The sequence below is a fragment of the Herminiimonas fonticola genome (assembly GCF_040395855.1).
In the GTDB taxonomy this organism is placed as follows: domain Bacteria; phylum Pseudomonadota; class Gammaproteobacteria; order Burkholderiales; family Burkholderiaceae_D; genus Oxalicibacterium; species Oxalicibacterium fonticola_A.
On sequence record NZ_JBEBPO010000011.1, the window covers coordinates 1 to 41,428 of the forward strand.

Annotated in this window: 34 protein-coding genes and 1 pseudogene; 11 read left to right on the forward strand and 24 right to left on the reverse strand. The window is 52.4% G+C overall.

Annotated features, from left to right (window positions below; translation table 11 throughout):
• From ABWP27_RS02925 to ABWP27_RS02940, 4 genes are all read left to right on the forward strand, one after another.
• Positions 1–456, forward strand: a 456-nt coding sequence (locus ABWP27_RS02925; RefSeq protein ID WP_353153219.1) for a DALR anticodon-binding domain-containing protein, incomplete at its 5' end; no start/stop codon positions are given.
• 54 nt (positions 457–510) lie between these two features.
• Positions 511–1,068 carry a D-glycero-beta-D-manno-heptose 1,7-bisphosphate 7-phosphatase gene (gene gmhB / locus ABWP27_RS02930; RefSeq protein WP_353153221.1) on the forward strand — a complete coding sequence of 186 codons (558 nt, stop codon included), beginning with the start codon at positions 511–513 and terminating at the stop codon, positions 1,066–1,068.
• Between the two features lie 32 nt (positions 1,069–1,100).
• Positions 1,101–1,856, forward strand: coding sequence for a lysophospholipid acyltransferase family protein (locus ABWP27_RS02935; RefSeq protein ID WP_353153223.1), 756 nt, complete (start codon positions 1,101–1,103; stop codon positions 1,854–1,856).
• Positions 1,857–1,874: 18 nt separating this feature from the next.
• A complete protein-coding gene (locus tag ABWP27_RS02940) occupies positions 1,875–2,777 on the forward strand; it encodes a M48 family metallopeptidase (RefSeq protein ID WP_353153225.1) in 903 nt (300 codons plus the stop codon).
• 60 nt (positions 2,778–2,837) lie between these two features.
• Here ABWP27_RS02940 and gloA read toward each other — a convergent pair whose 3' ends face one another.
• The 5 genes from gloA to ABWP27_RS02965 form a co-directional block, all read right to left on the reverse strand.
• A complete protein-coding gene (gene gloA / locus ABWP27_RS02945) occupies positions 2,838–3,257 on the reverse strand; it encodes a lactoylglutathione lyase (RefSeq protein WP_353153227.1) in 420 nt (139 codons plus the stop codon).
• 87 nt (positions 3,258–3,344) lie between these two features.
• Complete coding sequence (gene rsmA, locus ABWP27_RS02950; protein ID WP_353153229.1) at positions 3,345–4,112, reverse strand: 16S rRNA (adenine(1518)-N(6)/adenine(1519)-N(6))-dimethyltransferase RsmA; 768 nt, start codon at positions 4,110–4,112, stop codon at positions 3,345–3,347.
• Between the two features lie 50 nt (positions 4,113–4,162).
• A complete protein-coding gene (gene pdxA, locus ABWP27_RS02955; protein WP_353153231.1) occupies positions 4,163–5,194 on the reverse strand; it encodes a 4-hydroxythreonine-4-phosphate dehydrogenase PdxA in 1,032 nt (343 codons plus the stop codon).
• A 24-nt stretch (positions 5,195–5,218) separates the two neighbouring features.
• A complete protein-coding gene (locus tag ABWP27_RS02960; protein WP_353153233.1) occupies positions 5,219–6,631 on the reverse strand; it encodes a peptidylprolyl isomerase in 1,413 nt (470 codons plus the stop codon).
• 16 nt (positions 6,632–6,647) lie between these two features.
• A complete protein-coding gene (locus tag ABWP27_RS02965) occupies positions 6,648–8,900 on the reverse strand; it encodes an LPS-assembly protein LptD (protein ID WP_353153235.1) in 2,253 nt (750 codons plus the stop codon).
• A gap of 101 nt (positions 8,901–9,001) precedes the next feature.
• On the opposite strand from ABWP27_RS02965, the gene ABWP27_RS02970 reads away from it, so the two are divergent.
• The 4 genes from ABWP27_RS02970 to ABWP27_RS02985 all read left to right on the forward strand — a co-directional run bounded on the left by ABWP27_RS02970 (position 9,002) and on the right by ABWP27_RS02985 (position 13,332).
• On the forward strand, positions 9,002–10,039 hold the full coding sequence (locus ABWP27_RS02970; protein ID WP_353153237.1) for an aminoglycoside phosphotransferase family protein: 1,038 nt from the start codon (positions 9,002–9,004) through the stop codon (positions 10,037–10,039).
• 102 nt (positions 10,040–10,141) lie between these two features.
• Positions 10,142–10,852: an N-acetylmuramate alpha-1-phosphate uridylyltransferase MurU gene (murU, locus tag ABWP27_RS02975; RefSeq protein WP_353153239.1), complete on the forward strand. Its 711-nt coding sequence runs from the start codon at positions 10,142–10,144 to the stop codon at positions 10,850–10,852.
• A 1-nt stretch (position 10,853) separates the two neighbouring features.
• Positions 10,854–12,188: an aminopeptidase P N-terminal domain-containing protein gene (locus ABWP27_RS02980; protein WP_353153241.1), complete on the forward strand. Its 1,335-nt coding sequence runs from the start codon at positions 10,854–10,856 to the stop codon at positions 12,186–12,188.
• 4 nt (positions 12,189–12,192) lie between these two features.
• A complete protein-coding gene (locus ABWP27_RS02985; protein ID WP_353153243.1) occupies positions 12,193–13,332 on the forward strand; it encodes a UbiH/UbiF/VisC/COQ6 family ubiquinone biosynthesis hydroxylase in 1,140 nt (379 codons plus the stop codon).
• Between the two features lie 86 nt (positions 13,333–13,418).
• Here ABWP27_RS02985 and ABWP27_RS02990 read toward each other — a convergent pair whose 3' ends face one another.
• Complete coding sequence (locus tag ABWP27_RS02990; RefSeq protein WP_353153245.1) at positions 13,419–13,748, reverse strand: HAD family hydrolase; 330 nt, start codon at positions 13,746–13,748, stop codon at positions 13,419–13,421.
• Positions 13,749–14,099: 351 nt separating this feature from the next.
• On the opposite strand from ABWP27_RS02990, the gene ABWP27_RS02995 reads away from it, so the two are divergent.
• A complete protein-coding gene (locus ABWP27_RS02995) occupies positions 14,100–15,428 on the forward strand; it encodes a D-amino acid dehydrogenase (RefSeq protein WP_353153247.1) in 1,329 nt (442 codons plus the stop codon).
• A 19-nt stretch (positions 15,429–15,447) separates the two neighbouring features.
• On the opposite strand, the gene ABWP27_RS03000 is transcribed toward ABWP27_RS02995, so the two are convergent.
• The 7 genes from ABWP27_RS03000 to oxc form a co-directional block, all read right to left on the reverse strand.
• Positions 15,448–16,287, reverse strand: a complete 840-nt coding sequence (locus ABWP27_RS03000; RefSeq protein ID WP_353153249.1) for a formate dehydrogenase accessory sulfurtransferase FdhD — start codon at positions 16,285–16,287, stop codon at positions 15,448–15,450.
• A 210-nt stretch (positions 16,288–16,497) separates the two neighbouring features.
• Positions 16,498–19,338, reverse strand: coding sequence for a formate dehydrogenase subunit alpha (gene fdhF, locus ABWP27_RS03005; RefSeq protein ID WP_353153251.1), 2,841 nt, complete (start codon positions 19,336–19,338; stop codon positions 16,498–16,500).
• Between the two features lie 31 nt (positions 19,339–19,369).
• Complete coding sequence (locus tag ABWP27_RS03010) at positions 19,370–21,073, reverse strand: NADH-ubiquinone oxidoreductase-F iron-sulfur binding region domain-containing protein (RefSeq protein ID WP_353153253.1); 1,704 nt, start codon at positions 21,071–21,073, stop codon at positions 19,370–19,372.
• Between the two features lie 171 nt (positions 21,074–21,244).
• Complete coding sequence (locus ABWP27_RS03015; RefSeq protein ID WP_353153255.1) at positions 21,245–22,387, reverse strand: ABC transporter substrate-binding protein; 1,143 nt, start codon at positions 22,385–22,387, stop codon at positions 21,245–21,247.
• 450 nt (positions 22,388–22,837) lie between these two features.
• Positions 22,838–24,088, reverse strand: a complete 1,251-nt coding sequence (gene frc / locus ABWP27_RS03020) for a formyl-CoA transferase (RefSeq protein ID WP_353153257.1) — start codon at positions 24,086–24,088, stop codon at positions 22,838–22,840.
• A 723-nt stretch (positions 24,089–24,811) separates the two neighbouring features.
• Positions 24,812–26,071: a formyl-CoA transferase gene (gene frc / locus ABWP27_RS03025; protein ID WP_353153259.1), complete on the reverse strand. Its 1,260-nt coding sequence runs from the start codon at positions 26,069–26,071 to the stop codon at positions 24,812–24,814.
• 257 nt (positions 26,072–26,328) lie between these two features.
• A complete protein-coding gene (gene oxc / locus ABWP27_RS03030) occupies positions 26,329–28,041 on the reverse strand; it encodes an oxalyl-CoA decarboxylase (protein WP_353153261.1) in 1,713 nt (570 codons plus the stop codon).
• A 270-nt stretch (positions 28,042–28,311) separates the two neighbouring features.
• Here oxc and ABWP27_RS03035 point away from each other — a divergent pair, with 270 nt between their 5' ends.
• Positions 28,312–28,920, forward strand: a complete 609-nt coding sequence (locus tag ABWP27_RS03035) for a Crp/Fnr family transcriptional regulator (RefSeq protein WP_353153263.1) — start codon at positions 28,312–28,314, stop codon at positions 28,918–28,920.
• A gap of 42 nt (positions 28,921–28,962) precedes the next feature.
• Here ABWP27_RS03035 and ABWP27_RS03040 read toward each other — a convergent pair whose 3' ends face one another.
• From ABWP27_RS03040 to ABWP27_RS03080, 9 genes are all read right to left on the reverse strand, one after another.
• Positions 28,963–29,796 carry a cytidylate kinase-like family protein gene (locus ABWP27_RS03040; protein ID WP_353153265.1) on the reverse strand — a complete coding sequence of 278 codons (834 nt, stop codon included), beginning with the start codon at positions 29,794–29,796 and terminating at the stop codon, positions 28,963–28,965.
• Positions 29,797–30,009: 213 nt separating this feature from the next.
• Positions 30,010–31,539: a tripartite tricarboxylate transporter permease gene (locus ABWP27_RS03045; protein WP_353153266.1), complete on the reverse strand. Its 1,530-nt coding sequence runs from the start codon at positions 31,537–31,539 to the stop codon at positions 30,010–30,012.
• 76 nt (positions 31,540–31,615) lie between these two features.
• A complete protein-coding gene (locus ABWP27_RS03050; RefSeq protein ID WP_353153268.1) occupies positions 31,616–32,137 on the reverse strand; it encodes a tripartite tricarboxylate transporter TctB family protein in 522 nt (173 codons plus the stop codon).
• A gap of 110 nt (positions 32,138–32,247) precedes the next feature.
• Positions 32,248–33,276 carry a Bug family tripartite tricarboxylate transporter substrate binding protein gene (locus tag ABWP27_RS03055; protein WP_353153270.1) on the reverse strand — a complete coding sequence of 343 codons (1,029 nt, stop codon included), beginning with the start codon at positions 33,274–33,276 and terminating at the stop codon, positions 32,248–32,250.
• Positions 33,277–33,935: 659 nt separating this feature from the next.
• Complete coding sequence (locus ABWP27_RS03060; protein ID WP_353153272.1) at positions 33,936–34,946, reverse strand: 2-dehydropantoate 2-reductase; 1,011 nt, start codon at positions 34,944–34,946, stop codon at positions 33,936–33,938.
• A gap of 19 nt (positions 34,947–34,965) precedes the next feature.
• Complete coding sequence (locus ABWP27_RS03065; RefSeq protein ID WP_353153274.1) at positions 34,966–35,733, reverse strand: fumarylacetoacetate hydrolase family protein; 768 nt, start codon at positions 35,731–35,733, stop codon at positions 34,966–34,968.
• Between the two features lie 185 nt (positions 35,734–35,918).
• Positions 35,919–36,794, reverse strand: coding sequence for a succinate--CoA ligase subunit alpha (gene sucD / locus ABWP27_RS03070; protein ID WP_353153276.1), 876 nt, complete (start codon positions 36,792–36,794; stop codon positions 35,919–35,921).
• Between the two features lie 2 nt (positions 36,795–36,796).
• The gene (gene sucC / locus ABWP27_RS03075; RefSeq protein ID WP_353153278.1) at positions 36,797–37,963 is read right to left on the reverse strand and encodes an ADP-forming succinate--CoA ligase subunit beta; all 1,167 of its coding nucleotides are present in this window, start codon (positions 37,961–37,963) and stop codon (positions 36,797–36,799) included.
• A 421-nt stretch (positions 37,964–38,384) separates the two neighbouring features.
• The gene (locus ABWP27_RS03080; RefSeq protein WP_353153280.1) at positions 38,385–38,720 is read right to left on the reverse strand and encodes an HAD family hydrolase; all 336 of its coding nucleotides are present in this window, start codon (positions 38,718–38,720) and stop codon (positions 38,385–38,387) included.
• A gap of 146 nt (positions 38,721–38,866) precedes the next feature.
• On the opposite strand from ABWP27_RS03080, the gene ABWP27_RS03085 reads away from it, so the two are divergent.
• Positions 38,867–39,838 carry a LysR family transcriptional regulator gene (locus tag ABWP27_RS03085; RefSeq protein ID WP_353153282.1) on the forward strand — a complete coding sequence of 324 codons (972 nt, stop codon included), beginning with the start codon at positions 38,867–38,869 and terminating at the stop codon, positions 39,836–39,838.
• A gap of 97 nt (positions 39,839–39,935) precedes the next feature.
• On the opposite strand, the gene ABWP27_RS03090 is transcribed toward ABWP27_RS03085, so the two are convergent.
• The gene (locus ABWP27_RS03090; RefSeq protein ID WP_353153284.1) at positions 39,936–40,913 is read right to left on the reverse strand and encodes an NAD(P)H-quinone oxidoreductase; all 978 of its coding nucleotides are present in this window, start codon (positions 40,911–40,913) and stop codon (positions 39,936–39,938) included.
• A 128-nt stretch (positions 40,914–41,041) separates the two neighbouring features.
• Positions 41,042–41,428, reverse strand: a pseudogene (locus ABWP27_RS03095) (thiazole synthase); the annotation flags it as partial.

Genomic DNA, 41,428 nt, shown 5'->3' on the forward strand with positions numbered 1-41,428 from the left:
GGCTATAGCGCGCAAGAGATCGATGCCGTGCTTGCCTTGCAACCGCAAAAACTGGCTGATGTCGCCAGCCGCCTGGCCGCAGTACGCACCTTCGCCGCTCTGCCGGAAGCGCCAGCCCTGGCCGCCGCCAACAAGCGCGTCGGCAATATCCTGAAAAAGGTCGATGGCGAAGTAACCGCGAAAGTCGATTCCGCACTACTGAAGGAAGCGGCAGAAATCGCCTTGAATCAAACGCTGGTGGCGGTCAAGCCGCAAGCCGATGCAGCATTTGCGCGTGGCGACTATGCGGCATCCCTGCAGGCATTGGCGGCATTGAAAACACCGGTCGATGCATTCTTTGAAAGCGTGATGGTGAATGCCGATGATGCAGCATTGCGCAACAACCGGCTGGGCTTGCTGGCCACCTTGCACCATGCGATGAATCAGGTCGCCGATATTTCCAAGCTGGCTGCCTAAGCCGCACTCGAATCAAGGCACACTGGCATCATGCAATTTTCTGGAGCTGATCCGATGAAACTGATAATTCTTGATCGCGATGGCGTCATCAATCACGACTCGGATACCTTCATCAAGGCACCGCATGAATGGATTCCGATTCCGGGCTCGCTGGAAGCGATTGCGCGCCTGAATCAGGCCGACTATCGCGTGGTCGTCGCCACCAATCAATCCGGCATCGCACGCGGCATGTTCAATATCATGGCGCTCAATGCCATTCATCAGAAAATGCATGCGGCAGCGCTATCGGTAGGTGCGGAAATCGACGCCGTATTCTTTTGCCCGCATGCAGCCGACGATGGCTGCGACTGTCGCAAACCGCAGCCCGGCATGCTGCATGCCATTGCCAAGCGCTTTGAAATCAATCTCAAGGGCGTGCCTATGGTCGGCGATTCACTGCGCGACCTGCAAGCCGGTTTCGTGGCTGGTTGCACGCCTTACCTGGTACTCACCGGTAAAGGCGAAAAAACGCGGGAAAAAGGCGGTTTGCCGCCGGGAACGACGAGCCACGCCAATCTTGCAGCCGTCGTCGATCACTTACTGAAAACACCTGTACTCGGTCACGCCGTCTAGACCATCGCACCGCATATCTATCTGGAGTTTTAATGTCACAAGCCATTCTGTTTTTGCGTTCCCTGCTGTTTGCGCTGGTGATGCTGGTCGTTACCCTGATCTGGGCACCGGTCTGCTTTCTGGCAGCGCCACTGCCTTACAACAAACGCTACTTCATCACCTCGCGCTGGAACGTCTTCATCATCTGGCTGGCAAAAGTCCTGTGCGGCATCCGCTATCAAATCAAGGGCTATGAAAATCTGCCGGATCAACCCGTGATCCTGCTCTCCAAACATCAATCGGCATGGGAAACGATTTTCCTGCTGTGCAAAATGACACGCCCGCTGGTATTCGTATTCAAGAAAGAATTGCTCTACGTGCCTTTCTTCGGCTGGGCGCTCGGATTGCTGCGCATGATTCCCATCGATCGCAACAGCGGCAAGGACGCATTTGCGCAAGTCATCACGCAAGGTAGAAAACGTCTGGCAGATGGTCAGTGGATCATCATGTTCCCGGAAGGTACGCGCATTCCGGTCGGACAAACCGGCCGTTATAAAGGCGGTGGTGCGCGACTGGCGGTCGAAACCAATACCGTCGTCGTGCCTATCGCCTTGAATCCGGGCGAGTGCTGGCCGAAAAATTCATTCATCAAGAAACCGGGACTGGTGACCGTGTCCATCGGCAAACCGATATCGCCGGAAGGATTAACTGCAGTGGAACTGATGCAGCAGGTCGAAAATTGGATAGAATCTGAAATGCGGGTCATCTCACCAGATGCCTATCCTGCAACAGCATCGAAAAACCAATAATAAACGGCGCACCTATCCTTGAAGCTGCTTCGTCATACATCGCCCGATCCGCAACAGCTTGCGCTGCAGCTAGACTTCTTTTCGTCCGATTTTTCGTCGCAACCGCGGATCGATCATCCAGCTCCCAAGCACTCACCTGGCTCACTGCTGCCCAATACACCGGCGCCGAAAACCGAAACGCCCGCCCCCATACCAACCGGCAAACGCCGCGTGCAAGTCGCCGAACATGCGCTGGACTACACGCTGGTGCGCTCCAAGCGCCGCTCGATCGGATTCATGATCGACGACGACGGCTTGCGCATCACGGCGCCGAAATGGGTGACGCTGACGGAAATTGAAAATGCCATCATCGAAAAACAGCGCTGGATTTTTACCAAGCTCAATGAACGGCGCGAACGTTCTGCGCGTCGTCTGCAACCGCAAATGGAATGGCGCGACGGCGGCACGTTGCCCTATCTGGGCCATGACATCACGCTGCGCATTCTTGCCACGCAGGCCGCCGGCATTCTGTACGATCCGGCCACGAAAGAATTGACGGTCTGTCTGCCATCGGATGCTGCCGAGCAGCAGTTGAAGGATCGCGTACAAGGCTGGTTGCAACTGGAGGCCAAACGTATTTTTGCCGAACGTCTGCCGGTCTATGCGGAAAAACTCGGCGTCAGTTATCAGTCTTTCGCACTGTCGTCAGCCATGACGCAATGGGGTTCATGCACAGCGGATGGCAAGATACGCCTGAACTGGCGCCTGATTCATTTCGCCTTGCCGTTGATCGATTATGTGATTGCGCATGAGCTCTCGCATTTGCGCGAGATGAATCACAGCCCGCAGTTCTGGGCCACCGTACAATCTGTCTTTCCGGAATTTGCGGCAGCGAAAAAAGCCTTGCGCGATCACGCGCCGGAGACGCTGCCCATCTTTTGAACGATGCCGGCTGACGGCACCGCTTCAAACTTGCACTGTCAGTTGTAATTTCCAACCAAACTATACATGGCGACCAGACTCTTCCGGACGCTCATCATCTTTGCGTTCGATGAACTCGATCTTGTAACCGTCAGGATCGGTCACGAAGGCAATCACCGAGTTGCCACCCATGACCGGCCCTGCCTCGCGCGTCACATTGCCACCGGCCGCTTTCACATCCGCGCACGCCTTGTATGCGTCATCGACCGAAATGGCGATGTGCCCGTAAGCCGTACCCATATCGTAATGATCGGTGCCGTGGTTATATGTCAGCTCCAGTTCGGCATGATCGGGATTGCTGCCATATCCGAGAAAGGCCAGCGTGTATTTGTACTCGGTATTTTCCTTGGTACGCAGCACTTTCATGCCCAGTACCCTGGTGTAAAAATCGATGGACCGCTGCAAATCGCCGACGCGAAGCATGGTGTGAAGAATGCGCATGGAGATCTCCGCAATACGAATTGAATGAAGCGCCTATTTTATGCCGATCGCGTATTTCCTGCCGACGATACGCTGCAGCCAATTTGCTTACAGGCGATTGGCAAGCGCGACGTATTGCGCGAGTGGAATGGTTTCCGGGCGCATTTGCGGATCGATGCCGACTTCGATCAAATCACTTTCGACAAACATCCCTGCCAGGCAATTACGTATGACTTTGCGGCGTTGCGAAAATGCCTTCAACACGACTTGTTCCAGCTTCTCCTGATCGCAATGCAAGGGATTCGGTAAGGGGATCATGCGCACAATCGCGGACTCCACGCGCGGTGGCGGATCGAATGCGGTCGGCGGCACAACGAACATCAACTCCATGTGATAACGCCATTGCAGCATCACCGACAGGCGGCCGTAGGCTTTGCTGCCCGGCTCCGCCACCATGCGCTCCACGACTTCCTTTTGCAGCATAAAATGCTGGTCCTGCACGTGCGGCGCCATCTCTGCCAGATGAAACAGCAAAGGGCTGGAAATGTTGTACGGCAGATTGCCGACTACGCGCAATTTGCTGCCGGCAGGAACCGGAATTGTCGAAAAATCGAATTGCAATGCGTCTGCAGAATGGATGATCAGTTTTTTTGGATCAAAGGTTTTTTTCAAACGTTCAACCAGATCACGATCCAGTTCCACCACATGCATCTGGTTCACTCCCTCCAGCAACAGCCGTGTCATGGCAGCGAGACCAGGGCCGATTTCCACCATCGTATCCTGCGGTTGCGGATCGATCGCGCGAATGATGTTGTGCAGGACGCCATCGTCCGTCAGGAAATTCTGGCCGAAGCGTTTACGGGGGATATGTTTCATGGATATGCGGTTCTGGCCGAAATAAATCAGCGGGTTATTTATTCGACAGTCTAGGCAGCCACTTTGGCTGCAGCGGCCATTTGGGCGGCAACACGTATTGCTTCCAGCATGCTGCCATGATCGGCCTGGCCGAGACCGGCCGCAGCCAGATCGAGCGCCGTGCCGTGATCGACCGAAGTGCGGATGATGGGCAAGCCCAGTGTGATATTGACACCCAGACCGAAGCTGGCGTATTTCAATACCGGCAAACCCTGGTCGTGATACATCGCGAGTACGCAGTCGGCATCTGCCAGCAGCTTCTGCTGGAACAGCGTATCGGCCGGATACGGACCGTGCACATCGTAGCCTTTGGCTTGTGCCGCCTGCAATACAGGCGTAATCACATCGATTTCTTCACGTCCCAGATAACCGCCTTCGCCGGCATGCGGATTCAAGCCGGTAACCAGTATGCGCGGTTTGGCGATGCCGAATTTTTTCTGTAAATCTGCATGCAGAATATCGATGATGCCGGATAGGCTTTCAAACGTAATCGCTGCCGCAACATCTTTCAAGGCCAGATGCGTCGTTGCCAAAGCCACTCGCAAAGGCTGCGGCGTCGCATTCGTTGCCAGCATCATCACCACTTGTGAAGTGCCGGTTTTATCGGCCAGGTATTCGGTATGGCCGGTGAACGGAACACCGGCATCGTTGATCGTGCTTTTCTGCAGCGGCGCAGTCACGATCGCATCGAACCAGTTCTGCATCGCGCCATCGATTGCGATATCCAGCGTTTGCAATACGTAACGACCGTTTTGCGCATCCAGCCTGCCAGGCACGACATGTGCAGCCAGCGGGCAATCGATGACGGTAATCTGGTCGCGTGGAAATGCGGGCAGGCCGCTATTGCGCACCGCCTGCAAGGACAGTGCAGATAAATGAATATCCGGATTGATGGCGTTAGCGATCATAGCCAGAAAGGCGGCATCGCCTATCAATATGCTTTTTACATCGGCGCGCAACTCCCATGCGGCGCGAATGGAAATTTCCGGGCCGATGCCGGCCGGTTCGCCGCAGGTAATCGCAATGGTCGGGCGCTTACTCACGGCACCCGCGCAGTATGGAGGACATTATCTTTCTTCCAGCCGATATTCAACATAGGCGCGATCGCGCAGCTGACGCAACCAGTCCTGCGTCGCTTCTTCCACTTTTTGTGCGCGTAGTGTTTGTCGCACTACCAGACGCTGGCGCTCTTGCGATACATCGTCGCTCTTGCGTTCCTTCACAAGAATCAAATGATAGCCGAATGGCGATTCAATCGGCTCGCTCACTTCACCGACCGGTAAGGCATCCATTGCGCGCTCGAATTCCGGCACCGTATCACCAGGATAAATCCAGCCAAGATCGCCGCCTTTGGAGGCCGAGAAATCGTTGGAATACAGGCGTGCCAACTCTTCAAAAGTAGCGGCCTTGTTGTCGAGACGCTGTTTCAGTTCGGTCAATTTGCGACGTGCATCGGCAGCCGAGACAACCTGATTCACCTTGATCAGGATATGGCTGGCATGTGTTTGCTTGACGGTATTGGCCGCTGCCGGATTGGCGCCTGATGCTGCACGCAATACGCTCTGCGTGCGTTTTCCCAGCACCTTCAGGATATGGAAACCGTTGCCGCTTTTGACCAATGGCGCAATCTGTCCCTGTTGCAGATTGGCGGTCGCATCGACAAATAACTGCGGCAATCTATCCTGTGTACGCCAACCCAGATCTCCGCCTGTCAGGCCATCCGTTCCATCCGAATAGGCCGCAGCCAATTTGGCAAAATCACCGCCCGCGTTCAATTGTGCAAGCACTTCTTCCGCGCGTTTCCTGCTCTCGGCCAGTTGCTGCGGCGTGGCGTTTTCCGGCACACGAATCAGGATTTGTCCCAGGTTCAACTCTTGCGGAGCATTCGCATTGGAGCCGCTATGTTCGGCCATATAGGCATCCACTTCCGCATCCGATACCTGTATCTTGTTATCGACTTCACGCTCACGCAAACGCTGCAAGATCATCTCGTTGCGAATCTCATTGCGAAACTGGGAGTAGACCATGCCATCCTGTTCCAGACGTTTGCGGAACTCAGGCATCGTCAATTGATTCTGGTCTGCTATGCGGGCTATGGCACGATCCAGCATGGCGTCATCCACCTTGATGCCGGACTCCTTGGCTTGCTGCAATTGTGCCCGCTCAACGATCATGCGTTCCAGTAATTGACGCTGCAATTGTTCCATCGGCGGCATTTGCCCGCCCTGGCCTTTCAGACGATTTTCAATCACCTTGAGACGCTCGATGAATTCATAGCGCGTAATCACTTCATTATTTACCACTACCAGAATGGCATCCGCCAGACGCGGCTGTACGCTAGACGGCGCTGCGTTAGCCGGCGTCATGTTTTGCGCCGTGACGCTCGTCACCAAACCGCTCATCAGTCCCAGCAAAATCAAGGCATGCTTGCCAGCCCGCGTGAGCTTGCGAATAGTGGAGACAGGATAAAAATTAACCATGAGTTTACGTACCAGCTTAATAGTTGATATTGGAAGGTTTATTGATGGCTTGATAGCCAGGAATACTCGTGCGCAGTGCTTCCATCGGATCGGAGCCCAGCTTGGTCAGGCCGCTTAATTCCAGCTGGAAAAAGAGCGAAGTCGTGGATTTTCCTGTTGCTGTCGGAATGCGTTGCGCGACGACGCGGAAGATCCAGCAGTCAGCCTTGTATTCCAGACCGAGCAAGCCTTCGGACAAGCCCTGCTTGGGTGGTACATTTATTTGTTTATAACCTGGCCGGTTTGCGTAATCGTTTGATAATGAATAGTTCATCCGACCAACGCCGTACCAGCGATCACCTAGCGGCCATTGACCGGATACGTCGACCTGGCGCAAGGCATTCGGTACATCAACGCGGTAAGCCAGATTCAATACTTTCTTCGGTTCCGGTCGCCAGCTCACACTCGCATTACCGCGGCTGACGGTTTTCTGGGTAGAGCTGTATTGCAGATTGCCTTCCGTACTCAAGGCATTTGAAATTCTGAGTGTACCGGAAGCGAGGATATCGGATTTGTTATCGCCTTGCGGCACCACTCCCGGCAGCGTTACTCTTTGATCTTCAAAATAAAAACGTTGAGCAAGCGCCACGCGCAAGCGTTCCGCGCCGCTTGATTCTATATAGCGTGAAACCAGCGCAGTCGTCAGCTGGTTCGCATCGCTGATGCGATCGTTGCCGATAAAACGGTTTTCACTGAAAATTTGTGCAAAACTCAGATCTGCTTCTGCAGAGTCGAAAACCGGATTGGCCTGATTGCGATAAGGCGTCTTCACGTAAAACAGCCGTGGCTCCAGCGTTTGCGTCGCCGCTTCGCCGAAAATATTAGTCTCGCGCTCGAAGATCAGTCCGCTATCCAGCGAAAAGGTAGGCAAGGTGCGGTTATAGCTGGAATTAGCTCTCGTCAGCGGATCCTGCACGCTATAGCTGGCAGCGTTCAGGGAAACTTTCGGTGTCACAAAATAGCTGGGGCGTACGATAGGGTATGACAGACTGGGATTGACTACATAACGTTCACCGCGTACCAGGTCGGGGTGCCAGAAACGTGTTGCTTCGACAGTCGTTGCCCAGTCAAAACCGTTGACGTCCTGCCGCCCAGCCTGCAGCGTCAGTTGCGGCAGACGATCGTAAGGACGCGTAATCGGCGCCAGCACATCTTGCAAAACCTGGTAGTTGGATGCACGCGCCGTCGCACTCCAGAAATCCTCCGCATAGTTGAAGTACAAATCGCGCAATAACAGGCGTTCGGTACTGGTGGCCAGATTGCGTGAAAAATCGATCGCATAATCGTCGTCCGACGCAGCCTTGACGTTCCAGCCGAAGGAGGCTTGCGGGCTCAGCCTCTGAGCATGCGTAGAGGCAATCGAATAACGATTCGTTTTGGTCTGCGTATCATTGGGCAAAAACTCAATCTTGGTTTCACCTGCATAATCGCGATCCAGATAGCGCGCCTCTGCACCCAATTGGAAACCACGGCGCGCAATATATTTCGGAAACAAGGTCAAATCGCGGTTCGGCGCAATATTGAAATAATACGGCACCATCACTTCAAAACCACCGGTGCTGGTGGTGCCCATGGTCGGCACCAGCATGCCCGACTTGCGCGCGTCCGACAGCGGGAAAGACATATACGGCGTGCCGAGTATCGGTACGCCCTTGAAATAGATCATGGTCGTGCCTGCAGTACCGACATCCTTGCCGGTATCCAGGTGCATGGTGTTCGACTTCAAGTACCAGTCGGGGTCCGGGCCTTCACAGGTGCTATAGGTACCCTGGGTAATCAGCGCCCTGTCTTCCGCCTCGAAATCGATACGTTCGGCCTGGCCTTGCGCATTGTTCCCCTGCATATGGTAGGTTGGGTTGGTAACATAACCCTTTCCCTCATCCATCTTGAAACGCATCTTGTCGCCGGTATAGCGATCGCCAAAGCGATTCATCCGCACATTACCGCTCGCCTCAACTTCATCTTCTGCTATCCAGTACGTTGCATGATCCGCATTGAGCGTGGTTTCGCCGCGTATGATTTCAACGTCGCGCTCCAGAATGATTTCCCGATCCGGGCGTCCGGTCATCTGCTCCGAGCTGACGCGCGTTTCCGCTTCCGGATCTTTGACCTTCGCCGGTTTGACAGCGGTCTGGGCAGAAGCAAACGTCGATGCCGAAACCGCCGCCACCACGGCAGTCAGCGTAGTGGCGAAACGTTGAGAAGAACGGAATGAGAAAAGCCAGGTCATGAAAATAAAGTTTTGAGTACCATCTCTGGCGTTTTTTTGAATTTAATCCCTTATTATATGGGAACTCCCCGCCCATAAACCGGATTACCTAGGCTCGCTTCATGTCTTTACACACTGCATCTGACTCCTCTGACGACCTGCGTCTGAGTGAATTGAAAAAATGGCTTTCCTCCCTGCCCGCCCCCGCGCTGCGGACTGCAACACTCAGGCCGGCCTCATCCGATGCCAGCTTCCGGCGCTATTTCCGCATCGACGGCGCCGACAGCTCCAGTTACATCGTCATGGACGCCCCACCGCCGCATGAAGATGTCCGCCCTTTCATTCATGTCGCCGATGTATTCGGCGCCAGCGGCGTCTCCGTGCCTGGCATTCTGGCACAGGATATAACACAAGGCTTTTTATTATTGTCGGATCTGGGATCGACCACGTACCTGCAATTGTTAAATCCGGACAATGCACACACGCTGTACATGGATGCGATCAATGCGCTGGTGCAAATCCAGCTGCACAGCACGCCAGCCGCACTCCCCGAATACGACCGTGCGCTGCTGCTGCGCGAATTGATGCTCTTTCCCGAATGGTATATCGGCAAGCATCTCGGCCTGACCATGACCGAGAAGCAGACGGCAACACTAAATCAGGTATTCGATGCCCTGCTCGCCAATAATCTGGCGCAAGCGCAAGTCTATGTGCATCGCGATTACCATTCGCGCAATCTGATGGTGCTGCAGAAGGGCAATCCCGGCATACTCGACTTTCAGGATGCGGTGTACGGTCCGATCACCTACGATCTTGCCTCATTGCTACGCGACGCCTATATCCAGTGGGACGAGGAAATCGTGCTCGACTGGGCAATTCGCTACTGGGAACGCGCCAAGCGTGCCGGTCTGCCGGTCAATCCAGACATCGATTCCTTCTACCGCGATTTCGAGTACATGGGCTTGCAGCGCCATCTGAAAGTGCTCGGCATTTTTGCGCGCCTTTACCACCGCGATGGCAAGGATGCCTACCTGAAGGATATGCCGCTGGTGATGGAATATACGCGCAAGGCCGCACATCGCTACAAGGAATTGGCACCGCTGGTGAAGCTGCTCGACGAGCTGGAAGACAAGGCGCCGCAAGTCGGCTATACGTTTTAAGCGGCGCTGTACGCCAGCTGCAATACCGGCGGCGCACTTGCATCGGCTGAACCGCAACACAGCCCACGACATTTATTTATCCAAACAACGATTGCGACAATAATGAAAGCGATGATTTTCGCTGCCGGACGCGGTGAAAGAATGCGTCCGCTGACCGATACCTGCCCCAAGCCCTTGTTGAAGGTGCGCGGACGCCCGCTGATCGTCTGGCATATTCTGAACCTGGTGCGCGCCGGCATTAAGGATATCGTGATCAACCATGCACACCTCGGCAGCATGATAGAAGAAGCGCTCGGCAACGGCGAGCAATTCGGCGCCAGCATCGTTTATTCGGCTGAAGGTGAAGCGCTGGAAACCGCAGGTGGCATCGCAAAAGCACGCCATCTTTTGGGCGACGAGCCGTTTCTGGCCCTTGCAGCGGATATCTATTGTCCCCACTTTGACTTCAAGCAGACCACAGGCGTGCTGGAAGACAACGACGTATGGGGCAATCCGTATCCGCTCGATCAACGCGATGTTGCATGGCTGTATCTGGTGAAAAATCCGCTGCACCATCCGCAAGGCGATTTTGCACTGCACAGTTTTTCCATCGCCAACGAGGGTGAACCCAGGTTTACTTTTTCCGGCATCGGCGTATACCGGCCATCGATGTTCGATTCGATCATCGCCGGCGAATCCGCCAAGCTGGCGCCGCTGTTGCGCGAATATGCAGCACGCGGCCAGGTCGGCGGCGAACTGTATCGCGGTGACTGGACCGATGTCGGCACGGCAGAAAGATTGGCCGAACTGAACGCACCTTTGACAGGAAATTAAAATGAAAACGTATGCCGATCGACGCGCATCACTGATGGCGCAAATGCAGGCCAAAGGCGGTGGCATCGCCATCATCCCGACCGCACCGGAAGTCATGCGCAACCGCGATGCGGACTACCCGTATCGACACGACAGCTACTTTTACTATCTGTCCGGCTTCACCGAACCGGAAGCAGTCATCGTGCTGGTCGCCGGCGAAAAAAATCAGGCTATCCTGTTCTGCCGCGAAAAAAATATGGAGCGCGAAATCTGGGATGGCTTTCGCTACGGTCCCGAAATCGCGCGCAGCACTTTCGGTTTTGATGCCGCTTATCCGATAGAAGCGATCGACACCGAATTGCCCAGACTGATGGCCAATGCGCCGGCACTGTTTTATGCACTCGGCAGCGACAGCAAGCTCGATGCACAAGTCCAGCGCTGGCTGCAAAACGTGCGTACACAGGCACGCGCCGGTGTCACGCCGCCGACTGCCGCCTACGATGTACATGTATTGCTGGATGAAATGCGCCTGACCAAGGACGCTGGCGAAATCGACATCATGCAACGCTCGGCCGACATCGCTGCCGCCGCGCATAGGCGTGCGATGCGCATCGCGCGTCCAGGGTTGCGCGAATATCATCTGGAAGCGGAAATCCTGCACGAATTCCGCAATAACGGTTCGCAGTTTCCGGCTTACGGTTCCATCGTCGCCACCGGTGCAAATGCCTGCGTATTGCACTACCGTGCCAGCGACGTCGAATTGAAAGATGGCGATCTCGTTCTCATCGATGCCGGGTGTGAACTCGATAGCTATGCTTCGGATATCACGCGCGCATTTCCGGTCAATGGAAAATTCTCGGGTCCGCAAAAAGAACTGTATGAAATCGTGCTGGCATCGCAATATGCGGCGATCGCAGAAACGCGTCCGGGAAAACGCTTCATGGATGGCCACGATGCCGCTGTCAAAGTGCTCGCGCAAGGCATGCTCGATACCGGTCTGCTCGATAAGAACAAGGTCGGCTCACTAAGCGACGTCATTGAGCATCGCGCCTACAATCAGTTCTATATGCACCGCACCGGCCACTGGCTGGGCATGGATGTACACGATGTCGGCGAATATCGTGATGCTGCCGTAAACGGTGCAGAGAAACCATGGCGCACGCTGCAGGCCGGCATGGTACTGACCGTTGAACCGGGCATCTATGTACGGCCGGCAGAAGGCGTGCCCGAACAATACTGGAATATCGGCATCCGCATTGAAGACGATGCAGTGGTCACCGCTGACGGCTGCCATATCCTGAGCGCGGCCGCACCAAAAACCGTAGCCGATATCGAAGCCCTGATGAAGCACGACTAGCAATATGCAAACCGATTTCGATATCGCCATTTGCGGTGCAGGCCCGGTAGGGCTGACGCTTGCCGCCTTGCTGGTCAGGCACGGAATTGCGCCTGAGCGACTCGCATTGATCGATGCAAAAACCATAGAGCAAACCTCGCGCGATCCACGCTCGATCGCATTGTCTTATGGCAGCAGGCAGATATTTGAAACGATGCATGCATGGCCGATTGCAGCAACGCAAATCAATCAGATCCACGTTTCGCGACGCGGCCATTTCGGCCGCACGATGATAGAGCGCGAAGAATACGATTTGCCGGCGCTCGGTTACGTCACGCGCTACGGTGCCATCGTCACGGCCTTGAATGCGCAGGTATCCACGCTCGGCATTTCCCTGCTCCGTCCGGCAAGCGTCAGCGCTCTGACTGAAAACGATGATGCCGTCACACTCACATTTGCTGATCGCGAAGCTATCACCGCCAACATCGTTGTGCAAGCCGAAGGCGGCATCTTTACCGAGCAAACAAAAAAAGCCACACACCGCGATTACGGACAAACGGCCATCGTCGCGCATGTCAACGTCAGCGTAGCGATTCCGCATCGTGCCTTCGAGCGCTTTACGAATGAAGGTCCACTGGCGCTCCTGCCCCAGGACGATGGTTATGCATTAGTGTGGTGTGTAAGAGCGGATACTGCTCAACGCTTGCTTGCATTGAGCGACGCGCAATTTATGGAAGAACTGGGCACTGCATTCGGCACGCGTCTGGGACGCTTTACCGCGACCACACAACGCAATACTTTTCCGCTGGGTCTGAACGCACACGCCAACGCATCGGCAAGAATTGTTGCGATCGGCAACGCTGCACAGACGCTGCATCCGGTTGCCGGTCAGGGTCTCAATCTAGGCTTGCGGGATGCCACCGTGCTGGCAAAACTGCTGGCAAGGCAGGCGGGGCCGACAGCGTTGCAGGAATTTTCAGCCAGTCGCCTGGCTGATCGCAATGCAACCATACAGTTGACCGACATCATGGCAAGGATTTTCGCAGCGACATCTGCAGGTGGAATCTCGCAAGCCCTGCTGGGATTTTCATTGGGGCTGGTCGATGGTATCAAGCCTGCGAAAAAATTACTGGCAGAGCAGATGATGTTTGGTCGACGTTCCTGACAGATACTAAACACTAGCCGGAATAAAAAAAGCCGCTCCGAATCCCGGGCGGCTTTTTTATTCAGAAAATCATGAACCAATAATGGTCAAACGCCTACTTCTGCGCGTTGAAATTCAGCCCAGTTGACGGTCGCGGCCTTCTTGGCGCCATTGTCGGTCATCGTTTCAAAACAGCGCGCCTTGGTGCTTTGAATCGCGTCGATCAGGAAATCTGCGTCATACACTTTCAGCAAATGCGCTTGATGCGTTTCCATGTAGGTCTTGATGCGATCGCGTTCGCACGGCAGGCTTTGCAGCGCATGGAAAACATCGCTATCCCAGTGCCAGCTCAGGCCGAGTTCGTAAAACGCTGCGTTGTAAGCAGCCAGATGGCATTCAACTGCATTGCCTATCGGACATTGTTCAAATTCGAGCATTGCACTTCTCCTTCGGTATGTGCACGTCACTGCGGAAACCAGTCCGCACTTCAATTTGCAGACTACGGGCACATCGTAAAGGCTAAAAATGATTAGGTATAGTTAAAGTATTTAATGAGGATCATTACCTATAGATAATGATATTGGCCGCATCAACGACACATATTTCGCAATAAAAACCGGCATGAAAGAATGAATTTCAACGCTTTATCGCGATTCTTGACAGTCGTCATAGGCAATGTCCCGGCGAACACGGTATTGTTTTAGCTTACGGCTGCATACGGCAAGCCGGCTGCATCTGCGACGCTGGCCCGCAGGCACCTCACGAAATATCTCGGGATTGATCGCGTCATGAAAGTCATCGTTTTGGGTTCGGGCATTATCGGTACGGCATCGGCATGGTTCCTGAACAAGGCTGGGCACGAGGTCACCGTCATTGATCGTCAACCCGGCGCGGCGCAGGAAACCAGCTTCGCCAACGGTTGCCAGATATCGGTATCGCACGCCACACCGTGGGCAAATAAAACCGCCCCGATGACAATTCTCAAATCGCTGGGCAAGGAAGACGCGCCTTTGCTGTATCGCTTCCGTGCCGAATGGCTGCAATGGAAATGGGGCATGAATTTTTTGCGCGAATGCATCCCCGCACGCACCGTACGCAACATTCACCAGATTGTTGCCATCGCCGAATATAGCCGCCAAACCTTGCAGGCTGTGCGCAGCGAAGTCGACATAGACTACAACTGCCTCACACGCGGCATCCTGCACTTTTATACCAATCAAAAGGACTTTGACGAATCCCTGGCATCCGCCGCCGTGATGCGCGACCTGGGTTGCCCGCGCACGCCGATGACAGCCGACGAGGCCGTCAAACTGGAGCCGGCATTGGCGCACATCCGTCCACAGATCGTCGGTGCAGATTTCACTGAATCCGACGAATCCGGCGACATCTATAAATTCACCACCGGGCTGGCGCGCAAGGCACAGGAACGCGGCGTGCACTTCCAATTCAACACGACGGTAACTCGCCTGATCACTGAAGGCAGCGGCGCTGCAGCACGTGTGACAGGGGTAGAAGTCATTGATGCAGAAGGTCGTCATCAGACGCTGCATGCCGATGCATTCGTGATGGCGCTGGGCAGTTTTTCCGTAGCGCTATTGCAGCCGCTCGGCATCAAACTGATGATCTATCCGGGCAAAGGCTATTCGGCTACCTACCCGCTTTTGAATGCCGATCTGGCGCCTACCGTATCGCTGATTGATGACGGTTACAAACTGGTGTTATCGCGCCTGGGCGACAAGTTGCGCGTCGCAGGCACTTGCGAATTCAACGGTTATACAAGGGAATTGAATGCCACACGCTGCGCGGCAATTACGCGCCGCACCCGCGAATTGTTTCCGGACGCATGCGACTATGAACAACCGGCATATTGGGCTGGCTTGCGCCCATTGACGCCCTCCAACGTGCCTTACATCGGCAAGACAAAGTTCAGCAATCTATTCCTGAATACCGGACATGGTTCATTGGGCTGGACCATGGGTTGCGGTTCGGGACGCGCCATTGCAGACATCGTTTCCGGCCATCAGCCGGAAGTCGATTTTGCTTTCACCGGCATGGCGTCACACAAGATGTCCGGCCACGCGTCAATGCCGGCGTGCCCGGATCGGCACACTGCCTGACAACTACATTCGGCTGAATTTACGGTGTCGCTTCCAGCGCCGCCACCTCATCAAAGATGATGCGATCGACGCCGCTCAGCAACAGAAAATGCTTTCCACTGCAACGTGCGATCAGCGACATGTTTAAACGTTCTGCCACCATGTGTCCCATTTGTGTAGCGCCCGAACGAGACAGCAAAAACGGTATGCCCATCTGCGCGCCTTTCATCACCATTTCGGAAGTCAAACGGCCGGTGGTATAAAAGATCTTGTCTTCACCACCCATCCCATCGAACCACATCTTGCCGGCGATCGTATCGACTGCATTGTGGCGACCGACATCCTCGACAAAATGAATCAATTCGCCGGTGGCCGAAAACAATGCGCAACCGTGCACTGAGCCTGCCTGCTTGTACACCGAACGATGCGTACGGATGGTGTCTATAACTTTGTACAAGATCGATTGCTTCAGGCGTGCATCGGACGGCAGGGATATCGAATCGACTTCATCCATCAAACCGCCAAACACCGTGCCCTCACCGCCACCTGTCGTGATGGTGCGCTTTGCCGTGCGTTCGGCAAAATCATCTATGCCGTTACGCGTGACCACTGCGGCCGCATCAACATCCCAATCGACCTGTACCGACAGGATATCTTCGATATTTCTGATGAAGCGCTGATTGCGCAAATAACCCAGCGTCAAAGCTTCAGGCGCGCCACCCAGAGTCATCAAGGTCACCAGCTCACGCTTGTCTACATAGATGGTCAATGGCTGTTCAGCCGGAATCGAAATCATCGATATGCGGCCGCGCTCATCCATGACCTCAACGTCATGCGTCAGCTTGCGGATTGCATGGGATAAAACCGGACGAACATTCATAAGCAGAACAATGAAAGTGAAAAAATACACTGCAAACGGGCTATTGTTCCCCGCAGTGAATAAAAAGCGATATCAGGATTATGACATCACAAGGTTTCACATATACAGCAAGCCGTCCTATTTCATATCAGCCAGCCAAATAAAAACCGGCACCTGCTGCAAGAGCAGATGCCGGTTCACATTTACAACTGCCTATCAGGCAAAACTACCTTAGTTGAGCGCCAGACTATTCGTCAGGTTTTCCAGGGCTTGACCACCACCGTAGCTGGTTTGTACCGGTGCCGCACCACCAAGGTGGATACGGATCGCACAGTATTTAAACTCTGGAATCTTGCCGAACGGATCAAGCGCAGCATTCGTCAAACGGTTAATTGCCGCTTCGTAGTAGCAGAACGGTACGAATACCGCGCCACGTGGCGAACTATCGTCCGCACGTGCATACAACGAAACCTGACCGCGACGCGATTCCAGCGTGATGATGTCGCCCGGCTTGCCACCCATGTTTGCCAAGTCGAGTGGATGAATCAACGCGATTGGATCCGGTTCAATCGAATCCAGCACGGTTGCACGGCGAGTCATACTGCCGGTGTGCCAGTGTTCGAGTTGGCGACCTGTAATCAAGACCATCGGATATTCGGTATCCGGACGTTCCGCTGCAGGAATGATATCCGCAGGTACGAAACGCGCACGACCGGATTCACGCGGGAAGCTGTCCACGAACACGACTGGCTCACCTGGATCGCCTTCTTTTTCACATGGATAGGTCACGGAATCTTCACGCTCCAGACGCTCCCATGTGATACCAGCGATGCTAGGCATGGTGTGACGCATTTCGTCGAATACTTCGGACACATGCTTGTAGTGCCAGTCGCAACCAAGACGATTTGCCATTTGCTGGATGATCCACAGATCCTGCTTGGCTTCGCCTGGCGGGTTCAATGCCTGACGACCCATTTGCACGGTACGGTCAGTATTCGTGAAGGTACCGGTTTTTTCCGGGAAGGCGCTAGCCGGCAAGATGACATCCGCCAGATAAGCGGTTTCGGTCAGGAAGATATCCTGCACAACCAGATGATCCAAAGCGGCCAAGGCTTCACGTGCGTGGTTGGCATCCGGATCGGACATTGCCGGATTTTCACCCTGCACATACAGACCGCGGATTTTGCCGTCGGTGATGGCGTGCATGATCTCGACCACAGTCAGACCTGGTTCCGGATCCAGCAAATCTACCGACATATTCCATGCTTTTGCAAAGTTGGCACGGATCTTAGGATCGCTAACGCTTTGGTAATCCGGATATACCATCGGGATCAAGCCCGCATCGGAAGCACCTTGCACGTTGTTTTGACCACGCAATGGATGCAAGCCGGTACCAGGGCGACCGATTTGACCTGTCATCAGAGACAAGGCGATCAGGCAACGCGCATTATCGGTACCGTGAATATGTTGCGATACGCCCATACCCCACAGAATCATCGATGCTTTTGATGTTGCGTACAGACGTGCAACATAACGCAGCGTTTCTGCATCGATACCGCAGATAGGCGCCATCAGTTCAGGCGTGTAGCCTTCAACGTTCTTGCGCAACTCTTCGTAACCGATGGTGCGGCTTTCGATAAATTCTTTATCGACCAGACCTTCGGTGACGATCACGTTCATCATCGCGTTCAACATGGCAACGTCGGTATCAGCCTTGAATTGCATGAAGCGATGCGCGATACGCGACATGTCTGTGCGACGTGGATCGCAAACGATCAGCTTGGTGCCGTTGCTGACTGCATTCTTGATCCAGGTTGCAGCAACCGGATGGTTCACGGTTGGGTTGGCGCCGATGATGATGACGACTTCTGCCTTGGTGACGTCCATCACTGGATTCGACACTGCGCCGGAACCAATACCTTCCAGCAGTGCGACAACTGACGATGCGTGGCACAAGCGTGTGCAGTGATCGACGTTGTTGCTACCGAAACCGGTACGTACCAATTTCTGGAACAGGTAGGCTTCTTCGTTGCTGCCTTTTGCCGAGCCGAAACCGGCCAGCGACTTTTTACCGTACGTATCGCGGATTTTGGCGAACTTGCCGCCGGCCACTTCCAGCGCTTCTTCCCATGTCGCTTCGCGGAATACTTCCATCACGCGATCCGGATCCATGATGAAGTCGCCGCGTTTAGGCGCGTCAGCACGACGGATCAAAGGCTTGGTCAGGCGATGTGGATGGTTTGCATAATCGAAACCGTAACGACCTTTGACACACAGACGCTCGCGGTTGGCAGGACCATCGCGACCTTCAACGTAAAGAATCTTGTTGTCTTTGATGTTGTAAGTCAGTTGGCAACCGACGCCGCAATATGGGCAAACGGAATCAACTTGCTTGTCAGGGACATTCATCGCTACATCGCGAGCCGGCATCAGCGCACCGGTTGGGCAAGCCTGTACGCATTCGCCGCAAGCGACGCAAGTCGAGGCACCCATAGGATCGTCCATATCGAACACGATCTTCGCGTGATCGCCGCGGAATGCCAGGCCGATCACGTCGTTCTCTTGCTCGTCGCGGCAAGCACGTACGCAACGCGTACATTGAATACATGCGTCGAGATTGACCGTCATCGCAGGGTGCGAGAAATCAGGAGCGACTTTTGCACGTGCTTCAAAACGTGGCTTGCCGACTTCCATTTTCGCAGCCCATTCGTCCACTTCATTGTGGCGCGTATAGTCGGCTTCCGGCATGTCGGACTGCAACAGCTCCAACACCAGTTTTTGCGATTTCACTGCGCGTTCGCTTTCGGTATTCACTTTCATACCGTTGGTCGGATTGCGACAGCAAGAAGGAGCCAGGACGCGTTCGCCATTGATTTCGACGACGCACGCACGGCAGTTGCCGGCTGTGTCCATGCCTTCTTTGTAGCAAAGATGCGGAATCTCGATGCCTTCGCGCTTGGCGATGGTCAACAGCGTATCGGTTGCACGGCCGGTTACTTCGCGGCCATTCAATTCAAACGTTACTGTCGGCACTTCGAGTTGTGCCATTTCGCTTCGGGTAATTGCGTTCATTATCTTTTCACCTTAATCCGGGGCTACGTGCTTAAGCCAACTCATGCGGGAAGTACTTGACGACACAGTCGATAGGGTTAGGCGCAGCCTGACCCAAACCGCAGATCGACGAATCGCGCATAACCAATGACAGATCTTCCAGTAAACCAACATCCCACTTCGGTTTCTTGATCAATTCTGCTGCTTTTGCAGTACCGACACGGCATGGTGTGCACTGACCGCAGGATTCATGTTTGAAGAAGTCCATCATGTTGCGTGCCGCTTGTACCGCAGTATCTTTATCCGACAGAACGATGACCGCAGCCGAACCGATAAAGCAGCCGTATGGTTGCAAGGTATCGAAATCAAGCGGAATGTCATTCATCGTGGCAGGCAAGATGCCACCCGATGCGCCGCCTGGCAGATAGCCGTAGAACTTCTGGCCATCCAGCATGCCGCCGCAATGCTCATCGATCAACTCCTGAATCGTGATACCGGCCGGTGCCAGTTTGACGCCAGGATTTTTCACGCGACCGGAGACCGAGTAGGAACGCAAACCTTTGCGACCATTACGGCCATGCGATGTGAACCACTCGCCGCCTTTTTCCAGAATGTCGCGTACCCAGTACAGGGTTTCAAAGTTGTGCTCCAGCGTAGGACGGCCGAACAAACCAACTTGCGCCACGTAAGGTGGACGCAGACGCGGCATGCCGCGTTTGCCTTCGATCGATTCGATCATCGCGGATTCTTCACCGCAGATGTAAGCGCCAGCGCCGCGACGCAGGAAAATTTCCGGCATGTTGGCGATAGGCGGATTGGCTTTCAGTTTCGCCAATTCCGCTTCCAGCATCGTGCGGCAACCGTGGTATTCATCGCGCAGATAGATATAGATTGTTTGGATATCGACGGCCCATGCAGCGATCAGCATGCCTTCGAGGAAACGGTGCGGATCTTTTTCCAGATAGACGCGATCCTTGAATGTACCTGGCTCGCCTTCATCGATGTTCACAGCCATCAGACGTGGCCCTTTTTCGCCACGCACGATGCGCCATTTGCGACCGGATGGGAAGCCTGCACCACCCAGACCGCGAAGACCGGAATCTTCCATCGTTTTGATGACGGATTCGACATCGCGCTCACCGGAAATGCATTTTTTCAACAGCTCGTAGCCACCAACTTTGTTGTATTCCACAAAATCAACAATTTCGCCTACCGGCTGAGTAATCTGGTTATTACCAACAGCTGTTTCCACTGCCTCGGCTGTTGCATGAATGATCGGATTTTGGCCAACCACCGCGACCGGTGCCTGTTCGCAACGACCGACGCAAGGTGCTGCGATCACACGCACTTCCTTGCCCAGAATTTTTGGCAGCTTGGCCAGCAGATCGCGTGCGCCAGCCATTTCGCAAGACAAGCCGTCGCACACGCGAACGGTCAATGCCTGCGGCGCTGTATCACCTTCTTTAACGATATCAAAGTGGTGGTAGAAGCTCGCAACTTCATAAACTTCAGTTTGTGCCAGACGCATTTCCTGCGCCAGCGCAGCCAGATGACTGGAAGCCAAATGACCAAATTTATCCTGAATTTTGTGCAGATGTTCAATCAGCAAATCGGCTTGACGCGATTCATCGCCCAAGAGCGCACGCACTTCTTCCAGCGCAACCGGATCAACCCGACGACCTTTAGGCGCCTGGCGTTTACGCTCTTTCGTATTTACAACTTCCTGCACTGCAATTGGGATAACTTTGTGGTTCATGATAGTTCCTAATCAACTTACAAACACCGGACCGTTATCCGGGTTTTATCAACGTGCGCCTTGTACGACTTACAGATCGCAAAGACTTTTCCGTCTTTGCGATCGCCTCATTCCAACATCCATCCAGCTCATTACCAATATCTACCAACAACAGACGATTTCAACGTATTTTCAGCGTATATATCGTCCATCTTTTCCTATCAGAGTCAATTCGACAAAATTGCTGCCGGTGTGATCCTTCTCGCTATAACTGAGCGACAAGCCACCCATATCAACCCTCTGCATGGTTTCCAATCCGCGCATAAAACCGTCGCGCGTCAGATTGCGACCTGCACGGCGCAAACCTTCAACCATGACTTTCGCCGACAAATATCCTTCCATTGCGGCGTAAGAAATCGTTGCACCTGTGGCTTTCGCCGCAAGCTGGAATTCTTTACCCAAACCATTCGACGCAAGATTCGGCGGCGGTGTCACTTGCGACAAAATCACGCCAGCCGCATCAGGCCCCAGATCCTTGATGAAATCCTGTGACGAGTTATTCGACAGCGTCATGATTTGCATTCTGCCGCCATGCGCGCGAATCGCCTTGATCACATCCACCGTATTCGCGCCCGAACTCACGATGATCAGTGCGTCCGGTGTTGCCTTTACCAACTTGAGTGCGACCTCATTCACGTTCGGTTTCAAACGCGGAAAGATTTCAATAAAAGCAGGCGTCAATTTGTATTCCGCCATACCCTTGTTAAAACCATTGAGCCCATCGAGCCCGAGCGCATCATCCTTTTCGTACGTCAGCAAACCAATGTTTTTAAATCCAAGCGTTTTGAAATGCTCAACCGCCTTGACTACTTCATCCTGATACTTCGCCCGTACATTGAATACCCAGCGATTAACCGGCGTATGCAAACTTTCCGCTCCCGTACTCGGCGCAATCAGCGGCACGTTACTGCTCGCCAGTTGAGGCAGGATCGCAATGGTGTGCGGTGTACCGCGACTTTGAAACAATGCGAAAACCTTGTCCTTCTCTATCAGCGCCTTGGCATTAGCGCGCGACTTTTCCGGCAAATACTGATCGTCCAGCGTACGTATTTCAATCTTGCGGCCATTTACACCGCCTTGCTTGTTGACGGCAGCGATATACGCATGCGCGCCCTCATTCATTTCCTTGACCGTGCCGGCCACTGTGCCGGTCAGACCGATGGTTTGGCCTATCAGGATGGTGTTATCCGTAACGCCATCTTCGGCATAAGCCACTTGCAAAACACTCGCTATCAACAATGCTGCCGGTAGTACTTGTCCCCATCGCCTGCTCATCGGCCATCTCCTCAGAAATCTACATATATGCTTTTTTTTGCATAACCTAGGTTCCTTCAGGTGCGCGTATCTTATCGAGGCGCCCCCACCCTAAGCATTGACCGAGATCAATTTTCCACATGATCTAGAGTACATATGCGTATTCGGCTATTAAAAACAATAAGAAAATCCCTCTTCTGCCTTTATTTGCGCAGTAAAAAGAATCATTCTCATTTGAATTGCTTGTTAATGCCAGTTAGCAATGCTATCTCAAAATGCTTAGAGTGCCTATTCAAGCACTACATCCCCACCAGCTGAATTAAACATATATTTTCAAGCATATGTTCTCGCTCCAATTAACCAGGCACTCCACTTTTTGATGCACCCGACATTCATTCACCCAAATAAAAAAGCCTCCACCCATTCGGGTAGAGGCTTTGTATAGCAGGACGACTATGGTCTGTGCTTTATTTAGGAGATCACACCATCTTGACGCAAGTCGGCAATCTGTTCCGCGCTATAGCCAAGCTGGCCAAGCACTTCTTCAGTATGCTCGCCCAGCAACGGCGAACGCGTCACATCGGTTGGACTATCCGACAGCTTGATCGGATTACCAACCGTCAGATATTTGCCGCGTACAGGATGATCAACTTCGACGATCGTGCCGGTTTCACGCAAGGATGGCTCTTCAGCGATTTCCTTCATCGACAAGATCGGACCGCAAGGGATGTCGAACTTGTTGAGGATGTCCATTGCCTCAAACTTGGTTTTGGTCTTGGTCCATTCCTCGACAGCTGCGAAGATTGTCTTCATATGATTCACACGCAATGCAGGCGTTGCAAACGACGGATCAGCAAGCCACTCCTCTTTGCCAATTACCTTGCAGACTGAATCCCAGACGGCACCCTGATTGACGAAATAGATGTAGGCGTTTGGATCTGTTTCCCAGCCTTTGCATTTCAGGATAGAACCAGGCTGACCACCACCCGATGCATTGCCGGCGCGTGGCACGGAATCGCCAAATGGAGTATCCGGATATTGCGGGTATTCCTTCATGACGCCGGTGCGTTCCAGACGCTGCTGATCGCGCAGCTTGACGCGGCACAGATTCAACACGGCATCTTGCATAGGCGCCAAAACTTTTTGGCCACGACCACTTGTCTGACGTTGCAGCAATGCTGCGAGAATACCCAGTGCGAGGTGCAAGCCGGTACCGCTGTCGCCGATTTGCGCACCGGTGACCATTGGTGGGCCATCATCGAAACCTGTAGTCGAGGCAGAGCCGCCGGCGCATTGCGCGACGTTTTCATACACTTTGCAATGCTCGTATGGGCCAGGGCCAAAACCCTTGACTGACGCAACGATCATTTTTGGATTGAGTTCGTTAATACGTTCCCAGGTAAAACCCATACGGTCGAGTGCACCAGGCGCGAAATTCTCTACCAGGACATCACATTCCTTGATCAATGTTTCGAGCACTTGCTTCCCTTTCGGGTTTTTAGTGTCGAGCGTGATCGAACGCTTGTTATGGTTGAGCATCGTGAAGTAGAGACTGTCTGCTTCCGGGATGTCACGCAATTGACCACGCGTGGCATCACCTTCGCCTGCACGTTCCACCTTGATGACATCTGCACCGAACCACGCCAGCAATTGGGTACATGTCGGACCCGATTGCACGTGCGTGAAATCAAGAATGCGATAGCCGCTTAATGCCTTACTCATTCACTACTCCTATCTTGGACCAGAAGCGCAAACAGACAGATGCCCGCCCGCGCCATGTTGAGCTAATAAAATATTGCGCATGGGTTGAACCTTGGTAGCCTGGGCGTATGCATCTGGAACTATCCACATGCCGATCTCTGGAAATTCCGCATGCCCTTCAAACCGCTACGCAAACGTATTGGCGATGAACATGCTTTTCCTCATCCTGCCCAGTACCTGAGTAATACCGTGTATTACATTCGTGCTTGCAAGGCGTCTCTAAAAACCGGCTCACGAGCTTTTAGAGTTACCCTCAGGCATGTATCTTTCATACATCAATTCAAGTGGCCGTATCATATCGATCTGCCAGTGCTTCTATCATTGACCACGGTCAATTTTCAACGCATGATCTTTGCCTCCAACCACCCCACTACGCCCATCTCTGCAACTCGCAAATTTGATGTGATCACGCTGCGTAACGCAAAAAAGTAACATAACCATTTCGTCCGCAACTTACAAATAAATTCTTATGCAATCCGGCGTTGTTAACATCTTTTTTCATTCGATTTGCAGATCTGTGCCATGGCAGATCAAGCACACACCATGACTTTGCACTATACACCCAGCCATCGCCTTTCCAGATGGATGCCAGCTCCCGTGTCATCGCGCGCATAAAAACCAGACGAAAAAAAACGGCGCCTTACGGCGCCGTTTTTACAAGCTAAAAATCAGCTCGAATATTTCTTAAACTGCTTTTGATGTATGCAAAGCAGCGATTTCTTCTTTGCTGTAACCCAAGCTTGCCAACACTTCATCAGTGTGCTCACCCAACAGCGGCGAAGCAGTGATTTCTGGTTTCAGATCGGAGAATTTGATCGGGCTACCAACGGTCAGATACTTCTCGCCACGACCTTTGTGCTCAACTTCAACAATCGAACCACTTGCACGCAGTGAAGGATCATTAGCAATTTCTTTCATCGACATCACAGGTGCACATGGGATGTCAAATTTGCGAAGGATGTCCACAGCTTCAAATTTGGTTTTGTCTTTGAGCCAATCTTCGATCGTTGCGAAAATATCAAAGATCTTGTCTTGACGCGCATCCGGAGTGTTGTACGCTGGATCCGTTGCCCATTCATCTTTGCCGATCGCATGAGCGATAGGTGGCCAAGCGTGATCTTGAACTGTGAAGTAAATGTATGCGTTAGGATCGGTTTCCCAACCTTTACATTTCAGAACCCAACCAGGCTGACCGCCACCACCAGCGTTACCGCCGCGTGGCACGACATCGGTAAATGTACCGTGTGGATACTGCGGGTATTCTTTCAATACGCCGAGCTTGTCCAGACGTTGTTGATCGCGCAGCTTGACGCGGCACAGGTTCAACACGGCGTCTTGCATTGCGACTGCAACTTTTTGGCCTTTACCGGTTTTTTGACGACCCATCAGAGCTGTCAAAATGCCGATTGCCAGATGCATACCGGTATTGGTATCACCCAGTGCAGCTGCCGAAACAGTTGGTGGGCCGTCCCAGAAACCGGTTGTGGAAGCAGCACCGCCAGCGCATTGCGCAACGTTTTCGTAGACTTTCAAGTCTTCGTAGTGGTGACCTTCGCTGAAACCCTTGACCGATGCCATGATCATGCCTGGGTTCAATTCCTGGATACGTGCCCAGGAGAAACCCATACGATCCAAAGCGCCAGGACCGAAGTTTTCAACCATGACGTCGGATTCTTTGATCATGCGTTCCAAAACTTCTTTACCTGCTGGAGTTTTGGTATCGAGAGTCAACGAACGCTTGTTGCTGTTCAACATCGTGAAGTACAGAGCGTCGGCATCAGGAATGTCGCGCAACTGGTTACGTGTCACGTCGCCGGAACCTGGGCGCTCAACTTTGATCACGTCAGCGCCGAACCAAGCCAGCAACTGCGTACATGCAGGACCAGCTTGCACGTGGGTGAAATCGATGATCTTGATGCCTGCTAATGGTAATGTTTGACTCATGATTGGTAAATTTCCTTCTCAATCGTTTAACTTATTCCTGAAAGCATGTGCTCTTGTTTCAGGAAGTGAAAAACCACCCGGACATTCAGGTGGAATCGCGCCATTATGTTACTGGCTGTATTCCAATACTACTTGGAGTTCTTAACCTCTTAGTCTAGTGCCGCAACGCAGTGAGTGTCAAGGGCATGGCAGGCTGGACTCCCCAACCATGCCTCTTCGTCACTACCTGCGCATGGCTTACGCCATGCGCACTAGTCTTACTTCTTCTTGCCAATCGTGCTGACGATGTTCAGATTGCCGATACGACCCGACTCAACACCAGCAGCTGGATCGATGATGGCTTCGATCAAGGTTGGCTTGCCCGATTTGAGGGATGCTTCCAGAGCTTTTGTCAGTTCTTCCGGAGTGTTGACGCGAACGCCTTCGCCGCCGACAGCTTGCATCAACAGATCGTAACGTGTGTTCGGATTGAACGTCATGCACGAAACCTGATGCGCCGGGTTCGCTTCGTCGCCACGGTAGATGCCGCCGTTGTTCATGATAATCACGGTCACTGGCAGGCTGTAACGGGTGATGGTTTCGATTTCCATACCGCTGAAACCAAACGCGCTGTCGCCGCAAATTGCAACGACTGGCTTGCCGGTTTCCACTGCAGCTGCAACTGCCGAACCCATACCAACGCCCATGACACCCCAGGTACCGGTATCAACGCGTTTGCGTGGCTGGTATTGATCGATGATCATACGTGCATTGTCGAGGGCGTTTGCGCCTTCGTTGACCAGCGTGATGTCTTGATGGTTTTTCAACACATCACGGATCGCGCCCAGCGAGTTGAAGTAGTTCATGACCGGTGTAGCGGTGGTCAGCTTGCTGCCCAGTTTCGCTTTGGTGCCGCTCACACGCTCAGCAATGGCGCCCATCCATTCGGTTGGCTTGGCCATGCCTTTCAAACCAGCGCGCAGTGCGTTGACGCAAGACTCGACGTCACCAACCAGCGGTGCTGCGATTGGAACGTTGCTGTCCATTTCGTTCGCCTGGATATCGATTTGCACGAATTTCTTCGCGCCACCCCATGTCTTGCCTTTACCGTGGGCCAGCAACCAGTTCAGACGTGCGCCGATCAGCACTACAACGTCAGACTCTTGCAGCACCATCGAACGCGCTGCAGCAGCACATTGCGGATGGATATCGGAGACCAAACCCTTAGCCATCGACATTGGCGTGAATGGAATACCGGTTTCTTCGATCAGCGCTTTGATATCTGCGTCGCATTGTGCATAAGCAGCACCTTTACCGAGCAGAATCAATGGCTTTTTAGCACCTTTGATCAGATCAACAGCACGCGCCACTGCGGAAGGCGCAGGAATTTGAGCTGGAGCCGGATCAACTGGCACGAACAACGATTTCTTGCCTTCTTCAGCGCTCATCGTGGTGCTGAACAGACGTGCTGGAATGTCCAGATACACGCCGCCTGGACGGCCCGACAATGCGGTACGGATTGCACGAACAACTGCAACACCGATGTCTTCAGTACGGTTGATACGGAAAGAAGCTTTGCAATGTGGACGAGCGATGTTCAACTGGTCCATTTCTTCGTAATCGCCTTGTTGCAAGTCAACGACTTCACGCTCACTGGAACCGCTGATCAGGATCATCGGGAAGCAGTTGGTCGTGGCATTGGCCAAAGCAGTCAAACCATTCAGGAAACCTGGCGCGGAAACGGTCACGCAAATACCTGGCTTCTTGGTCAGGTAACCGGCAACCGATGCCGCATAACCTGCATTTTGCTCATTACGGAAACTGAAGAACTTGTTTCCACGCGCTTGCCACATACGGCCGATCTCTGTAACCGGAATACCGAGCAAACCGTAGATGTTGGTAATACCGTTCATCTCCAGGGCTTCCATCAACAGATGGAAACCATCGGTCAGCTCTACGCCTTCTGTCGTCGCTTGAATGTCGTTTTTCATAATGGATTCTTCTCTTCGTTAATTTAGGTTGGGCAATTGCCCAACCCGTGGCGCGCTGGCGCTTTGCCAGCCCTTTTTACTTGCAAGGCACCTCTAAAAATCAGATCGGTTGATTTTTAGAGATACCCTTAGATATGCGCTTTTACGCATATCTATCCAAGTGGGCGTATCATAGCGATGTGTCGGCGCCTCCATCATTGACCCCGGTCAATTTTCAACGCATGATATCAAGCTCTTTCCCCTCTGATCTTTTTGTTACTTTATTTGTAAATGCCGACTGTCGATAACCATCCTGAGCGTAATGTTATTCGTGTCCAGCTCAAACAAAATGTAGTCTTGAAAGAGATGACGGAAAGCGAGTGGGCGGAACTTGAACCGCACCTGCTCGTCGTGGATTGCCCTAAAGGTGACTTCCTGCTGCACCAAGGCGTGCATGAAATGGAACAGTATTTCATCCTCGATGGCATTCTGAAGCGAGTAGTTACCAACCAGCAAGCGAAGGAAATGATCTTGCGCTTCGCGGACGAACGTAGCATGGAGACAAGTTATGCTGCGTGGCGCCTAAAAACACCGACGCCTTACAGTATTATCTGCGTGACAAAAGCACGCGTAGTAAAGCTGCCGTTATTGCAGTGGATTGCGTTCATGGAAAAACATGAACATGTCAAACAGGCATTTGAATACGATGTCATGCACCTGATGAGCGAGATCATGGCACATACCATTACACTGCATTTACTCGATGCGCCAGGCCGTGTGCAACGCTTCGTGCGCAAACATTCGGACTTGTTCGATCGCATCCCCAAGAAAGAACTGGCTTCTTACCTGAATCTCTCCCCCGAGACGCTGAGCCGGCTAAAGCATCAAGGAAAAATCTGACCCCGGGAAAACCGCAGGTCAGACCAGAAGCGCATTGCCAAATTAATATGCGCCTGATGAATAGAGCTTTGAATTCGCCATCAAGCGCAACTGGTTATCCACACTGACAACACCGGCTACACCTGCGACCACTTTCTCTGCCGCGCTCAGCTCATCGGCTTGCAACACGATTCCGCTTAACACGATACGCCCCGCATTCGCCTCAATCGTGACTCTTACATCATGACTGGCGGGATTACCTCTCAGCGCAGCTCGAACATGTGCTTCGAGCGCCATGTTTTCAAGCACGGCTCGCGACGCTGCAGACTCCTGAAATTCAGGCCGACTCGCCAGATTCAGAATTTGCGATGCACAGCTTTCAATCGACAGCCGATCCGTATTGAGTACCAGATCATATAAAATCGGATCACCCCACACGACCCCGAACTGCTGCTGCATGCGCGCAGCATGTGCGGCATCACTACGATGAATTTCGGCCTCGGCAAAGTCGGCGTCATCGATTCCCAAATGCTCCATTAACCACTCAACCCGCTTGCTCATGGAGCGCGTGATCCGCACAGTCACCACATGCGGCACAGGCCGAAGCAGACAAGTAGCACCCCAGCCACGCAATACCACATTGCCCTTACGCGCCAACTCGAAGACTTCTTCAGCCGTGTACAAAGCCATACTTTCGTCATCAGTCGTTATCCTGTCGACAAAGCCGGCCTTGCCTTCGCGCAGACGACGAATCACGCTTTTACTCAAATCCATCTTTTCCGCGAGGTGATCGATTATTTCATGCCGTATCACGGCAAGATTCTGCGTCTGCGCCAAATGCACTGCAATATCCTTGGCAAGCGAGCCCATTTCCTGCGTCATTGCGATTACTGGCATAGCAGTCTCCTTTAGTTATTAGCTTGACGCTCTTCCCTTGAGCGGAAGCATGCAACAGACATCCAAGCTTTCCATCCGATTCAGACCAACTCACATCATGAATGTTCCTGCCTTGAAAAGAACAATGCCCCGCAAGGTTAAAACCTTGCGGGGCATTTGATCATATCTTGAGATCGGAAATTAGATCAATCTCAAGATCGGATTACACAATTATTACTCTGCTTCCCGATGCGCAGCGAATTCATCCACTTTTGGAGGGCGAACCAGTGCGATCACACGAGCGATCAGTGGCCAGAACAGCATGATCAGCGCCAGACCGGTAATGGTACCAACCAAGGCATTCGAGAACATGACTGACACGTCACCTTGCGACGACAACATCGCTTGGCGGAACGAATCTTCTGCATTACGACCCAGAACCAGCGCCAGAACCAACGGAGCCAATGGATAGTCCAGCTTCTTGAACACATAGCCAACCGCGCCAAATACCAGCATCAACCAGATATCGAACGTCGCGTTGCCAACGGTGTACGCGCCAATACCGCAAATAACAACGATAACCGGTGCAATGATCGAGAATGGAATGCGCAGGATCGATGCAAACAGTGGAACGGTCGTCAGAACAACTGCCAGACCAACCAGATTACCCAGATACATACTGGCGATCAGGCCCCAAACAAAGTCATGTTGCTCCGTAAAGAGCAATGGACCAGGTTGCAGACCCCAGATCAGCAGGCCGCCGAGCAGAACAGCCGCGGTTGGCGAACCTGGGATACCCAGAGCCAGCATAGGCAGCAACGCTGCGGTACCAGCAGCATGCGCCGCCGTTTCAGGAGCAACCACGCCTTCGAGCTCACCAGTACCGAACTTCGCACCGTTCTTGGACATTTTCTTGGCCAGACCGTAAGACATGAATGATGCAGGTGTTGCACCGCCCGGTGTAATACCCATCCAGATACCAACCATTGCGCTACGTAGCGAAGTAACCCAGAACTGCGGCAGTTTTTTCCATGTCTGGAAAACGATCTTCGGATCGATTTTTGCCGATTTACCAGAGAATGCCAGGCCTTCTTCCATCGACAACAGAATCTCGCCAATACCGAACAGACCAATAACCGCGATCAGGAAGTCGAAACCACGCATCAACTCTTCAAAGCCAAAGGTCATACGCAATTGGCCAGTAACCGTATCCATACCGACCGACGCCAATGCAAAACCGAGTGCCATCGAAGCAAGAATTTTCAATGGCGAACCTTTACCCATACCAACGAAACTACAGAAGGTGAGCAGATAAACCGAGAAGAACTCCGGAGCGCCGAAACGCAACGCGAATTTAGCAACCAGCGGCGCCAGGAAGGTGATCATGATGACCGCAACGAACGCACCAATAAATGAGGACGTGAATGCACCGGTCAATGCTGCACCAGCCTCACCTTTTTGCGCCATTGGATAGCCGTCAAACGTAGTCGCAACTGACCACGGCTCACCCGGAATATTGAACAGGATGGAAGTGATAGCCCCCCCGAACAACGCCCCCCAGTACAGACATGACAACATGATAATCGCTGAAGTCGGCGACATCGTAAATGTAAGTGGCAACAGAATAGCCACGCCATTTGCACCACCCAAACCAGGCAGCACCCCGATCAGCACACCCAGGGTGATACCGATTACCATCAGCAACAGGTTCATTGGCGTCAGGATGACCGCGAACCCGTGAAATAATGAATTAATTTCGTCCATTTTACTTAAAACTCCTTGAATTCCAATCTGACTCAGTAGTTAGCTAGCATTTGATCTCACGATCACACGCACAAGCTTAATAACCGAGGAAGCTCAAAAGATTTATAGACCCTTTGTACAGGGGCACTTTAAACCACACTTCAAACATCATGAAAAATACGACATTGACGACAAGCGCCGCGATAATGGCCTTGATAACAGAAAATTTGCCAAGCAGAATCATGAACAACGCGATATAAACAGCGGAGGAAATATAAACGCCGAATACCTCGATTGCTCCGACATAAATAATTGCCGGAATGAACACTTGCATAACACGTTTAAATTGCTCGCCATCGACGAAAATTTCAGTATTCTTGTTCTTGCCAAAGAGTGAAGAAAACAATGTACCTGCGCCAGATATGCAGATCAGAACGCCAATACCAAATGGGAAATAGCCCGAGCCTGGACCGTCACTGGTCCAAGTCGCACCTAATTTCCAGCTTGCGATAACAACAATAATACCCAGCGCCAGTAGAATGGCAGCGACCACTGCGTCTACGACATAAGTCGCTACGCCAGTGCGAGCGCCATCGCCGGATTCCGAATTCTGATCCATGAGGAATGCTCCTGAAAATTTTTACAATGAGTTGGGGCGCGCAAGTTGACTGGCACTACCGAACTAGTCGGTAGTGCAGCCGCTCGTCTTATTTGCCCTTGATTAGTCTATTACTTCTTAGCCATGAAGCCGGCTTCTTGCATCAAAGTAGCGTGTTGCTTCTCTGCAGCTTCAAGCCATGTTTTGAAGTCATTACCAGTTTTGAAGGAGGTATTAAACGCGCCTTTTTCCATGTAGTCTTTCCACTCTGCCGTTGCACGCACTTTGGTGAACAGGTCTACATAGTAAGCCAGTTGATCAGCAGTAATACCTGCTGGCATGAAGATACCGCGCAACATGGTGTAGTCGGTTGGAATACCCGCTTCTTTACAAGTTGGAATGTCATTCCAGGATTGGGTTTCGGTGATTTTCGCTTTGTAAGGCATACGTTGGTCATCGAATACGCATTGCGCTTTCAATTTACCTGCACGCCATTGCGAAACTGCTTCAATCGGGTTGTTCACTGTTGAATCGATGTGATTACCAACCAATTGAACAGCAACTTCACCGCCGCCTTTGTATGGAATGTAGATGAACTTGGTACCAGTAGCTTTTTCCAGGCCAGCAGTAATGATTTGATCTTCCTGCTTGGAACCTGTGCCGCCCATTTTAAATTTACCTGGGCCAGCAGCCTTAACTGCGTCGATATATTCTTTAGCCGATTTGTATGGCTTTTCAGCATTCGTCCACAGAACGAATTGATCCAGCGCCAACATTGCAACTGGCGTCATTTCTTTCCAGTTGAATGGAACACCAGTTGCCATAGGCGTGGTGAACAAGTTCGACAGGGTGATGATGATTTTGTGTGGATCGCCTTTGGAACCTTTAACGTCAAGGAAGCCTTCAGCACCAGCACCGCCGGAACGATTGACAACGATCAAAGGCTCTTTCATCAATTTATTTTTGATGATGACGCCTTGAATCAAACGGGCCATTTGGTCAGCGCCACCGCCAGTGCCGGCTGGCACAACGAATTCGACTGGTTTGGTTGGTTCCCAGGCAGCGAAGGCTGGGGTTGCGGTCAGTGCAACTGCTGCAAATGCGCCGGCGGTTGCCTTTGCGATACCACTTGATGAATGCGAAATGAATTCCTTGATCATTGCTGTCTCCTGTTAATAATAATTTTGACTACTTTTTACTACTTACCGCGTCGAGGTGCCTTGTGAGCACTAGCATGGTGCGGCCTCCAATGCCTTCAAACATAACTTTCAGTTACTTTTAATTTTCAAAGATAGTGTGGCTTTTCTTTGAAAATTCTCTTGACCGGCGTCAAGTTTTCAGGACTCCGGTCATTGTTTGATCGCATTACCGATGTTTCGTTTTAGTAACTTCTTGTAAGTTATTGCACAACATTTACGAGCTCCATTTCTCGTATTTGCTTATGCAACGAATAAACCAATTCAACGTGCCGTCTTTATCTGCGGTCATCATCAAACAGCTTTTTCTACTCAAATCCGAAACATCACCTATCTATTCTTACTGCCGTATTCAATATTGCTTTGCATGAGTGTGCCATTCTTGAGAGATAAATTGGGAAAAACTTCACCAAAATACCAGTACGTATTTATACGTATTCCAATTTCTCAAAAATCAACTCGCGGAATTTATCCGTCACCAACCTAATCGCTCAATTAAAAAATATTCTGGCCAAGCGCATGTCTTTTCATCTCTTCACAAGCATTCAGCTATCCGGTCGCGTACAACACTCACTTAAAAAAAGCCCGTGAAAAAATTTCACGGGCTTTTTATTCATACGTACTTAAGCAACCTTCTGCAGTCTGACCTGACCGGATTCCTCATCCATGGTTTTCGCCAGCAGCTTGACGAGCGCGTAGACAGTATCGATATGTGGCGTAGGTGTTTCAGTCAAACGACCAAGCTCAACCACCGAACCGACCAGAGCATCGATTTCCGGATCGCGACCTGCTTCAACGTCTTGCAGCATCGAGGTTTTGTGCTTGCCTACTTTTTCAGCACCAGCGATACGTTTGTCGAGCGTGACGCGGAATTCAATGCCCAGCTTGTTCGCAACCGTTTGCGCTTCCGTCATCATGGCTGCTGCGAGTTCGCGCGACAGCGGGAATTGGCAGATATCCTGCAAGGTCGAGTGCGACAGCGCGCTGATAGGATTGAATGTCAGATTGCCCCACAGCTTGAGCCACATTTCGGAACGGATGTTTTCCAGCACTGGCGACTTGAAGCCGGCATTGGTAAAGCATTCCGACACGCGGGTTGCACGTTCGCTGATCGAACCGTCGAGTTCGCCGATAGGGAAACGATCGCCCTCAATGTGCTTGATGACGCCTGGCGCGATCAATTCCGATGCAGGGTAGACGACGCAACCGAGTACGCGGTCAGCAGGAATCTTGGCGGTAATCTTGCCGGTCGGATCGACGCTTTCAACACGCGTGCCAGCCAGTTTGCCGCCATGCTTGTGGAAGTACCAGAATGGAATACCGTTCTGCATCGTAACGATGACGGTTTCTGGGCCGATCAGTTTTGGCAAGTCGTCAGCGATCGCTTCGAGTTGATGCGCCTTCATTGCCAGGACGATGATGTCTTGATGACCTGCTTCGTCGTAGTTGTTGGTTGCCTTGACATTCGATGCCACGTGCTCGGAACCATCGTGCATGATCAGTTTGGCGCCATTCTTGCGAATGGCTTCCAGATTAGCGCCACGCACGATGAACGTAACATCTTCACCAGCCAATGCCAATTTGACGCCAACGTAACCACCGATTGCGCCTGCTCCTATAACAGCAATTTTCATGATTTTTACCTCGCCACTATTATTTAAAATCGTTTGTGAGCTTGCCGATACCGGCAATCTCGATCTCGATGACGCTGTTCGGCTTCATCGAGCCGACACCAACAGAGGTGCCGCACAGGATGATGTCGCCAGGATTCAGCGTCATGTCGGCAGAAATCAGACTCACCAGTTGCTGGACCGAGAAGCGCATGTCGCTGATCGGATAGTCTTGTCGGATATCGCCATTAAGAATTGTTTTCACGACCAATGTGGTCGGGTCGATGTCGGTTGCGACAACAGGGCCGAATGGGCAGAAGGTATCCAGACCTTTTGCACGGACCCATTGTGCGAACGATGCGTCACGATTCAGGATGTCGGCAACAGTCACGTCATTGGCGACGGTGTAACCGAATACATAATCCAACGCATCTGCTTCCGAAACGCGCTTGGCTGTTTTGCCGATCACGATACCGAGCTCGCCTTCAAAGACAATTTTTTCGTCTGTAGGCGGCTTCTCGATAGTTTCACCTGGATTCAAATACGAGTTTGGTGATTTGATCAGGTACAAAGGTTCTGCAGGATCAGCCAGATTCAATTTTTTCGCCAGTGCGTGGAAGTTGTTCCACATAGCGATGATCTTGGTCGGCTCGGTCGGCATCAACACTTTAACGTCATTGAGTTTCAAGACAGTGTTGGTTTTGACAGGATGGTCATACATATCGCCGGTGTAGACCTGAATACTGTCGCCTTCAAGCGTACCGAATTGTGTATTACCTGCGTGACTAAAACGAATCCAGTGTTGTGACATTTTTTACTCTTTTCTTGAAATTTCGAAACTTGTGTTGTTACTCAGTGGCAGACCAGCGTTCTAGCGCGATCACATCCGGCGTGCGCAATTGACGCACTAGCATGTGTAACTATCTCTACAGAAAACACCGCGTATTTCCTGTAGAGATAACACTCCCCATGCAAGAGGAGTGTCGAGACTACATATTACAGAACCGATTTCAGCAAACGGCCCATTTCAGCCGGGTTACGTGTGACTTTGATGCCGCACGCTTCCATCACAGCCAGTTTCTCTTGTGCAGTACCTTTACCACCGGAAATAATCGCACCGGCGTGGCCCATGCGTTTGCCTTCTGGTGCGGTAACGCCAGCGATGAAGCCCACAACTGGTTTTTTCATGTTGTCTTTGATCCAGCGTGCGCAGGTTTCTTCTGCATCGCCACCGATTTCGCCAACCATGATGACTGCGTCGGTGTCAGGATCGTCATTGAACATGCGCAGGATGTCGATGTGCTTCAAGCCAGAAACTGGATCGCCGCCAATGCCGACCACGGTCGACTGACCGAGACCGAATTCAGCCAATTGACCAGCTGCTTCATAGGTCAAGGTACCCGAACGCGAAACGACGCCGATGCGGCCTTTCTTGTGGATATGACCCGGCATGATGCCGATCTTGATTTCGTCTGGCGTAATCAAGCCTGGGCAGTTCGGTCCGAGCAGCAGGGTTTTCTTGCCTTCCATGCGTGCTTTGGTACGAATCATGTCGCGCACTGGAATACCTTCGGTGATGCAGATCACCAGATCGATACCGGCATCAACCGCTTCGTCGATCGCTGCAGCAGCAAATGGAGGCGGAACATAAATGACCGAAACGGTTGCGCCGGTTTCCGCAGCAGCTTCCTTGACGGTTGCATAGATAGGCACGCCTTCAAACGATTCGCCAGGTTTCTTTGGATTCACGCCGGCGACGAAACAGTTTTTACCGTTTGCGTATTCGATACACATTTTGGTGTGGAACTGACCGGTTTTACCGGTGATACCTTGGGTGATAACTTTGGTGTCTTTATTGATCAGGATTGACATGCTTATTTCCCCTGTGCCGCGTTGACGACTTTTTCAGCCGCTTCAGCCATGTTGTTTGCAGCGATAATCGGGAGACCCGATTCCGCCAGAATCTTCTTGCCCAAGTCTTCGTTGGTGCCCTTCATGCGGACCACCAGCGGTACTTTCAGGTCAACCTGTTTCGCCGCTGCGATCACGCCTTGTGCGATCACATCGCACTTCATGATGCCGCCGAAAATGTTGACCAGAATCGCCTTGATATCCGGGTTCTTCAACATAATCTTGAACGCTTCAGTAACCTTCTCAGTCGTGGCACCGCCGCCGACGTCGAGGAAGTTGGCTGGCGAGCCGCCGTACAACTTGATGACGTCCATGGTTGCCATTGCCAGACCGGCGCCGTTCACCAGGCAGCCGATGTTACCGTCGAGCGAGATGTAGGTCAGGTCAAATTTGGATGCTTCGATTTCAGCTGGATCTTCTTCGTCCAGATCGCGCATTTCAACGATTTCCGGGTGACGGTACATCGCGTTCGAGTCGAAATTGAATTTCGCGTCGAGTGCAACGATGCGGTCGTCGCCCGTCACGATCAATGGATTGATCTCAGCCAGCGATGCATCGGTTTCGTCGAATGCCTTGTACAGGCCCTGCATGAATGCACGTGCCTGGCCGATCGAACCTTCCGGTACGCCGATTTTGCGGGCGATGTCGTCAGCCTCGCTATCGAGTAAACCCTTGACTGGATCGATGAATACCTTGTGGATTTTTTCAGGAGTGTGTTCAGCGACGTGTTCGATGTCCATGCCGCCTTCGCTGGATGCCATCAGGGCAACGCGTTGGCTACCACGATCAACTACCATGCCGACGTACAGTTCTTTCTTGATGTCCGCGCCTTCTTCAATCAGCAAACGCTTGACCAGACGGCCTTCAGGACCGGTTTGGTGCGTCACCAGCGTCATGCCGAGAATGTCGTTTGCGTATTTGCGTACTTCGTCCAGCGATTTCGCAACTTTAACGCCGCCGCCTTTGCCGCGACCACCAGCGTGAATCTGCGCTTTGACAACCCAGACTTTGCCGCCGAGTTTTTCAGCGGCCTGAACAGCTTCATCTACGGAAAAACAGGGGAAACCTTTTGGTGTCGTGACACCGTACTTACGCAGTATTTCTTTTCCTTGATACTCGTGGATATTCATGATCGTCCTTGTTGATAACCAATTTTTGGCAGCGTATCGCTACGATAAATTTTTTTTGCATTAATCCACGCAAAAGCCGTCGATGTCATCCAGCAAAAGTTATTATATTAACAGCTGCCAAGTCGAATGAAAACGGTGACCGGGATTGTGCGAGAAGCATCTCTCGAACTCCTTGACCACGGTTAAGATTCGATGTCGCCACCCAATCAATTTTCCATCCGGCAAATTGATTGATAAAGCAGCGTCCGTGCAAGCACGGGCAGCGATTAACTCATCGCTTTTTTTACAGACAACAAATTGAGTGAGCCGCATACTGTACGCGGTGCAACATCGAACTGATCAGTTGATGTACACAGTACAGTTGCCTTGCATTCCTGCACGCTTGCACCAGGTCATGGCGAAACGTGCACAGATGCCGTGCTCAAACGCCGACTTCACCCCGTTGAATTTCCGCCCAATTTATCGGACGGGTCACTCGGGTTCCGCACGCAGTCATATTTTCATAGCAGCGTGCTTTGGCAGCTTGTATTGCTTCAATCAGGAAATCAGCTTCATACACTTTCAGGAGATGCGCCTGGCATGTTTCCAGATAATGTTGAAGGCGATTACGTCCGCCTGCGATGACAGCGAGATCGTCGCCTGTGTTCGCATCCCAGTACCAGCTCAGGCCGAGTTCATAGAACGCCGCGTTGTAGGCATTACGATGAAGATCTGCTGCATCATCTGCAGAATATTGATCCAGAGCGGCTGTGAACATGGTAATTCTCCTGTATGTACTTTCATACTCGTTTGGAGGCGTTTTCCAAACTTGAATTGCATATTAGGGGTAAAAAATTATTAGGCATAGTTAAAGTATTTAATCATAATGATTCCTTCTAGCTTATACATAAGATATTTCATACCGTGAAAAACGCAACCCTCAGACAATTAAAGGTTTTTGAGACAGTCGCCCGCCACCTCAGTTTTTCGCGTGCAGCAGAAGAACTGCACCTGACGCAACCTGCCGTGTCCACGCAAGTCAAAAAACTGGAAGATCACGCCGGCCTCGCCCTGTTCGAGCAACTGGGTAAAAAAATCTACCTGACCCCGGGCGGCACCGAGCTTTTGCACTACAGCCGGACCATCATTCAGCAATTCCAGGAAGCCGAAGATGCGATGACGCAGTTCAAGGGCATCACCGGCGGCAAGTTGAATGTCGCCGTGATCAGCGCAGGCGATTACTTCTTTCCCCGCCTGCTGGTGGAATTTGCACGCGGCCATCAAGGTGTGACGCTCAATCTGTCGGTACACAATCGCGAAGGCTTGCTGAATCAGCTCGCCAACAATCTGACCGATCTGGCGATTATGGTGCGGCCGCCAACCGATATGGATACGATCAACGAACCATTTGCACCGCATCCTTACGTGATTGTGGCGGCCCCCGATCATCATCTGGTCGCGAAAAAAAACATCCCTATGAGCACCTTGATACACGAACCCTTCGTCGTCAGGGAAAAAGGCTCTGATACCTGGCATTCGATGGAAGATGGCTTTGGCAGCCGCATCGACGACCTCAACATCGCGATGGAAATCAAGAGTACGGAAACCATCAAGCAGGCGGTGATCGCGGGCATGGGCATCAGCTTCCTGTCAGCGCATACCATCAGTATGGAATTGCAGGCCGGCAGCCTCACCGTACTGGATGTCGAAGGCTTTCCAGTCATGTTGAACTGGTATGTCGTCCATCGGAAAAATAAACGTCTGCCACCAGTCGCACAGGCTTTCAGAAACTTCCTGCTGGACGAAGGACCGGAATTGATCGAGCGCATCATCCGCTACAACCCGAAACCAGGCCGTCAGTTAAGCAATCTGCCAGTCAAGCCAAAGCGAAAATAAGCACCCATACATTCCGTGCAATTCAATGCAAGAATGAAAAAGCCCGCTTGTCGCAAATGACAAGCGGGCTTTTTTAATCAAGCAATTTTGTTTCGGCTTACACCTTCAGCACAATCTTGCCGATATGCGTGCTGCTTTCCATCAAGGCATGCGCTTGCGCTGCATCTTCCAGCGCAAACGTCTGATACACGACAGGTTTGATCTTGCCTGACTCAATCAGCGGCCAGACCTTGGTGCGCAATTGATCGGCAATCGCCGCCTTGAACGCGACCGGACGTGCACGCAAGGTAGAGCCGGTGATCGTCAAGCGACGCAACATGATCTGTCCAAGGCTGAGTGTCGCCTTGTTGCCGCCCGCCAGCGCAATGAATACCAGACGACCATCATCAGCCAGGCAATTGATTTCACGCGCCACATAATCACCGCCTATGATGTCGAGAATCACATCCACACCCTTGCCATTGGTCGCTGCCTTGACGACTTCGACAAAATCTTCCGTCTTGTAATTGATGCCCTTCTCAGCACCCAACACCTCGCAGGCACGACATTTTTCATCGCTGCCGGCGGTTGCAAATACGCGATGGCCGAGAGCAGTGGCGATCTGGATTGCCGTCACGCCGATACCGGATGTGCCGCCCTGCACCAGCAAGGTTTCGTTGCCGGTCAAACCGACGCGATCGAAAACATTGCTCCAGACAGTGAAGAATGTTTCCGGCAACGAAGCCGCTTCCACCACATCCAGACCTTTAGGGATCGGCAAACATTGTTCGACAGGCGCGGTGCAGTATTCTGCGTAACCGCCACCTTGCGCCAGTGCACACACCATATCGCCGATTTTGAAACCGCTGTCGGCAAGATCGCCGCCGACCACTTCACCGGCGATTTCCAGGCCTGGAATATCCGACGCGCCTTTTGGCACCGCATAACTACCTAGGCGCTGCCATACGTCAGGACGATTGATGCCGGCCGCATGCACCTTGATCAGCAGCTCGCCAGCCTTGGGCTCAGGCATAGGGCGATCGCAGAGTTGCAATACATCTGGAGGGCCGGGCTGGGTGATTTCGATCGCGCGCATGGTAATCCTTTATTGTGAAGACATTGAAGGCAGCAAGGATATTCGATAATCACTTCCTCTGCCAGAGAGCGAAGTGCCGCACAGCTAAAGCACTTGAGCATTTCCCTACGATTTCACCTTCAATCGCCTTACTTAACCACGCGTCCCGCCATAGGCGAAGACGGCGAAGCAGAGAAGCGTTTGGCGATACGGCCCGCCAGATACGCGTTGCGACCGGCATCGATACCGAGTTTCATCGCATGTGCCATGCGTACCGGATCTTGTGCACCGGCAATCGCAGTATTCATCAATACGCCATCACAACCGAGTTCCATTGCAATCGCGGCATCCGATGCAGTGCCGACACCTGCATCGACGATCACCGGGACTTTGGATTGCTCAATGATCAGCGACAGATTCCACGGATTCAAAATACCCATGCCGGAGCCGATCAGTGAGGCCAGCGGCATGATGGCGGCGCAACCGATGTCTTCCAGCATGCGGGCCTGAATCGGATCGTCGCTGCAATAGACCAT

Coding starts and splice junctions, on each gene's coding strand:
- ABWP27_RS03090 (WP_353153284.1), bottom strand. CDS start 40,913: ATGCGCGCGATCGAAATCACCCAGCCCGGCCCTCCAGATGTATTGCAA.
- ABWP27_RS02995 (WP_353153247.1), top strand. CDS start 14,100: ATGAAAGTCATCGTTTTGGGTTCGGGCATTATCGGTACGGCATCGGCA.
- sucD (WP_353153276.1), bottom strand. CDS start 36,794: ATGTCAATCCTGATCAATAAAGACACCAAAGTTATCACCCAAGGTATC.
- ABWP27_RS02970 (WP_353153237.1), top strand. CDS start 9,002: ATGTCTTTACACACTGCATCTGACTCCTCTGACGACCTGCGTCTGAGT.
- gloA (WP_353153227.1), bottom strand. CDS start 3,257: ATGCGCATTCTTCACACCATGCTTCGCGTCGGCGATTTGCAGCGGTCC.
- sucC (WP_353153278.1), bottom strand. CDS start 37,963: ATGAATATCCACGAGTATCAAGGAAAAGAAATACTGCGTAAGTACGGT.
- ABWP27_RS03040 (WP_353153265.1), bottom strand. CDS start 29,796: ATGCCAGTAATCGCAATGACGCAGGAAATGGGCTCGCTTGCCAAGGAT.
- ABWP27_RS03080 (WP_353153280.1), bottom strand. CDS start 38,720: ATGTTCACAGCCGCTCTGGATCAATATTCTGCAGATGATGCAGCAGAT.
- ABWP27_RS02985 (WP_353153243.1), top strand. CDS start 12,193: ATGCAAACCGATTTCGATATCGCCATTTGCGGTGCAGGCCCGGTAGGG.
- rsmA (WP_353153229.1), bottom strand. CDS start 4,112: ATGAAACATATCCCCCGTAAACGCTTCGGCCAGAATTTCCTGACGGAC.
- ABWP27_RS03010 (WP_353153253.1), bottom strand. CDS start 21,073: ATGAACCACAAAGTTATCCCAATTGCAGTGCAGGAAGTTGTAAATACG.
- ABWP27_RS03035 (WP_353153263.1), top strand. CDS start 28,312: ATGCCGACTGTCGATAACCATCCTGAGCGTAATGTTATTCGTGTCCAG.
- fdhF (WP_353153251.1), bottom strand. CDS start 19,338: ATGAACGCAATTACCCGAAGCGAAATGGCACAACTCGAAGTGCCGACA.
- frc (WP_353153259.1), bottom strand. CDS start 26,071: ATGAGTCAAACATTACCATTAGCAGGCATCAAGATCATCGATTTCACC.
- ABWP27_RS03060 (WP_353153272.1), bottom strand. CDS start 34,946: ATGAAAATTGCTGTTATAGGAGCAGGCGCAATCGGTGGTTACGTTGGC.
- ABWP27_RS02980 (WP_353153241.1), top strand. CDS start 10,854: ATGAAAACGTATGCCGATCGACGCGCATCACTGATGGCGCAAATGCAG.
- gmhB (WP_353153221.1), top strand. CDS start 511: ATGAAACTGATAATTCTTGATCGCGATGGCGTCATCAATCACGACTCG.
- oxc (WP_353153261.1), bottom strand. CDS start 28,041: ATGAAAAACGACATTCAAGCGACGACAGAAGGCGTAGAGCTGACCGAT.
- ABWP27_RS03015 (WP_353153255.1), bottom strand. CDS start 22,387: ATGAGCAGGCGATGGGGACAAGTACTACCGGCAGCATTGTTGATAGCG.
- ABWP27_RS02935 (WP_353153223.1), top strand. CDS start 1,101: ATGTCACAAGCCATTCTGTTTTTGCGTTCCCTGCTGTTTGCGCTGGTG.
- ABWP27_RS03055 (WP_353153270.1), bottom strand. CDS start 33,276: ATGATCAAGGAATTCATTTCGCATTCATCAAGTGGTATCGCAAAGGCA.
- frc (WP_353153257.1), bottom strand. CDS start 24,088: ATGAGTAAGGCATTAAGCGGCTATCGCATTCTTGATTTCACGCACGTG.
- ABWP27_RS02960 (WP_353153233.1), bottom strand. CDS start 6,631: ATGGTTAATTTTTATCCTGTCTCCACTATTCGCAAGCTCACGCGGGCT.
- murU (WP_353153239.1), top strand. CDS start 10,142: ATGAAAGCGATGATTTTCGCTGCCGGACGCGGTGAAAGAATGCGTCCG.
- ABWP27_RS02965 (WP_353153235.1), bottom strand. CDS start 8,900: ATGACCTGGCTTTTCTCATTCCGTTCTTCTCAACGTTTCGCCACTACG.
- ABWP27_RS03065 (WP_353153274.1), bottom strand. CDS start 35,733: ATGTCACAACACTGGATTCGTTTTAGTCACGCAGGTAATACACAATTC.
- ABWP27_RS03000 (WP_353153249.1), bottom strand. CDS start 16,287: ATGAATGTTCGTCCGGTTTTATCCCATGCAATCCGCAAGCTGACGCAT.
- ABWP27_RS02990 (WP_353153245.1), bottom strand. CDS start 13,748: ATGCTCGAATTTGAACAATGTCCGATAGGCAATGCAGTTGAATGCCAT.
- ABWP27_RS03050 (WP_353153268.1), bottom strand. CDS start 32,137: ATGGATCAGAATTCGGAATCCGGCGATGGCGCTCGCACTGGCGTAGCG.
- ABWP27_RS03045 (WP_353153266.1), bottom strand. CDS start 31,539: ATGGACGAAATTAATTCATTATTTCACGGGTTCGCGGTCATCCTGACG.